The sequence below is a fragment of the Pseudohaliea sp. genome, assembly GCF_040217025.1.
GTDB lineage: Bacteria > Pseudomonadota > Gammaproteobacteria > Pseudomonadales > Halieaceae > Pseudohaliea.
In genome coordinates, this window is record NZ_JAVJOA010000008.1 from 1,312,498 (window position 1) to 1,370,168 (window position 57,671).

The window sequence follows — 57,671 nt, forward strand, 5'->3', positions numbered from 1 at the left end:
CGTGAAGACCTTTTGCCGACTCTGTGAGCCCCTGTGCGGCCTCGAGGCGCAGCTCTCCGACACCGACGATAACGTGATCGTCAAACTCGCTCCTGACAGGAGTCACCCGGTCCACAAGGGTTTCGCATGCCACAAGGGGCTGAAGTTTCTCGACGTACACAACGACCCGGACAGACTCAATTTTCCCCTGCGACGGCGAGAGGCGACAGGCGCTGGAGCAGGATTCGAGCCCGTCGCCTGGGACCAGGCGATTGATGACATCGCCGGTCGAATACGACGGATTCAAGAGGAGCATGGCCCGGAATCCGTCGCCATGTTCATTGGCAACCCTTCGGCCTTCAACAGTACCGCCCGTTACGGCACGCGAAAGTTCGCCTATTCCATCGGGGCGAGAGACCTGTTCGGGTCCACCACCCAGGACACCACCAACAAATTCGCCGCGGCCGAGGCCGTCTACGGCAGCATCAGCGTCCACCCGCTGCCTGACCTCGACAACACCGACTTTCTTCTGAGCATTGGCAGCAACCCAAGAATCTCCCACATGACCTTCGTCAACGTGTCGGACCCGATGGGAAAGATCCGCGATATCGTCAGGCGCGGTGGTCGCGTGGTGCACGTCAATCCGCGCAAGATAGAATCGGCCGGCCCCAACACCGGCGAAGTGCTGCAGGTCAAACCGGATACCGACTTTTTCCTGCTGGCCGCCATATTGAACACGATCTTCGAGGAGGGGTGGTGTGACGAGGCGGCCCTGTCGACGATAAGCCGAGGGCTCGATGAACTGAGAAACCTGGTGCGAGAGTACAAGGCTGCTAAGGTCACCAATGTCGTGGGGGTGACTGCTGGCGCCATAGAGGATCTCGCGCGGGACTTTGCCCAGTCCGATTCCGCGGCAGCCTACATGGCCACCGGGGCCAATATGGGAAGGCTGGGAACCCTGACCTACTGGCTGTTGCAGATGCTTTCACTGGTGACGGGGAATCTCGGCAGATGCGGCGGCAACGTCTATTCACCCGGTTATCCGGCGTCGGCCGCCGCCGGCAAGGTCTCCCGGGACGTCGACCCCTACTTCGAATCGGATTTCGGCAGATTGCGACGAGTGATCGGCCTGCTGCCGGGTAATTTGCTCGCAGACCATATCGCGTCGGGAAGAACACGCGCGCTGATTTGCCTGGCCGGCAACCCCTTGCTTTCCATGGGCGGCGAAGTGCGGCTTCGCAAGGCGCTCGGCGAACTGGATTTGCTGGTGACCATCGATATATACCCCAACGCAACGTCTAGGTTCGCGCATTACCAGCTGCCGGCGACGGACTGGCTGGAGCGGGAAGACATCAACTTTGTTTCCCAGGGCAACCAGCTGCAGCCCTACCTGCAGTACACCGATGCGGTGGTCGAGCCTGCCCATGAGCGCAAGCCGGAATGGTGGATTTTCCAGCAGCTGCTCCAGGCCTGGAACGAACCCGGGGCCGAGGATACGCCGCCGGCGAACCACCTCGAACGGATTGCCAGGGACTTGAGGCGGGCCGGCATCGAGCTGGATTCTATAAAGGACGCTTCACCCCAGGTGATGGTCTTGCCGAAACCTGCCCCCGATGAAGTCTTTCGTTCCGGGATTCAGCACGACGACGGACTGATCGATTGTTTCCCCGCGGCATTCTCGGAGGCGCTGTTGAAGGCCCGGGAGATCTACCGGGAGCTTTCGGCAGAGCCGGCGGACCAGATCAAGCTGATCACGCTCAGAACCAACTACATGATGAACAGCTGGCTGAATAACCTGGAAGCGCTCAAGCGGCGCAACGCCAGGGACAACCCGATCTTTCTCAATCCCGACGATGCCGACTCGCTCGGACTGGGAGAGGACGACACGGTGGTAGTGTCCAGTGAGTTCGGCGCCGTCGAATGTCCGCTGCAGATAGATCGGGATCTTCGCCGCGGTGTGGCGGCAATGACCCATGGGTGGGGGCATCGCGACAATGAGAGTCTATCGGTTGCCAGTCGGTACCCTGGAACCAATGTCAATGAATTGCTGCCCACCGGGCCGGGAAGCTACGAGTCGCTCAGCAACCAGGCACACATGACCGGTATCCCGGTGCGCATCAAAAAGGCGCGTTAGCCGGGTCAACGTCCGGTGTATTCGGGCTTCCGCTTTTCGAGAAAGGCGAACATGGCTTCCGCGGTATCCTTGGTGCGCGAGCACATGATCTGGTTGCGATCTTCCATCGCCACGGCGGCTTCCAGGTTCGGGGCATCGATACCCATATTCAGGCCCTCCTTGGTCAGACGCAGCGCCAGTGGGGAGACCAGCAGCATATCCTCTATATAGCTCGCTGCAGCGCTCTCCAGCTCGCCGTCGGGGACAACTTCCGACACCAGGCCCGTATGCAGGGCGCGCTCCGCGTGTATGAACCTCCCGGTCATCATTAGCTCCGAGGCCACCGAGGTCCCGACCAGCCGGGGTAAATGGTAGCTGAGTCCCATATCGCAGGCAGACAGGCCGACGCGAACGAAAGCAGCATTCATCCGGGCGGATTCCGCTGCGATGCGCACATCCGCGGCCAGTGCAAACGCGAACCCGCCTCCACAGGCGGCGCCGTGAACCAGTGCCAGGATCGGTTGGGGGCAGCGCCGCATGTGGATGAATACCTGGGAAAGGTAGCGCTGGAATCCCAGTCCGGCCCCGAATACATCCCGCTGCGCGCCGCTGGTCGCTTCCTTGATGTCCAGCCCGGCGCAGAAATGACGGCCTTTAGCGGCCAGAACCACAAGCCGGGTTTCGCGATCCTCATAGAGCCCGTAAAAAAAATCCCGCAGCTCCGCCACCATTTTTACGTTGATCGCATTCTGTGCTTCCGGGCGGTTGATATATAGCCAGGCGACGTTGTTCTCCCTGCGCACCAGCAGGGTTTCGTAGTGTTCTTCCGTCATGCAATAGTCTCCAACACGCTGTTGGCACCGATGTAGTGGTTATTGGTCCAGCAGCCAAGCCAGACCTTGTCGCAGGGTGGCCACGGGCTGTTCGAGAATATTGTCGCCGTGGGCGACCACGACGCGCTCGATGGGCCACTGCAGGATGCCCTCAATAGATTGCCTGGCGGCGCGACGGTCCCGGTACATCAACCTGAGCAGCGGATGCCATCCCACTTTCCGGTAGACACCACCGAGCTTCAAATACCAGCGCGTGAACCAGTGATCGTTGTGATGGAAATTTTCCACGAGGTCCGAGGTCACCAGGGTCCCGCTAGGGGTATGGAACAGAACGGTCTCGTCCAGCATGCTGCCGTCGATGTGGCGGAACTCGAAAACCCCGCCGAAACTGCTGGCCGTCAGGTCCTCGAGGAATTCATCGAACTGCAGGTCGGGTCGTTTCTTCTCGAGTCCACGAGGGCCGTACAGTCTCGCGCCCGGCCATATATCCATGGCGTCGGCCGCGTGCATATGGTGGTAGCAATTCGGGCACAGGATATGGGCTACCTCTCCGAGCTCGTCGATGGCGCCGGCCGTTTCTGTGCCGATGGGTACCGGAGAGTGAAGCAGTAGCTGGCCATCGGGCAGTCTCACGATAGTCATCGTCGACCCGATATGTAAGCCCAGGAAGGTCTGGGGGCCGGAGCAGAGCCAGAGGTCAGGAGCGAGTGCGTCGAGTAGCGACATTGTTTTATCTCTCCCCGCAAAACGATATATTTGTATATAGTGGCAAATACTGCTACTTTTAGCAGCTAAAATGGCATTATACAATCGCATAATTCAGGTTGGCTCCGATATCGCTACAAACAACAGGGGGCGAGAGCGCTGATGGCTGGTAACGACATCGACATGGCCGTGGAGCCTGCATCCATAAAGGGCTGGAGCAACAACCTGTTTCATCCGGTCGTTGAAGAGTTCGCGAAAAACTTTCGGGAAAGGGATGAACTCGGTGCCAGTCTCTGTATTTACCACGAAGGCAGGTTGGCTCTGGATCTCCATGGCGGCCACGTGGACAGTGCCCGTCAGCAACCGTGGACAACAGATACGCTGGTCCCCGTCATGTCCAGCACCAAGGGCCTGGCGGCGCTCTGTGCCCATCTGCTGATAGACCGCGGACAGCTGGACCCGGAGGCGCCGGTATCGGAGTACTGGCCGGAGTTTGTCGCGAACGGCAAAGAGCTGGCCCGGGTCTCCATGATTCTCAATCACTCGCTGGGGCTGCCGGTTCTCAAGACCCCGGTCAAGCAGGGTGGCTTTCTGGACTTCGACTACATCTGCGAGCTCCTGGCGAACGAAAAGCCGTTCTGGAAGCCCGGCACGTCGGTGGGTTACCACGGTTTGACCTACGGACACCTGTTGGGGGAGGTTTTTCGCAGGATCACCGGCACCACGATTGGTCAGTTCCTGCGCCGCGAAATCGCGGAGCCGCTGTCGGCTGACGTGTGGATAGGGCTGCCGGAGAGCGAGCGCAGCCGGGTCTCGCGGATAGAATTCATCGAGCCGTCGGAAAAGGGTAACTGGGCGGAAACGGAAAGTACCCGGTTGATCCACAGCGACCCCGAAAGCATCCCGGCCCTGTTCGTATTGAATTCCGGCGGCTATGCGACGGGCGACGCCGTGAACTCCGCTGAGGCGCAGGCGGTGGAGATTCCCGCCGGCAATGCACTGGCAAACGGCCGAGGGCTTGCCACAGTTTATGCGCCCTTTGCCACGTCGGGGCAGTTCCGGGATAAGCAGTGGGTCGGGCAGGACACGCTGTATCGCATGGAGGAAGTCTCCAGCGCCACCTCGCTGGACCAGACGCTGTACATTGGTACACGCTGGTCACTGGGTTTCCAGAAGTCGGTGGATAACCGCTGGTCCGGTATTCCGGAAAGCAGCATGGTCCTGGGTTCGAGGGCGTTCGGACATGGCGGGGCCGGTGGTTCCCTGGGCTTTGCGGACCCCGAGTGTGGCATCAGCTTTGGCTACGCCATGAACCGCATGGCACCCACGCCGGGCGTGCCGGAAAAATGCCAGGCCCTGGTAGATGCCACATACCGCGCTCTCGGCTATCGCAGCTGTGGGTCGGGTTCCTGGCGCAGGTAATTGCCGTGCCGCTGCCATCGGATTCTCCATCAGTCCTGATCGCCAATCGAGGCGAGATCGCTATTCGCATAGCCCGCGCCGCGGCGGCGCTGGGCTATCGCAGCGTCGGCGTGTTCAGCGAAGACGAGAAAGACAGTGCGCATGTGCGCGCTACGGCAGCCGCGGTGGGTCTGCCGGGTACCGGCTACAGTGCGTACCTCGACGCAGGCAGGCTTATCCGCATTGCTTCCGAACAGGGCTGTAAATTGCTGCATCCGGGATATGGCTTCCTCAGTGAGAGCGCCGAACTCTCTGCGGCCTGTGAATCCGCCGGGATACAGTTCGTCGGTCCCTCGGCGGAGTCCATGCGTCAACTTGGCGACAAGGCTGCCGCCAGGAAGTTGGCGGAACAGGTGGGGGTGCCGGTACTGGCGGGCACCGCGACGCCCGTCAGTCTGGAACAGGCGACCTCATTTTTCAGTGAGTTGGATGACGGCGCGGCGATTATGGTCAAAGCGGTCGCCGGTGGCGGTGGCCGCGGTACGCGCATCGTCAAACAGCTTGAGGAACTGCCGGAGGCCTACGCACGGGCCAGGTCAGAAGCCGAGAAATTCTTCGGCAACCCCGACGTTTACGTGGAGCAATTTCTCCCCAAGGCGCGCCATATCGAGGTGCAGGTCCTGGGCGATGGTCAAGGGGGCATCATCCATCTCGGTGAAAGAGACTGCAGTCTCCAGCGTCGTTTCCAGAAAGTGGTGGAGATCTGTCCCGCCCCCTACATCGGTGATGAACTTCGCGAGCGCCTGTGCGATGCCGCGGTAAGGCTGGCCAGGGCAGTTTCCTATAGAAGCGCCGGTACGATCGAGTTTTTGCTGGATTGCAGTAGAGATGCCGCGGAGACGCCCGGCAGCTTCTATTTCATGGAGGCGAACACCCGGCTCCAGGTTGAGCACACTATCACCGAAGAGACCACGGGTGTGGATATCGTCCAGGCACAGTTGCAGCTCGGGGCCGGCGCCAGTCTGGCCGATCTCCGGCTGGATACGGATGTCACCCCCCGGGGCTGCTCTATTCAACTGCGTATCAACGCCGAGGCCCTGCAGCCGGACGGCTCGGTTCTCCCCTCGAGCGGCACCATCAATGCCTGTTGCTTTCCGGGCGGCCCCGGTATTCGGGTCGATACCCACGTCTATCCGGGTTACTCGCCCAATCCAAACTTTGATTCGATGATGGCGAAACTCATCGTCACCGCCAGGGAAGGCGAGCATGCCTACCCCAATGTCCGGCGCATGGCCCTGCAAGCGCTTGACGAACTCGATTTGCCTGGTGTCGAGACCAATCGGGATCTGCTGCGCGTGCTGTTACGGCGCCCGGAAGTGGAGGCATATGGCGTAAACACGCGTTTCCTTGATGCCGAACTGGCGTCGCTGCTGGAAGAAGCGGCGGCGCTGACGCCCACGGGGCTTGGCAAAACCGCAGCTGCCTCCGCTGTCGATAGCGCACTGGACAGGGCTGACCCGCTGGCGGCCCTTAATTACTTTCGCACGGCTGGCAATCAGGTCGAGGCCGTCAGTGGTCGGGCGTCTGATGTTGCGCAAGGTTTGCATGGGATTTCGGCGCCGCTGCAGGGCACGGTTGTCTCTGTTGCGGTGGAGCCGGGGCAGCGGGTCGATCGCGGAAGCGTCATTGCCGTAATCGAGTCGATGAAAATGGAGCACTCGGTCTCCGCGGATGTCTCGGGTACGGTAAAGACAGTAGCCATGTCAGTTGGAGATATCGTCCAGGCACAGCAACATATCGTCCTGTTGGACGCTGATGGCAGTGAGACCGAGGACGATACGGCTGAAGAGATCAGCTACGACCTTGAGCACATCAGTGAAGCGCTCGCGGAACTGCAGCGACGCAAGGCCGCCACCCTGGATGATGCCAGGCCGGCCGTGGTGGACGACTGGCACGGTCGCGGCCGGATGACGGTGCGTGAGATCGTCTCGGCGCTGTTCGATGAGGACAGCTTCGTCGAGTATGGCGGCCTGGCGCTGGCTGCACAGTCCAGAAAGCGCTCTCTGGAAGAGCTGATGGTGAAGTCCCCGGCTGACGGGTTCGTTTGCGGAATCGGAAGCGTCAACGCGGGACAGTTCGGCCCCGAGGCGTCCAGGGCGGTGTTCTGCGGCTACGACAACACCGTCTTCGCCGGCAGCCAGGGGATGTACAACCACGCCAAGACGGATCGCATGGTGGAACTGGCCATGGAACAGAGGCTACCGCTGATTTTTCATGCGGAGGGAGCCGGCGGCCGCATGGGTGAGACGGATCACAGTCCGATGGTCGGCGGACTCAACCTGCGTACTTTTGAAATGGTGGCCAGGGCAAGTTCGCGGATTCCGATGATTGGCTCCGTGGGAGGTCGCTGCTTCGCCGGTAACGCGTTCATTCTCGGGATGATGGATATCATCATCGCCACCGAAAATTCCAATATCGGTATGGGCGGCCCAGTGGTGCTGGACGGAGCGGGCATGGGTGTATACCGCTCGGAGGAAATCGGCCCCGCAGCGGTGCACAGCCGCAACGGGGTCGCCGACGTCGTGGTCCGGGACGACAGGGAGATGGTCGAAAAAATCACCCTGTTGGTGTCCTACTTCCAGGGGCGGCTCTCAGGCTGGAAATGTGAGGATCAGCGCGTACTGCGCCAGCTCATCCCCAAAAACAGGAAGCAGGCCTACGACACTCGCAGGATTATCCGTGCTGTGGCGGACAGCGATTCCGTCCTGGAACTCCGGGCCGGGTATGGCGCCGGCGTCGTCACCTGTTTCCTGCGCGTGGAAGGCAGGCCCCTGGGTGTCATCGCCAACAACAGCTCGCACCTGGGCGGCGCTATCGACAGCGAAGCCGGGGACAAAATTGCACGATTCGCCGGCCTTTGTGAGCGCTACGGCATTCCGGTGCTGACTCTTGTCGATACACCGGGAATGATGATCGGTCCCGAAGCCGAGAAGACCGCGATTGCCAGGCACAGCGCCCGGGTCATGTTGCGCCTGGCGAACCTGTCCGTGCCGATGTTTTCCATCATTCTCAGGAAAGCCTACGGCGGTGGCGCTGTAGCGATGGTCGGTGGCAGCTCCCGGGTGCCGGTGTTCTGCGTGGGCTGGCCTTCAACCGAGTTCGGGGTAATGAACCTCGAGGGCATGGTGAAACAGAAGTACCGGGATGAACTCGCCGCCATAGAAAATCTCGACGAGCGCGTGAAGCGCTATGAAGAACTGGTGGCTGAAGTATACGAGCGCGGCAGTGGCTTCAATGCGGCGAGGTTGTTCGAAATTGACGACATCATCGATCCCGCGACAACGCGCCAATGGATTACCCGCGGCATTATCTCCAGCGATGCTGGCCGACCCTGGCAGATATCCAGACCCATGGATGCCTGGTAAAGGCATGGAATCAAGGAAACCGGATGGACTCAGAGGCGACAACTCAAGTCAATATAGTTCGCGACCAGGTGAGGCGTTGGTGTCGAGATACATGGACATTTGATGCATTTCGCGAGGTGCTAGACGGCACCGTTGATCCGTTGCAGGCATGTTGGCAATCGGCCGCAGAACTGGGCCTGCAGGGTATGAGTCTTTCCGAAGCGCTCGGTGGTAGCGGGGCTTCCATGGACGAACTCGCCGCGGTGCTGACCGAGACCGGCGCGGTAGCCGCACCGCTGGCGTTTGCGCAGAGCTATGCCATTTGCCGGGCGCTTGAACGCTGGGGTTCCCCTGATCAGAAAGACAGATACGTGGAGTCACTCGCCAGCGGTGAGCAACGCTGCGCGCTGGCCTTGAGCGAGCCCGGGGATTCCTCTCCACTGGCCACCGGGAGCGTGATTTACAAGGACGGTCTTATCAGCGGCAGGAAGAAGGCAGTGCCCTGCGCGCTTGAATCCCGGTTGGCGATGGTCAGCGTGCGGATGGGTGATTCCCTTCAGAGCCGGCTTGCGCTGGTGGACCTGGATGCAGATTCCTGCAGGCTTACCCGGATCAATACCATCGATGCAACGCGCCGCGTGGCCAATATCGAGTTCGAGAATGCCGACGCTGACTTACTGGAGGAGAGCGATGTGCTGCGCACCGTATCCGAAGCCGCGACTTTCACTGCGTTGGAACAGCTCGGTGCTGCCCGGGAGTGCCTGCAGATGAGCGTGAATTATGCCCTGGAGCGCAAAGCCTTCGGACAGGTGATAGGCAAGTTTCAGGCCATCAAGCACAAGCTGGCGGATATGTACGCCAATATAGAAATAGCTGGCGGCAATGCGGCTGTCGCCCTGGATCGATTGGATGATCGAGCCGGCTGGCCCCTGCACTCGGCCTGCGCGCGCTACAGCGCCATCCAGGCCCTGGAATTCGCCGCGACGGAGACGATTCAGGTGCACGGGGCCATGGGCTGTACCTGGGAGTCCAACTGCCACCTTTTCTATCGGCGATCGCGCGCGCTGGCCCTGGAGCTGGGTGCCGTCGACTTCTGGAGCCAACGCATCATTCATGAGTTTGGAAAATCCGCAGAGGTGGCCGTATGAGCGCGTTTGACACAGAGGTGTACCGAAAGCAGGCGCGCGACTGGTTGGAAGAGTATGCGCCGGCTTTCAGCAAGGCAGCCACCGGGGAGCGCACCGCCGACGAGGATTTCGCACTGGGCCAGAAATGGCAGAAAACCAAATTCAAGGCCGGCTACGGTGCCATAACCTTTCCGAAGGAATACGGCGGTTCGGAGGGCCACGTCGTAGAAAAGCTGATATTTGCGGAAGAGGAACTCCGCTTTGACACGCCGCAGTACTTCAATACCAGCCTTGGTATGCCCGTACCGATGCTGATCCGTTACGGCACGGAGGAACAGAAGCGGGCCCTGGTGACACCGGCACTGCGCGGCGATCAGCTCTGGTGCCAGCTTTTCTCCGAGCCGAATGCCGGTTCCGACCTGGCGGCGCTGCGAATGCGGGCGCGCCGGGAAGGCGATAGCTGGATTCTCAGCGGACAGAAGCTGTGGACTACCTGGGCGCAATACGCCGATTACGGCATCGTGCTTGTGCGTCACGACGACAGTCTACCCAAGCACAAGGGCCTGACGATGTTTTTTGTCGATATGCGCGCGCCTGGAATTACGGTAAGGCCGGTACGCCCTTTGCACGGCCAGACTTCAATCAATGAGGTGTTCTTCGACGACGTCCGGGTCCCGGATATACAGCGCATGGGTGAGGTCGGCGCCGGGTTCAGGGTAGCCCTGGAAACGTTGATGATAGAACGTTATACCGTCAGCGACGTGTCTGGCTACGGACCCAGTGTGAGAGATTTCATGCAGCTTGCGCGATCCGTGACATGCGGAGGCGTCAGCGCCCTCGAAAATCCTGCGGCACGTCAGGTTATCGTCGACACGCTGGTGCAGGATGTCGGGCTCAACGAAATCCATGCCCGCGCACTGCAAAGCATCGCGGAGGGAAAGGAACCGGGCCCGGAAGGCTCCATCCGCAAACTGGTAGTCTCAGGAAAGCGTCAGCGCCTGGCGGCGGCCGCCATGGATCTGATGGGCGCCGATGGCGTTGCGATCGATCCCGCCGCGGAAATGAACGAGAGTTTCCAGGCCTCCTGGATTCGCGCGCCCGCCGGAAGAGTGGCGGGCGGCACCGACGAGATCCTCAAGAACACCATTGCGGAGCGCGTGCTGGGGCTTCCCCAGGATTACCGGCCCGATAAAGGCGTGCCCTACAGGGAGCTCGAGGGATGAGCGCCGTGTCAGGCAAAATCGACGGGGGCTTGTTGCTGGCGCAGGCGCTGGCGAATGAGGGGGTGGAACGTGTTTTCACCCTGTGCGGTGCGCACATCATGCCGGCCTATTACGGCTGCAAGACGCTTGGGATAGAGATCGTCGACGTCCGTCACGAGGCGGCTGCAGGTTATGCCGCTAACAGTTATGCGCAGACCACGGGAAAGCCTGGTGTGATAATCACCACGGCGGGACCGGGGGTGCTCAACGCCACGACCGCCATGGTGGAGGCCCGGGACCAGGGTTCTCCCCTCCTCCATATCGGCGGGGGTGCGGCGCTTGGGGCGCTGGATACCCGGCAGATGCAGGAGACCAACACCCTTGAAATCATGTCTCCCTGCAGCGTCTGGAGCAGACGCGTGTATGCTACGCACCGGCTGGGAGAATACGTTGCGGAAGCCTTTCGCAACGCCTGCGGCGATGCCCCTGGACCGGCATACCTCGAGGTGCCTGCGGATGTGTTGTCAGCGAACTGCGACTCGAAGTGGGCAGATCGGCTACCACAGCCGTGGCGGTACTCATCGCCCCTGCTGGAGCGTTCGGTCGTGGAAGGAATTGCCGCGGCCCTGGCCCGGGCTGAGCGCCCCGTCCTGGTGGTCGGGGATGGGATTCGATATTTCCCTGATGCAGCAGCGAAAATAGCAGCCCTGGCTCGGCAACTCGGCATGCCTGTTCACCCCATAGGGCTGGCCCGGGGTTTCGTTGGCGATGAGGCAGCATATCCACGGCTGCGAGCTGGTGTCTCAACCGTTGTCAATGCTGACCTTATCCTTTGCTTGCAGGTGCGCCCTGACTTTCGTGCCGCAATGGTGTCTGCCGCAAATCGCCGTGGCGCAGCACTGGTATCCGTTCATACCGACAGCCACCAGATCATTCGCGGTATACACCCATCTGACCGTTCGCTCTCGGCAGCACCAGACGGCGTCTGCGCGCAACTGCTGGAAGCGCTCGACGGGCACAGCGTTGCCGAAACGTCGCAAGCCTGGCTTGAGCAGTCGGTTGCGTATACGGAGCAGGAGCGAACTGCCTGGCTCACAGGCTTCAATTCGTCTAAACAACCTATGCACCCCGGACGCTGCGCTCACGAAGTCGCGGAATTCCTCCGCCGGGAGCAGCCCGAATTCACGGTGGTAGCCGACGGTGGTGACTCCTCCCTGTGGATTCGTGAGGCCGTGACAGTTTCGGCACCTGGACAACTGATCAGTTGGGGGCCGAACGGCACCATCGGCACCGGGCTCGGATTCGCGATTGGAGCCTGGTTTGGTCGCAGGAAACCTGTGCTGCTGTTCACCGGTGACGGCAGCTTCGGCTTTCACGCCACCGAATTGGATACGGTTGCCCGTTTCCAGATTCCTCTCATTGTCGTTATTGCAAACGATTCCGCGTGGGGTGTGATAAAGGGCACTGAACAGCTCATACGTCCCGCGGCCGTCGCCGAGCACGGCAACCTGGCCACTGAGTTCAGTGAAATGCTCCATTACGAAAAGCTCGGAGAAATCTGGGGAATCGATGGAGAGCTTGTTCGGGACTTTGACGAGATCGGTGCGGCCCTGCGGCGAGCTGTGTCTACCGGCAGGCCCTACATCATCAATGTCGAAATCAGTCAGGAAGACTTCAGCCCGGTCATCGCAGCCTACGGTGCCAGCGTGAAGTCGGGCGGATAGCGGCTTCGATCTCACTGTAGCAAGGAAAAGACCATGCCTGAGACACTGAAAAACTATATTGATGGGAAATGGTGCGAGTCCGAAGCGGATGACTACGTGAACGTGGTCAATCCGGCGACGGAGGAAGTTGTCGCGCGAGTCGCGCTCGCCGGAGAGGCGGAAGTCAATGCTGCAGTGAGTGCGGCAAGGCGCGCATTTGCCCGCTACTCGAACTTCACGGTAGCGGAACGGGTCGATTTGATGGAGTCCGTCGCTGCTCGCATGAAGGAGCGAGCATCAGAAATTGCGCAGGCGATTACCACAGAGATGGGTGCGCCGGTGGGCCTTGCCAAGGCCGCACAGTTCGGCGCCGCGCTGGGTCAGTTTGAACACACAATAAAGATCCTACAGGCTTTTGATTTCGAAGAGGAGATGGGGCCACATCGCATTGTCCGTGAACCCATCGGTGTTTGTGCCTTGATTACGCCGTGGAACTGGCCTGTCGCCCTGTCCATCATCAAGATTGCGCCGGCGCTGGCTGCAGGTTGTACGATGGTGCACAAGCCCAGCGAGATTTCACCATTGTCCGCCGAAGTATTTGCGAAGGTGCTGGATGACGCGGGTGTGCCTGCAGGGGTGTACAACCTCGTGCATGGCGACGGCCCCGGTGTCGGTACGCTGCTCAGCAAACATCCCGATGTCGATATGGTTTCCTTTACCGGCTCTACCCGGGCCGGGGTCTTCGTTGCCCAGAACGCTGCGCCCACAGTGAAGCGGGTGACCCAGGAGCTCGGCGGAAAATCACCCAATATCATCGCGGAGTCAGCTGACGTCGCCGCCGCAGTAAAGCGTGGTGTTCACCAGTTGCTGGTGAATTCCGGACAGTCCTGCAACGCGCCCAGCCGAATGCTGGTGCCCGCATCTGCGCTCGCAGAAGCCGAAGCAGCTGCTACAGCCGCGCTGGAAAAGGTGGTCTCGGGCGATCCGAAAGAGCAGAGCACGACACTCGGCCCGGTGGCGAGCAAGGCGCAGTACGACAAAGTCCAGCGATTGATTCAGAGTGCGCTGGACGAGGGCGCCAGACTGGTGGTCGGGGGACCAGGTAAACCCGAGGGTCTGGAGACCGGCTTCCATATCAAGCCGACGATCCTGTCGGACGTGACCAACGATATGTCCATCGCCCGGGAAGAGGTGTTCGGCCCCGTGCTGGTCATGATCCCCTATTCCGGACTGGATGAAGCCATCGATATAGCCAATGACACGGATTACGGCCTGGCCGGTTATGTGCAGGCGGGAACGCGTGAGGAAGCCGTGTCGATAGCACGACGCCTGCGTGCCGGCAACGTACATCTCAACGGCGCTTCTCCCAGCCCCGACCTTCCTTTCGGCGGATACAAGAAGTCAGGAAACGGTCGCGAATGGGGCAAATTCGGTCTCGAGGAGTATCTCGAAATAAAGGCGATCGCGGGGTTTTCCGACTAGCCAATACGGGGGAGTGCAGCACATGACGCAAGAATTCACCAGGATCGAGTACAAGAAGTACGATGGCCGCGTGCGCATCACGCTGAATCGACCGGACAAAATGAACGCCCTGAGCCTGGGCCTTCAGTCGGAGCTTTGCGAAGCTCTCTGGGAGGCTGACAACGACAAGGATGTTCACTGCGTCATTCTTTGTGGCCGCGGCCGCGCCTTTTCCGCCGGTTACGATCTGACCGGGGCGGACAAGCAGGTGCCGGTGTCCCGAATTGCATCCGGGGAAAACAACTACCGCGGGATGAAAGGCATAGACGACGATGCCTGGCAGCTCGAGCGGGCGCAGAGGTTCCGCATGGCGCTGTTCGATATGCACAAGCCCTCCATCGCCCAGGTGCACGGGTATTGCCTGGCAGGCGGTACCGACCTGGCCCTGCTCAGCGACATGATCATCGCGGCAGACGACGCCACCATCGGCTTCCCGCCCGCCCGCAATCTGGGGACGCTGCCCAACAACATGTGGATTTATAACATCGGCCCCCAGTGGTCCAAGCGTCTGACCATGACCGGCGACACCATTACGGGCCAGGAAGCGGCCCACCTCGGGCTGGTAATGAAGTCTGTGCCCGGCGATCTTCTTGAGTCCGAGGTTGAGTCCCTTGCAGACCGTTTCGCGAGAATTGACCCTGAGCTGCTGTCGGCAAACAAACGCACAATCAATATTGCGCTGGAACTGATGGGTGCGAGAACACTGCAGCGTCTTGCCGCGGAGATGGATGCACGAGGGCACCACACCGCAGCGGCTGACACCTTTGTCGGCGCCGTGCAGGAACACGGTTTGAAAGAAGCGCTGCGTATGAGAGACGAGCAGTTCGGAGACGGCAGGGCAGCGGTATTCGGGCCGGATATTCGTGACGAACGGGGACACCTGGTAGAAGACCAGTGAAGGTAGATTCGCTGCTGTGCCGAGGCCGCCAACATGCCGCCCATTGACACGCTTGAGCTGCCCCGGTCGTTCAGCGACTTTCGTGCGCGGATGGAAAAGCCGGGCGTACTGGTCATAGAGTTCGCCCGCCCGGAAAAACTCAATGCGCTGACGGTATCGGGCAAGCGTGACCTCATTGAGCTGTGCGCGCAGATCAATATGAGCCCGTCGATTCGGGTAGTCATTTTTACCGGGGCCGGCCGGGCATTCTGCGCCGGTGATGATATTGGCGGCACGGCGGATCAGCGTGACAACGCGCTCGCGCCGGACATCAACCATGACTACAGCACTCCCTCGGCTACCTACAACTATCTGCGGACGCTGACACAGCCTCTGATACAGTCGGTGAGAGACCTGGATCGCGTGACCATCGCGGCGATCAACGGTGCCGCCGTCCAGCTCGGACTGTCTATCGCGCTGTCCTGTGACTTTCGTGTCGCCGCGACAGGGGCAAAACTGGGCTACGGCACGCTCCGTTTCGCCATGCAGCCCGATGAGGGCGGGCACTACCTGCTGGTTCAGCACGTGGGACTGGCAAGGGCGCTGGAAATAATTCTGAGAAACCGTTTTCTCGACGCTGACGAGGCCATGTCGAAAGGCCTCGTCAACGCCACGTCGGAGCCGGACAAACTCATGCTTGCTGCGACAGCGCTCGCTGAAGAACTCGCTGAAGGACCCCAGGTGGCCATGCGCATGTTGAAGCGCGCGCTCTATCGTGCGGCTGACTCAAACCTGGTCGAGGCGATGGAGGATATCGCCTTGAGAACATCCATTACCAACTTCAACTGCGATACCCGGGAAGGGCTGGAGGCGTTCAGGAGTGGGCGTAGGCCGCGTTACAACCAGGGATTGAACGACAGCGATGCCGACGAGTAGGAAGCGCTACGGCTCCTTGCCATGGATTGCACTGGTCGAGCGCACCCTGCATAGCTTGTGCGAGGGGCACATTCCCGACGGGGTGAACTTTGTTTTCAATGAAATACTGACCGGGGTACCCAAGGAGCTGCAGCCAGGCTGCGGTGAGCGGGTGGGTTGGTATATAAAACTGGCAAATGCGGAGCTGGATGTCGGCGCGGGAATTCTGCAGTGCGCTGATCTTCGCGTCACTATGGATTACCGCACCGTTCAGCCCTACGTATCGGTGGTGTTCGCGAAAAATCCCCAAGTGGAAAGAGAGGCGCGCATGGCGATGATCAACGCGTATCGAGAGGGAAAGTACCTCATCGAGGGTGATCAGGAGGCCATGGCGGGTATGCCCTGGGCAGGCAAGCTGCACGACGCCCTGGCGCCCTGCACATGCTAGCGACATCGCGCCGTGTGAAAGTTCAGACAGGGCCGGGTTAAGACGCCCCCGATTTTTCTTTTTCCTGGAGGACAGAAATTCCATGGATGCTTACATTGTGGCTGCAACTCGCACCGCCGGTGGGCGCAAAGGCGGGCGCCTTGCCGGCTTTCACCCGGTGGATCTTTCAGCGCTGTTGCTCGACGAGCTGCTGGACAGGTGTGGCTCTCCATCCATCGAAGTCGAGGACGTCATTTTCGGTTGCGTTACCCAGATCGGCGAACAATCGGCCAACATTGCGCGTGGAGCGATACTCGCATCCCGGCTCCCACTGAGCGTGCCGGGAACCACGGTGGACCGCCAGTGCGGCTCATCACAGCAGGCGCTGCACTTCGCTGCACAGGCCATAATGTCAGGCTGCATGGATGTAGTGATCGCCGGCGGGGTCGAGAGCATGTCACGGGTGCCGCTGGGTTCCTCCGTATTTCTTGCCAAACAAGAGGGCTTCGGTGGCCCCCTGAGCCCGAAGATCCTGGAGCGATTCGGCGAACAGGGACGCTTTAGCCAGTTTACCGGTGCCGAGCAGGTTGCGCGGAAGTATGGGCTGGCGAGGCCGGCACTGGACGCATTTGCCCTGGAGAGCCATCAGCGAGCAGCTCGTGCCACACGCCGCGGCGCGTTCAATCGGGAGATATTTCCTTTGAAGGTGACCGGCGAAGACGGGCAGGAAGTATCGCACGAAGCGGACGAGGGTATCCGCTTCGACGCGAACCTGGAGGCCATCAGCGAGGTCAAGTTGCTTGCGGATGGCGGGTGCCTGACGGCAGCCACCTCCAGCCAGATTTGCGATGGCGCCGCTGCCGTGATGCTTGCCAGTGAACGCGCAATATCCCGCTACGAGCTCCAGCCGCTGGCGAGGATTCGCGAAACCGGAGTCCTGGGCGGCGACCCGGTGATCATGTTGGAGGCGCCCATCCCCGCGACCCAGGCCACCCTCAGGAAAGCTGGCCTGGGCATAGGGGATATCGATCTTTACGAGGTCAACGAGGCCTTCGCTTCTATTCCACTCGCCTGGGCGCAGGCGCTGGGGGCGGATCGTGACAGGATGAATGTCAACGGGGGCGCGATTTCCCTGGGCCATCCGCTGGGCGCCAGCGGCGCGAAACTCATGACTACCCTTGTGCACGCTCTGGTCGAAAAGGACAAACACCTCGGGTTGCTAACCATGTGCGAGGGCGGGGGAATGGCGAACGTGACGATCGTCGAACGAGTCTAGCGTCGCTAGCGCGCTGTCAGGCCGCCGTCGATAACCAGCTCTGTGCCGGTGATATAGGAAGATTCATCCGATGCCAGGAACAGGACGCCGTTGGCGACATCATCGGGCGTTCCGGCGTAACCTACCGGAACCATGTGGCGCGCGATCTTGTCCTGGGTCAGGGGTTTATCAGGTCTTGCACCCGGCTGATAGTGAGCGTTCTCCCAGATCGCGGTATCGATGATACCGGGATGGACTGAATTGACCCGGATTCCATTTCGCGCCTGGGCACACTCGAGGGCCACAGCTTTGGTCAGCGACCTGACGCCACCCTTAGTGGCCCCATAGCACGCCATACCGGGTGAGCCGCGAAGGCCGGCTGTCGAGGACATGTTGATGATGGAGCCGCCACCGATGGCCGCCATATGCGGCAATATCGTGGAAATACCATGCATGGTGCCGGTCAGGTTGACGCCGAGGACCTTGTTCCACTGCTCTTCGGTCAGCGTTTCGACAGGACCGATGACGCCGAAGGCAGCGTTGTTGACCAGTATTGTCGGCACGCCCAGCGATTCCACGACCTGATCGATAACCTGTCGCCATTCACTGGCATCGGCGACATCCAGATGCAGATAGATCGAGTTGCAGCCTTCGCCCACGAGCGCTTCGGCTACCGCCTTGCCGCGCTCATCCTGTACGTCGGTGATCACCGTAGCCGCACCTTCCCGGGCCAGGCGCGCGGCACAGGCTTCCCCGATGCCGCCTGCGGCGCCCGTCACAAGGGCTATTTTCCCTGTTACTCTTCCCAAAATGTTCAATGCCGCCTGAAAAGGATATTGGCTGGGCTAATTCCGAGAATGTTCGCAAATATCGCTATATTTTAGTGCTTTTGCTTGCTAATAATAAACTATGTGAGCAAGTATATCAAATAAAGCGCAGAAAACCTTTTGGCCTGCATGGATGCTTGGCGGCTTGCAGAGCGCCCGCCGCCGGAGACAGGGTTTATACAATTGAGCATTTGAGGAGGCCCCTCAGATGCCCTGGAAAGAGTGTAAGCCGATGGATGGCATCATCAATCGGGTTTAATGAGAACCGGTCCATCCCCCGTTAATGGGGTAGAGCCCAAGAAAGCACCCCTGATTTTATGGCGCGCCCGGGAGGATTCGAACCTCCGACCGCCTGGTTCGTAGCCAGGTACTCTATCCAGCTGAGCTACGGGCGCGAAGGGCCGCAACTATAGGGATGAGGCTGCGGCAAGTCAAGGGAGCTCAGGGCTGGAGGAAGCCCGCCTCGGAGGAGAAGTAGAGCCGCAGGGGTGTCTCCTGGTCCTCGCTAAAGCGCACCAGCAGGCCGTAGAAGTCGTTGTCGTAATCCTCGACCCACTCGTACTCGAGGTCCGGTAGCAGGTCCGGGCGCTCCGGGCGCCGGCCCACCACGAGTACCTCCTCCATGACGTTGGCGTTGCCCACGCTGACCTTGGGCACAGCGATGACCAGGTGGCGCTTCCCCGTTTCCGGGTCGATGCGGGATTCCTTTACCTCGAGGCCCATCTTTTCGCCGCGGTGACCCCTGACGAGGTCCAGCCAGTCGCTCTCGAGCATGGTCTTGTCCTGGGCCGACGCCGTGGCTGAGAGCACAGCGGCGACCAGGGCCGGCAGGCATGCCTTGCGAAACATTGTCATGGGGGTGAGCACCTCGAACTTCGGGCGCGCGCCACGCGCGCCGCAGCTGCTAAGAGACCACAGCCGCGCGCCTGGTTCAAGCGACGGCAAGGCGCAGCAGCCCGGCGAGGCTGACCGCCAGCAGACCGATCCCGAGGACGCGGAAAAAGACCTTGGTCTCGGCACGCAGCGTGTAGGCATGAAAGCTGAGCCCCAGCAGGTGGCCCACGGCCGCGCAGGGCAGCAGCCACAGGTGATGCACCCACTGCAGGTCGACGCCGCCGATCACGAAGGCGAGCAGCTTGACCGCCACCAACACGAACCAGAGCACGAACAGGGTGTCGCGCACCTGCTCCTTGGGCACGCGGCTGGCGGCCACGGGCACCACCAGGGGCGCCGCGATGAGGGAGGTGCCACTGACGTAGCCGCCGAGCATGAGCAGCCAGGGGTCGAAGCGCCCGCCGCGGGTCTGGAAGGGTCTATCCAGGATGTAGCTCACGGCATAGATGGACACGAGCACGAAAATAAAGCCGCTGACGATATTCGCCGGCAACGTGATAACGCCAGCCACGCCGATGAGCTTGGGAATGAACATGAGCGGCAGCGCGTAACGCAGGAACCCCCAGTTAACGGTCCCCCCGGCGTCCTGCCGGCCCGCCCCGCCCCGCCGCGACCGCCAGCGGGCAAGGCCGATGGTCAGCGACGAGAAGAAGAGCAGATGCACGGCGATCAGCGGCAGGAACACCAGCGGCGCGTTATGCACCATGAGCAGGAAAGGCAGGGTGAGGACCGCGCCGCCGAAGCCGAGGCCGGAGCGCACGAAGCCGCTCCACACGAAGAGCACGGCAATGGCGGCATACTGCCAGGCGGCGAGGTCGGCCACGGGTTTCTCCAGGGCTGGGGGGACGGCGCCCTCGGCGCCGCGCGCCACCCTACCCTAAGCGTCGTCGAGGTAAAAGCGGTCGTCGAAGGTCTTCACGGCATCCGGGTAGAAGACGGCGAGCGCGGCGACGCACATGCCATTGATGAACCCCTCGGAGAACATGACCAGGAAGAGCAGCGGCCAGAAGGTGAGCGCACCCTCCACCCAGCGCTCCAGGCCTACGGCGCTGAACAGGACCAGGGCGGCGATGGCATCCACCAGCACCACGAGCGCACCGCCCGCGAAGCCGGCCCCGAGGATGTAGAAGAAAGGGTTACGCAGCCGCGGTCGGTACAGGGCCCGGGCGAAGAGCCAGCTGGTGGTCGCCGGCAGCGCCACCGTGAACAACCAGGCCACCGGGTAACCGCCCCAGGGCAGGTCCGCCGCGAGGACGAACGCCAGCAGCGCGCCGGCGCCCGCGAGCAGGGCGAGGCTCCAGCCGACGACGAGCGTGAGCGTGGTGACGCCGAGGAGGTGCAGCACCAGGCCGTCGATCATGCGGATGTTGAGGAGCCAGAGCAGCAGGCAGGCCACGGCTCCCCCGGCGACGAGGTGCACCCGCTCGGGCGACAGCCGCAGGATTCGCCAGGGCGTGTAGCGTGCCGCGGCAAGGAGGCCGAGCGCGAGGAGGACCCAGGCCGCGATGAACAGGCCGCCCGGCAGGAGCGAGGGGTCAAGAAACACGGTGCACGCGCCGCCTTGAACCGCTCCCGCGAGGGGCTACACTGTCTTCACTGGAATACTCGCCCGCCAAGGAGGCTCCCATGTCCCCGTCCAGAAAACTTCTACCTGGAAAGTCCCTGTCCAGGTCGACGATCGCGCGCACTCTGCCCGCAACCCTCGCCCTGTCTCTCGCCCTCGCCACGGCGCTGCCGGCGTCGGCGGGCACCGCCACCATCGCCAACAGCGATGGCTCCACCATGACCTTCGAGTACCGGGGCGACGACCTGCTCCGCGTTGGCGGCGTGGAGGATGAGTCCTACATGCTTGTCCGCGACAACACCCTGTACGTCGTCAGTTTCAACAACGGCGAGCCGATGGTGATCGATGCCAGCAGCATGATGAAGGGATTCTCGGGCATGGTGCAACAGGCCGCACCCTCGGCCACCACGGCGGAGTTCGTCTCCCTGGAGAAGACCGGCCGCTCGGAAACCGTCGCGGGCATCAAGGGTGACGTCTACATGCTCACTACCAACGAGGACGGCGTGGAGCGCACGCAGGAAGTCGTCATGTCTGACGATAAGCGTGCCATTGAGTTCCGCGATGCCATGTTCATCATGGGCCGCGCCGCCATGGATGCCTTCGGCGAGGAACAGCTCAAGGAGGACAACAAGGACCTGCAGAAGAAGCTGGAGGAGATGGACCTCGGCGTCCTCCGCGTTGGCGAGGACATGACCGTCACCAAACTCAGTGGCGACAGCATCGCGGCGGCACGCTTCGAGCTCCCCGCCGAGCCCATGGACATGCAGGGCCTCGGCGCGATGATGGGCGCCATGGGCCAGTCCTCCGGGGAGGAGGCCGGCGGCGACGGTGAAGGCAAGTCCGGTGGCCTCTTCTCGGGCATGATGGAGGCTTTCGGTGGCCAGGCCGACCGGCAGGCAGACCGTACCGAGCAGAAGGTCGACAACAAGGTCGACCGCGAGACCGACAACGCCGTGGACAGCGCCGTGGACAAGGTCTTCGGCAAGCTCTTCGGCGACTGACCGCCGGAGCGGGGCCTGGCCAGGCCGGGCCGTATCGCAACCGGCCCCGGCCGGTTGATCGAGCGTGGCCGCTAGAACCCCGCCGCGAGGCGGCAACCCTGGTCGATGGCGCGCTTGGCGTCGATCTCCACCGCGAGATCCGCGCCGCCGATCAGGTGCACCCCGTCCCGCCTTGCAGTGAGCGCGTCGTAGAGCTCGCGGGTCGATTCCTGGCCCGCACAGACGATCACCGACTCCACCGGCAGCAATTGCACCTCGTCGTCGCGGCGGATGGTAAGACCGGCGTCGTCGATGCCGAGATATTCACAGCCCGCCAGCATGTGCACGCCGCGGCGCTTCAGCGCCAGCTTGTGCGTCCAGCCGGTGGTCGGCGCCAGGCCCTTGCCGACCTTGGTCGGCTTGCGCTGGAGCAGGAAGACCTCGCGGTCGGCGCGGTCGACCACCGGCTGCACCCCGGCCACGCCGCCGCGCGGGTGACCCGCGAAATCGATCCCCCACTCGCGGGCGAAAACGTCGATGTCCAGCGCCGCCGACGGCCCGGCGTGCGACACCAGCTCCGCCACGTCGAAACCGATGCCGCCGGCCCCGATGATGGCGACGGAGCGGCCGATCTCTCGCGTGCCCATGATCGCCTCCCGGTAGCCCATGACCATCGGGTGGTCGATGCCCGGGATCGCCGGCGTGCGCGCGTGCACGCCCGTCGCCACCACGACCTCGTTCCAGTCATCGCCCAGGCTTTCCGGTGCCACCGCCGTGTTCAGGCGCAGTTCCACGCCGTGCAGCTCGATCATGCGCCGGTAGTAGCGGATCGTCTCGGCAAACTCCTCCTTGCCCGGGATGCGCAGGGCCAGGTTGAAGTGGCCGCCGATCTCGCCGCTGGCCTCGAAGAGAGTGACGGCGTGGCCGCGCTCGGCAGCGGTCACAGCGCAGGCGAGTCCCGCGGGGCCGGCACCGACCACGGCGATGCGCCGCGCGGTTCGCGCCGGGGTGTAGGTGAGCTCGGTCTCGTGGCAGGCGCGCGGGTTGACCAGGCAGGAGACGATCTTGCCGCGGAAGGCGTGGTCCAGGCAGGCCTGGTTGCAGGCGATGCAGGTATTGATCTCGTCGGCGCGGCCCTCGTCGGCCTTGCGGGCGAACTCGGGGTCCGCGAGCATCGGCCGGCCCATCGACGTGATGTCCGCCAATCCCTCGGCGAGCACGCGCTCGGCCACGTCCGGCATGTTGATGCGGTTGCTGGTGATCAGCGGGATCGAGAGTTCCCTGCGCAGGCGCCCGGTCACGCCGGCGAAGGCCGCGCGCGGCACGCGCGTGGAGATCGTCGGCACCTGCGCCTGGTGCCAGACGAAATGGGTACTCATGATCGTCGCCCCCGCGGCCTCCACGGCCTTGCCGAGCTGGACCACCTCTTCCCAGCTGCTGCCGTCCTCCATCATCTCCATGGCGGCAATGCGGTAGATGACGATGAAGTCGTCCCCCACGGCCTCGCGCACGCGGGCCAGCACCGCGAGCGGGAAGCGCATGCGGTTCTCGTAGCTGCCGCCCCAGCGGTCGCCGCGCTGGTTGGTCTTCTCGAGCAGGAACGTGGAGAGCAGGTAGCCCGCCGAGCCGATGATCTCCACGCCGTCGTAGCCGGCCGCCTGCGCCAGGCGCGCACAGCGGGCAAAATCCACGAGCGTCTGCTCGATGTCGTCCTCGGTCATTTCCCGCGGCGCGCGCCGATTGAGGGGCGAGGCAATCGCCGAGGGGGCGACCGGGTCCTCGCTCCGCGCCAGCGGGCCCGCGTGGAGGATCTGCAGGCAGATGCGGCAGTCCGGGGCCGCGGCGTGCACGGCGTCGGTCACCTGCCGGTGCCAGGGGACCTGCTCCTCGCTGTCGAAGGGGCCATAGGGCGTTGCCGCGAGCTCGCTCGCGCGGTTGGGGGCGGTGCCGCCGGTGATGATCATGCCCACCCCGCCCGCGGCGCGCTCGGCGTAGTAGGCCGCCATGCGCTCGAAGCCCTCCGGGCCCATTTCCTCTAGGCCCGTGTGCATCGAGCCCATGAGGATACGGTTCTTCAGCTGCGTGAAGCCCAGGTCCAGGGGCAAGAAGAGGTGCGGGTAGTGCGGGTGCGGCGCCATGGCGTTTCCTTGCTGCGGCCGCGGCGAGGCGGCGGTACGCCGTAAGTTACACCATTGAGGCGGGCGCCGGAATCGGCTCAGCGCAGACCCGGGCCCTGGTTCAGAGCGGCAGCACGGTGCTGTGCTTGAGCTCCTCCATCACGAACCCCGCGCTCACGTCCGCGAGGTCCGCCTCGATCAGCTGCTGGTACAGCCGGTCGTAGTCCGGCATGTCGGCGACCACGGCCTTGACCAGGTAGTCCACGTCGCCCCCCATGCGATAGACCTCCTGCACCCCTGGGACGCCGCTCACCACGGCCTGGAAGCGCTTCGCCCAGGCGGCGTTGTGCTGGTTCGTGCGGATGAGGATGAACACCGTGAGCGGCAGGCCCACGGCGGCGGGCTCGAGCAGCGTGACCCGGCCGCGGATTACCCCCGCGGCCTCGAGCTTCTGCAGGCGCCGCCAGCAGGCTGAGCGGGACAGGCTCACCGCCTCGGCGAGGTCAGCGAGGGAGAGGGTGGCGTCGCGCTGCAGGAGATCGAGCAGGCGCCGGTCCAGCTTGTCGAGTTCTGCCGCCATGTAACCTCCACGGTTGAACGAATGATGCAATTTCCAAGCATATACGCAACAAATGTAGCGTACTATTCCTTATTTAAACAACAGATAGGAACAATGTTTCCCCCCGGACGCTCTAGACTGGTCGCAACAGCATCGTGGAGGTGAACATGCATAGTGACAGCGAGGCACTGATCGAGCGCATACGCGCGGGCGTCATCGGCCAGGGGCGGCCCATCGCCACGCCCTTCGGCCAGCGGCCGCTCGTCTACGCCGACTACACGGCGTCAGGCCGGGCCCTCGATCTCGTGGAGGACACGCTGCGCGAGCAGGTGCTGCCCTGGTACGCCAACACGCACAGCGAAACCTCCTTCACCGGGGCGCAGACCACGGCCCTGCGCGAGGAGGCCCGCACCACGATCCGCCGGGCGCTCGGCGGCGGCGAGGACGACAAGATCATCTTCTGTGGCGCCGGTGCAACCGCGGCCATCAACCGCCTCATCGATATCCTCGGGCTGCGCCTGCCCCGCGACCTCGACCAGCGCTACGACTTATCGGCCCGCATACCCGCGGCCGAGCGGCCCGTGGTCTTCGTCGGCCCCTATGAGCACCACTCGAACGAGCTGCCCTGGCGCGAGTCCATCGCCGACGTCGTGCCCATCCCGCTCGCGGACGACGGCGCCATCGATCGCGATGCGCTCGCCGGGGCCCTGGTCCGCTACGGCGACCGCCCCCTGCGCATCGGCAGCTTCTCGGCGGCGTCCAACGTCACGGGTATCCGCAGCGATGTGCCCGGCATCACGCAGCAGTTGAAGGACGCCGGCGCCCTCGCGTTCTGGGACTACGCGGCGGCCGGGCCCTACGTGCGCATCGACCTGAATGCCCCAGGGGCACCCATCGACGCGGTTTTCCTGTCGCCGCACAAGTTCGTCGGTGGCCCGGGAACGCCCGGCGTGCTGGCGGTGAAGCGACAACTGCTTACCAACAGCGTCCCCGCGGTCGTCGGCGGCGGCACCGTCTCCTTCGTCAACCCGCGCGCGCACCGCTACCTCGACGACCCGGAGCGCCGCGAGGAAGGCGGCACGCCGGCCATCGTCGAGGCGATCCGCGCGGGCCTGGTGTTCCAGCTGCAGCAGGCGGTGGGCACCGACACCATCGAGGCCATCGAGCGCCGGCGGGTACGGCAGGTCCTCGACGCCCTGGCCGAAGAGCCGAACATCGAGGTACTGGGAGGCTCCGAGGCGGAGCGCCTCGCCATCTTCTCGCTGCGCTTTCACCACGGGGAGTCGGAATTGCACTACGGCTTCGTGGTCGCCCTGCTCAACGATCTTTTCGGCATCCAGGCCCGGGGCGGCTGTTCCTGTGCCGGCCCCTACGGCCACGCCCTGCTCGGCCTCGACGAGGGCCGCTCGACTGCGCTGGAGAACCAGGTCGCCGAGGGCTTCGGCGCGCTGCGGCCGGGCTGGGTACGGCTCAACGTTAACTACTTCATCGACGAGGCCGAGCTCGACTACCTGCTCAGCGCGCTGCGCCTCGTCGCCCGGCACGGCTGGCGCCTCCTGCCCAGCTACCGCCTCGACCTGCGCGCGGGGCTCTGGCGGCATCGCGATGGTGCGCCGCAGCCCCTTGTCAGGCTGACGACCACCGACTTCCTCAAGCCCCCGGCCCCCGGCGCTCCGGCGATGACGCGCGACTATCCGGCACTCGCGACGACGGCAGAGCAGATCCTGGCGGCCGGTGCCAGCCAGGCACACTGTCGAGCGGCGCTCGCGGACCCGCCGCTACCGGCGCGTACCGCGGCGGAGTGCTGGTTCGCACTGCCCGGCGAGGTGACCGGCGCACTAGCGATCACGGAGGGCAAGGCGCAGACCGCGTAAGGCAGCCAGCGCAGTGTCGAAATCGTACAGGGCCAGCGACCGCTGCAGGCGGCGATAGGCGCCGGCCGCAACAACGCGCTGCAACGCGGGGAGCAGGTCGTTAAAGGTATCGACCGCCTCCACCTCGCCGGCGAGCAGCTGCGCCTCGAGCCGGCCGAGCGCATCCGCAAGGTCGGCCGGTGCCTCGTCGCTGTCAGTCTCTTCCTCATCCTGCCCCAGGGCCTCCGCGAGGGCGGGCAACAGGCTGCTGAAAGCCTCCTGCACGGCATCGAGCGCCGGCGCCTCCCCGGCGCTGCCGGCCGACTGCTCCAGACGCTCGGCAGCGCGCTGAACGGTGAGCGCCCCCAGGGTACCCGCCGCGCCCTTGAGGCTGTGCGCGAGGCGCCTTGGTGCCTCCGCGTCATCGCTCGCCTGCGCCGCGCGGTAACTGTCGCCGAATTGCCGGTAGTCGTTGAGGAACCGGCGCAGCAGGCGCCGCAGCAAGACCGTGTCGTTGCGTGTGCGCGCCAGCGCCGCGCCCAGGTCGATGCCCGGGATCGGCGGCAGGTCCGCGCCCTCATCCGCCGCGGTCGCCGTTGGCGGAGCCGCCGGGGCCGGGTCATCCCCCTGCGCCCCCGCCGTGATCCAGCGCCCGAGCGTATCCAGTAGTTCCTCCAGGTCGACGGGCTTGGGGACGTAATCGTTCATGCCGGCCGCCAGCACCCGCTCCCGGTCGCCCGCCATGACCTCGGCGGTCATGGCGATCACCGGCAGCGTCTTGAAACGGCCGTCCCGGCGGAGGGCCTCGACGGCCTCGTAACCGTCCATGACCGGCATCTGGCAGTCCATCAGCACCGCGTCAAAGGGGCGCGCCGCGACCTGCTCCAGCGCCTCCTGGCCATTCACCGCCGTCCACACCTGAACCCCCTGGGCGCTCAGGAGTTCCTCGGCAACCTCGCGGTTGATGTCGTTGTCTTCGACCACCAGGACGCGGGCGCCACGCAGCGCCGGGTGGGCCCGCGGCCGCGGGGCTTCCGGCGCGGGGGCGACATCCGGTTCCCCGTGCAGCGCCCGGTACAGGGCATCGTGCAGATTCGAGGGCGTCACGGGCTTCGCCAGCAGCTCGGTCACGCCCGCCGCCAGCGCAGCCTCGCGCACCGACTCGAGGTCGGTGGGTGTCGCCATGAGGACCGCGACCACCGCGGCGAGGCGCGGGTCCGCACGCAACGCCGCGAGCGTTGCCAGCCCGTCCCGGTCGGGCATGACCGCGTCGACCAGCAGCACGTCGAAGGGCGGATCGCCGTCCGCCGCGGCAACGCGCTCGCCGGCCTCGTCGGCGCCGCCGGCGGACGTCGCTCTGCAGCGCAGTCCTTCCAGCATGGAGGTGAGCACCGCCCGGGCGCGCGCGCTGTCCTCGACCAGGAGCACGCGGGTTCCGGCGATCGACGGGCCCGGTGCCGGGCGTTGCCCCGCGAGGCCCGGCACCACCTTCATCCGCGCCGTGAAGCGGAAGGTACTGCCCTCGCCCTCGCGGCTCTCCACGCCCAGGTCACCGCCCATGAGCTCGACGAGGTTGCGGGAGATTGCGAGGCCCAGCCCGCTGCCGCCGTAGCGGCGGGAAATGGAGGCATCGGCCTGCGAGAACGGCTTGAACAGGATGGCCTGCTGCTCGCTGCTGATGCCGATCCCCGTATCGGTGACCGCAAAGCGCAGCTCGACCTCGTCGCCGCCGAGATCCTCGGCACCGACGGCGATAACGATCTCGCCGCCGGGCTCGGTGAACTTGACCGCATTGCTGGCGAGGTTCACGAGTACCTGTCGCAGGCGCGTCGGGTCGCCGAGCAGCCGCCGGGGTACGGTGCTCTCCCGGTCGAAGACCAGTTCCAGGCCCTTCTGCTCCGCGTCCAGGGTAACGAGCGCTGAAAGACTCTCGAGCACCTGGTCGAGGTCGAATTCCACGCGTTCAAGGACCAGCCGGCCGGACTCGATCCGCGAGAAGTCGAGGATGTCGTTGATGATGGCAAGCAGACCCTGGGCTGACTGCTGCACGCGGTCGAGGTAGCGGCGCTGGCGGTCATCCAGGTCGGTATGCAGGGCGAGCTGGGACATGCCGATGATAGCGTTCATGGGTGTGCGGATCTCGTGGGACATGTTTGCAAGGAAGTCGGACTTGACCCGGTTTGCTGCCTCGGCGGCCAGCCGGGCCCTTTCCAGCTCTGCGTGCAGCTGCTTGTCGCGCTGGATATCGATCTGCACGCCCGCGAGCCGCACCGGGAGGCCGCGCTCATCCCGGGCCACCACCTGGCCGACCGCGGCGAACCAGCGCCAGCCCTCCCCGGGCACCCGCACGCGGTACTCGTAGCGTCCCAGTGCGCTCTCTTCCGCCAGGCTATCCTGCGCGCGCAGGTCCTCGAGGATGGCGGACCGGTCGCCGGGGTGCACAAGCGCCTCTAGGGTGCGGAGGCCATCGCGCAGCGGCGCCCAGCGGCCAGTCCCCACACGCAGGGTTGCCGGGTCCTGGCCGAGCATGGTGATGAAGCGCTCGTTCGTGTGCAGCGTACCCCGCTCGTCCGGCAGGTATTCCCAGAGCCCCAGGTGGGCCGAATCTGCCGCGCCGTGGAGCCGGTCTTCGCTGGCGCGGATCAGGTCGTCCGCGCGCCGCCGCTCGGTAGTGTCCCGGAACACGATCATCACGGCCAGGTCGTCTTCCGCTTCGGCCACGGGAACGGCGGCGTACTCCACCGGCAGGGCCGTGCCGTCGCGGCGCCAGAGCACGTCCTCGGTAACCACCTGCTTCTCGCTGATATGCGGCGCCATGGGGCAGTGCTCGAGCTGCCGTGGCGAGCCGTCCTCGTGCCTGGCGTGGGCGGTGTCGTGCAGGTTGCGGCCGCGGAGCTCCAGCTCGTCCCAGCCGAGGAGCTCCGCGGCGGCGCGATTGACCAGGGTGATCGTGCCCCGCCGGTCGATGCCGAGCAACCCTTCGCCGGCGCTGTCCAGCAGCAGTTCGACACGCCGGGCGGCGGCGGCCTCCCGCTCCCTGGCTTCGACCAGTGCGGTGGCGTTGATGCTGATGCCAAGGGCCCGCAGCGGCCGTCCGAAGTCGTCGCGGGTGAGCCGGCCCCGGCCGATGACATGAATCCAGCCATCGTCGATACGGCGCATACGAAAGCCGACCTCGACGAAGTCACCGGTGGCAAGGCCCTTTTCCAGTGCCTCCTTCACGCGCGCGTGGTCTTCCGGGTGGACGAGTTCGAAGGGGTCCTGGCCATCCAGCGAGGCACCGTCCTCCATCCCGAGCATGCGCGCCAGGTTGGGATGGAAAGACCAGAAGCCGGTCTGCATATCCCAGCTCCAGGGCGCGACATCGGCCGCGGCGAGCGCATCCTCCCGGGCCGCCTCGCTGTCTTCCAGCGAACGGAGAAGCCGGTGCCGCTCGCTGACGTCGTCGAGGAGGCAGACGAAGTACTCGGGCTGTCCCGAATCGTCGAGCACCGGTGCAATGGTGAGGTAGGCCCGGTACTCCCGTCCGTCGCGCCGCCGGTTCACCAGTTCGCCGCGCCAGTGGTCGCCCGCCTTGATCGTGTCCCAGAGCGCTTCGTAGGTAGCACTCGGTGTATGGCCGCCCTGCAGGATGCGCGGGGTCTTGCCGATGGCATCGCGCACCGGGTAACCGGTAATGGTCTCGAAGGCAGGGTTGGCGGTGCGAATGCGCCCATCCCGGTCCGTGGCGAAGATCGCCAGCGGGCTGCCCTGCATCGCGGCGCCGAAGATGCGCAGCTCCCGGTCCTGGGCCGCCAGCATGCCGCGCAGGCGGACCCGGTTGCGATCGCTGAACCAGAGCACGAAGGCCAGCAGCATCACGGCGAGCACAGCGACCGACACGGTAGAGGCCACCAGCTGACGACGTTGGAAGGCGAGCTGGCTGAGAATCTCGTCCTCGTCGATCTCGGTGGCTACCGCGAGACGCAGGGCGGGCAACCAGCTCCAGGCGCCGAGGACGCGTATGCCCCGGTAATCGCGGTAGCCCTCCACGTTCACGCCGTCCTCTCCGGCAACGGCGCTGGCCGCCATCCGGGTCAGCGGCCAGCGGCTTTCCGCCTCGGGGCCACTGACCGCGGCGGGCAGCGGCGCTCCGGGGTCGCGGACCGGCAGGGTGTCGCCCTCGCCGTGCCACTGCGCCCAGGGCCCGTCAAAGCGGCTCGGGCTGCGCATCAGGCCGTCCGCGTCCAGCACGTAGGTCTCGCCGCTGCGGCCGATCCGCGCACTGTCGAGGATGGTCCGGAAGGCGAGGCCCGCGGGCTCGAGCAGCACCAGCACCCCGCTGCCGTCGAAGCCCGCGGGCTCGAGGACAGCCAGCTCGCGCCGCTCCCCTCTGCCGGCCGGGAGAAACGCCAGCCGGGGTTCGCCGGCAGCGCTGGCGGCGAGCCCGTCGGGCGCGACCCGGCGCAGGGTCGCGGCGGTCTGCGCCGCCTCTGCCCCGGCGGGGCCGAGCAGCTCCCCCCCGGGGGAAAGCAGTAGACAGCGGACCTGCATGACACGGAAGTAGCGCCGCGACTCCCGGTGGCAGGGGTCCTCCGCCAATTGGCCGCCTGCGCGCAGCGCGTCGACCACGCCCGGTGTCGTCCCGACCAGGCGCGCCAATTCCTGCCGGCGACGGAACCACTGCTCGAGGTGCGTCCGGGCAATGCGGTTGACGCTCTCCAGGGTCGTCCCCGCCTGCCGCCGGGTGCGCTCCTCGATGCGCTCGAGCGCCGTAACGGCGAGCAGCAGGACAAGCGCGACATAGACGACGGTCCCGAGAGCGACCGCCCCGCGCAGCCGGTTGTTGGTCAGGTAGCGCTCCAGGGTCCTCGGCGACAGGCGCCGGCTGGCAAGCAGCAGCGCGGCCAGCAGCAGCAGGAACAGCGCGGCGATTGCGAGCGGAATCCAGAAGGCCAGGTCCAGCAGCAGGCGCTGACCCTCGCTTTCAAGGGTCTTTCGCCGGGCCCGGGCTTGTCGCTCTGCCGCCTGCTGCCAGCGCTCCTCGAGCGCCGCGACGGCGGCGGCCGGGAGCGCCGCCAGGGCCTTGTCCAGCAGGGACGCAAGCGCGGGCTCCCCCGGGGGGAGCGCCAGCCGCCATGCCAGTTCACCCCAGCGGTCTTCACCGGCGCGCTCGCTCACCTGGAAGGTTTCCAGGCCCTGCTCGGCCACCTGGAAGCGGAGTTCCCGCGCCGGCCCGAGGGCAGCGTCGGCGGCTCCCCGCGCCACCGCCCGCAGCGCGGCCAGCACCGACGGTGTCGGCACCCAGAGGGTCTCCGGGTGGCGGGCCCGGAGGGCCTCGGGATCAAAGAGGTGATCGGGCACGGCCACGCTGAGGCCGGAGAGATCGTCACCGTCCCGGGGCGCCGGCGACGCCAGGGCCACGGGTTCAGCGCGGTAGGCGCGGCTGAGGCGCACGCCCTCGGGCAGCTGCAGCTCCGCTACGGCCCCGACGAGCAGGTCCACCTGGCCGCTCCGCAACGCCTCCAGCGCCGCCGGGCCCACCCCTCCCGGGTCGAATTCGACCACGACACCGAAGGGCTGCAGCGCACGGCGCAGGATGGCGAGGTCCAGGCTCAGGGGTTCGGCCCGGTCCAGCGCGCTGTAGCAGCCTAGCTCCACGACATTGCGGACATGGAGCACCGGGTTCTGCCGAAGCCACTCCCGCTCGGCCGGGTCGAGCGCCGCCATTGGCCCGGGCGCCGCCGGTGCGGGCGCTGCGACAGCCAGCAGTAGCGCGAGCAGGGCCGCGACCCTGCCTGGCAACGCCCGACGAGGGGCGAAGGCCATGTCAATGCCGCTCCGCGCGTGCGCTGCCCTCGGCGTAGCGACGCTGGATCTCCTCCACTTCCGGGAGCGCATCGAGGAAGTGCTGCACGAGCAACGGGTCGAAGTGACTGCCGGCCTGGTCCCGCAGCAGGGCCAGCGCTCGCTCGAGGGGCCAGGCCTCCTTGTAGGGGCGGTCGCTGGTGAGCGCATCGAAGACATCGGCGATAGCGACCATGCGCGCGACCCGGGGGATGTCCTCCCCGGCCAGGCCGTGCGGGTAGCCGCTGCCATCCCAGCGCTCGTGGTGATTGAGCGCAATGACCCGTGCCATGGCGAGGAGCTCCGAGCCGTCGGTCTGGCCGAGGATGTCGGATCCGATCTGGCAGTGCGTCTTCATCACCTCCCACTCCTCCGGCGTCAGGCGCCCCGGTTTCTGCAGGATCTGGTCGGGAATGCCGATCTTGCCGATGTCGTGCATGGGCGCGGCGTGCAGGAGCAGGTCCACCTCCTGGGCCCCCATACCCGCGCGCTCGCCGAGCAACCGGGCATAGTGGCTCATGCGGATGACGTGCAGCCCCGTCTCGTTGTCCTTGTATTCGGCGGCGCGGCCGAGACGCTGGACGATCTCCAGGCGCGTCTGCTGCAGTTGCGCGGTGCGCTCGCGCACCTGCTCCTCCAGCGCGCGCCGCTGGTTGCACAGGGCCAGGTGTGTCCTGACCCGGGCGAGGAGGATCGGGGGGCTGATCGGCTTGGTGACGTAGTCCACCGCGCCGACTTCCAGCCCGAGGAGTTCGTCTTCCGTGGAATTCTTCGCGGTGGTGAAAATGACCGGGATGTGGCGCGTGGTGTAGTCCGCCTTGAGAGCACGGCATACCGCGTAACCATCCATCTCCGGCATCATGATGTCGAGGAGGATCAGGTCGGGCTGCGCCGGGGAGCGCACGATCTCGAGCGCGCGGCGACCACGATTGGCGACCTTGACCTGGTAGTGTGGCCGCAACAAGCCGGCCAACAGATCGATGTTCTGCGGCGTGTCGTCGACCACCAGGACTGTTGTTCGCTCCCTTGCCATGGTCGCGATCTTACCAAAATCGGTATCTACTAATAGTATAGAAAGGGGAGCGCGGCGGGGTGCGTGCAGACGCTCGCACAGCGCCTGCGGGCAGACTACACTCACTGGATAAAAGCAGTTTAAGGGAAGACATGGACCGGGGCGGTATTCTCGTCGGGCTGTTCGTGATCGGCTACATCGCCTTCGAGGCCTACGGCGTTCACACGCAGCGGCATCTCATGGAACCGGGCTACATTCACGCCCAGTACGCGGCCGCGGACCAGGCCATGATGCACTGCGGTGAAGCGGGGCGCGGCACCCGGGAACAGTTCGATCACAACCTCGCCGTGATGGAGCGGCGCGCCATCGGCGAGTTGCTCGAGAGTGGTGACTACAGCGACGAGGAAGCCGCGGCGGTCGAGGTCGCCGCGCGGGCCGCCGAGCGTCGCGCCGAGGTCGATGCCCTTGTGGAAAGCGCGGGCTGCGAAGACAAGCAGCTCTGGACCCTGGTGAAAACCTACGAGCAGCGGGCGCGGCTGAACCTGCAGTAGCTCAGGACGGGAACGCCACGCTGCCCGCCACGACCTCGACCACCTGTCCGCCGACCCAGAGCGCGTCTTCTTCCAGGGCGAGCTCAAGCCAGCCATCACGCCCGAGCGCCCTGCCCTGCCGTGCCCGGTAGACGGGCGGCAGGCGCCCCTCGCCGATCAACCACTGCCCGAGACCCGCGTTGAGGCTGCCGGTGACCGGATCTTCGGGCACGCCGGCCCCCGGTACGAAGGCACGCACCTCGAGATCGCCCGGCTCATCGGCCGGCAGCAGCGCCGCAACCCCGACCCGGTAGTCACCGAGCGCGGCCCAGTCCGGCGCCAGCGCGCGCAGCGCGTCCACCGAGCGGAGCAGCAGGGCACACCAGCCGGGGCCGTTGTCGACCCACTGGTGCGCCTCCAGCGCCGCAGGGTCCAGTCCCAGCGCGGGCAGCAGCACCGCCAGCTCCTCTTCAGCGACCGGACCCGTGCGCAGGAGCGGCGGCGCGGCGAAGGCCAGCGTGCCGCCCTGCTCGCGTACGCGCACCAGCCCCGCGCCGCACTCCTGTACCACATATCCCGCTTGCCGCGGCCGGCCGCCGGCGGCGAGCCAGCTGTAGCAGGCACCCAGCGTCGGGTGCCCGGCGAAGGGCAGCTCCCGCCCGGCGTGAAGATACGCAGGCGGTAATCGGCAGCGGAATCCCCGGGCGGCAGCAGGAAGACGGTTTCCGAGAGGTTGGTCCAGCGGGCGAAAGCCGCCATGGCGTCACTATCGAGACCGGCGGCGTCGTGCACGACGGCCAGGGGGTTGCCGCAGTGCGGTTCGGCGGTGAAGACATCCACCTGCCGGAAGGGAAACTGCCGCATCAGTCCGCCACCTCGGCCGCGCCCTCGCGCCGCCGCCCCCGCGGGCGCCAGACGCCGAGCACCACATTGAAGACTGCCAGCAGCAGGACGACCCAGAGCGAGCCCCACTCGGGTCCCAGCGGCGCGGCCAGCTCCGCCGCAGGCACATTGCCGGCGAGGGCTGCCTCGGCCTGCAGGGCCGCGCGCTGCATCGGGGCCTGCACCGAGACCAGCGTCCCCTCGAAGACGAGCACCCCGAAGATGAGCTTCAGCCACACCCAGCCGGCGTTGTGAAAGGCGCGGTTGAAGGCCATGGCGAGCAGACCGCTGACCAGCACCAGGGCAATGGAAGGCAGGAGGATGCGCTCGGCCACCGCTCCCATGGCCATGCGCAGCGTGGCGAAGCGTTCCAGGTCCTCCGGGGTCGGGAGCTGCGAGTGCAGCACGAGTAGCGCCGCCGCCGCCCCGGCATAGCCGATAGCGCCGACGGTGTGCAGGAACTTCAGGGTCTTGCGCACGGTTCGGTAGGCCCCCTCGCCGCATTTCGCCAGGTCGGCGCCATTGTAGCGGAGAACGCGGACGGCGCACCGGGCACATGCTATAACGAACCCCCAGCCCTCGCCGGAGCCCGCCCGTGAAACCCCACCACCATGTGGTCGCCGCAGCGGCCGAGACGCCCACCACGCGGCAGCGCCTGTTCGCGCGCTACCTGATCGCGATCCTCGCGGACCTCGTGGTACTCAACCTCTTCGCGGAACACTGGGACCGGGTCGCCATCGACGGCTTCACCCTGTCCCTCGCCGTGGCGGTGCTTCTCCAGCTGCTACTGCAGCTGACCCTCGTTATCGAGCACCGGGTCGCCGGCTGGTTCCGGGGGCGCGCCGGCGCGGCGTGGACCTTCGCTCGTTTTTTCAGTGCCTGGCTGATTCTTTTCGGCTCCAAGTTCGTGATGCTGGGCGCCCTGGACCTCGCCTTCGGCGAAGCCATCCACTTCGCCGGAGCCATGCACGGCGCGGGCGCCTTTATTGCCGTGGTCGTCGCCATGCTGGCAGGGGAGGAGCTGGTGACGCGGCTCTACCGCGCCCTGGCCTGAGTCAGCTCAGGAGACCGCGGCGGCCAGCTCGAAGCGGTTCTTCCCGCTGGCCTTCGCCCGGTAGAGGGCCTCGTCCGCGGCTGCATAGAGGGCAGCGGGGTTGTCGCGACCGGGGCCCGCGGTCGCCACACCGATACTCGCCGTCACCTTGATAGGTGCGCCGCCGGCCGCCACCCGCAGTTCGCGCAAGGTCTCGCGCAACCGCGCCGCAACCTGCACGGCGCCGTCGCGATCCGTGCGCGGCAGCACCAGCAGGAACTCCTCGCCACCGACGCGGGCCACTTCATCCCCCGGCCGCAGCATCCCGGCGAGGGAAGCGGCCAGGGCCTGCAGCACCCGGTCTCCCACCGGGTGCCCGTGGCGGTCGTTGATCGCCTTGAAGTCGTCCACGTCGAGGAGCACGACCGACAGGCTGCCGCGCCCCGGCGCCAGGCCCTCGAGGAGGTCCTCGAGGCGATCGAAGATATGGCGCCGGTTGGCGATCCCGGTCAGGCTGTCGCGGGTGGACAGCGCGCGATAGCGGCGCAGGTCGCGCAGGCGCCAGAGCACGACAGCGACGACCGAGACCAGCCCGACCGCCAGCAGGATGAAGCCGAGGCGCTCGTTGCGCAGCTCCCGCTGCTGCTGCCCGATCTCGAGGGAGCGGACCCGGGCCTGCTCCTGCAGCAACTCGATCTGCAGCGCCTGGCGCGCGTTTTCCAGCGCGGCGCGCTGGGACAGGCTGCGCTCCGAGGCGTTCTCACGCTGCAGCGCCAGCTGCCGCGCCTGGTAGCGGTCCAGCGCGCGATAGGCCTCTTCATAGGTACCGAGCGCCGCGTGCATGTCGGCTTCTGCCTTGTCTAGCCCGATGTCCCAGCGCGTGCCCGCCAGCTCCGGCATGCCGCCGATGATTTCGCGGGCACGGGCCAGGGCGGCGGTAGCGGCGGTGCTGTCGCCCTGGCGGGCGTGGCAGACCGCGGCCCGCTTGAGCAGTTCCGCGTCGTAATCCGTCGGGCCACCGGCACCCAGCGCCTCGGCGATCACCGGCAGGGCCGTTTCGCAGTTGCCCATCTCGGCGTGGGTCATGCCCAGGCCGTAGAGCGCCGAGAAGCGCCCGCCGGCATCGCCATGGGCCGCCATGATGTCACGGTAGCGACGGAAAGCCGCCAGCGCCGCCTCCCGGTCACCGCTGTAGCGGTAGGCGGTAGCCAGGCCGTAGACCGCTTCCGCGACGTACACCGGGTAGGCGAGGGTCTCGTAGTTTGCGAGGGCCTGGCGGAAATAGCGGATGGCGCGGTCGTACTCATCGAGGTAGGCGTAGAGCACGCCGTAGACTTCGTCGACGACTGCGACCAGGAACGCATCGCCGCTGGCCAGCGCCGCCTCCGCGGCCCCCTGCAGCACCTGCAGGGCCTGCTCGTAATTGCCCGCGTGCGTGTGCGCGTAACCGAGCTCGGCAGTGGCCAGCACCGCGATGCCGCCAAGATCCGCCCCGCGGGCCTCGGCCGCCGCCGTGGCGAGCCGCCCCAGGGCGCCGTCGAGGTCACCCTGGCGTGCGGCACTCACGCCGTCGAGCATGGCCAGGTAGTGGCGCAGCCGGGCCGGACTGCTGCCCTCGAGCGCCGCGTTGCCGGCGGCGACGGCCTCGGCCAGCTCGTCGTTGCGATGCAGGTAGACCAGCGACTGCGCGAGCAGCAGGTTCCGGGCCGCCTCGAACGTTGGCGCCGCGTCCGCGTCGCCGAGCGCCATGAGCCGTTCCCGGGCCGTCCAGGGGTCGGACCAGACCAGCGGCTCGATCGCACGCAGCTCGCCCGCCCCGCTCCCGCCGAGCAAGGCCGGCAACAGCTCCGGCTGGGCCCGGGAGACGGCAGCCTGGGCCAGCAGGACGCAGAGCAGGAGTCGGAAAAGGACAGTCACGGTTCGGGGGGTCCCCGGTGAGGAGGCATGCGCCGGAGCTTAGCAGTATGGGCCCTCGATGCGTAGCTGTCGGCGAGCGAAGCTAACATGGAGGCAAGACAGGCCGGCGGCGGGGCCTGCGCCGGTACGCTAGGCCCCCGGCATCAGTACCGCCGCCCCGGTCAGCCGTCCCTCGCGCAGGCAGTCGAGGGCAGCGTTGGCCTCCCCGAGCGGAAAGCGCTCGATACGCGTACGCACCGGGACCTTCGGCGCGAGGGCCAGGAACTCGGTCGCATCGCGTCGGGTCAGGTTCGCCACGGAGCGCAATACGCGCTCCTCCCAGAGCAACGCGTAAGGGAAGCCGGGGATGTCACTCATGTGGATGCCGCCGCAGACCACCGTACCTGCCTTGCGCACGGCCGCCAGGGCGGCGGGCACGAGATCGCCGACCGGCGCGAAGATGATCGCGGCGTCGAGCGCCTGGCGGGGGCGCGTATCGGAACCGCCGGTCCACACCGCACCCAGCGCTTCCGCGAACTGCTGCGCCGCGTCATCCCCGGGCCGCGTGAAGGCATAGACCTTGCGGCCCTGGTATGCCGCCACCTGCGCGACGATATGGGCCGCCGCGCCGAAGCCGTAGATGCCGAGATGCTCCGCCGCGCCGCACATAACTAGGGAACGATAACCGATGAGCCCCGCACAGAGCAGCGGTGCCGCTTCGGCATCGTCGTAGAACGGGTCGATGGGAAAGGCGTAGCGGTGGTCCACGAGCACGTGATCGGCATAGCCGCCGTCGAGCTGATAGCCGGTGAAGCGCGCGGCGTTGCAGAGGTTTTCCTCGCCGCGCCGGCAGTAAGCGCACTTGCCGCAGCTATAGCCGAGCCAGGGCACCCCGAGGCGGTCACCGATGGCGGCCTCCGCGCCCTCGCCCACCGCGACCACCCGGCCGATGATCTCATGGCCCGGGACGACGGGCGTCCGGATGTCCGGCAGTTCGCCGTCGACCAGGTGGAGGTCTGTCCGGCAGACGCCGCAGGCACTGACCTCGAGCAGAAGCTGGCCGGGGCCGGGCTGCGGCGTCTCGCGCTCCTGATCGTGCAGCGGTTCGCCGATCGCCTCCATCACCATGGCTCGCATTATCAGCTCCGGGCCGCACAAGCGGCATACCGATATGTTGCTGGTGGTGCAAGCCAAGCAGACGCGTGCGGTAATGGCGCCGCGGACGGCTTATGATCGCTTCAACTGTAAGGCGGGCCTGCCCTCCGCTAGTGCCTCGGCTATTACCGGGCAAGCCCGGACTATCAGAAGCTGTAAGACAGCTCGGCCCCATAGGTTCTCGGAGGCCCGACAAAGCCAGCAACCACACCGACGTCGACCAGACCGTTATAGAAACTGGTGTTGTATTCCTCGTCGGTCAAGTTCCTGGTCCAGAGACTGGCACGCCACTTTGCGTCCCTGGCGGTGTACGACAACCGCGCATTCAGCAGGGAATAGTCGTCGGCAGCGCCGCGGCCGATGAAGTAGATGGTCTCGTCCTGATAGGTGCCATTGAGATTGAGGCTGAGAGCGCCGGCCTCACCCTCGTAGAGCGTCCAGTCGAGCGATGCGTTGAAGTTGAGGTCCGGCGCCATTGGTGACTGGCTGCCGGAAATATCCATGCCATTGAGAACACCCTCGTCGATTTCCGCATCGAGCATGCCGAGGCCGAATTGCAGATACAATGCCGGCGTCAACTGCGCCGCCAACTCAAGCTCCAGGCCGACGATCGTCGATTCATCGACATTGGTAAGCGTCTGGATCTGAGTGGCCGCGTCGAAGTCGAGGAACTGCTGGTTCTCGTACTGGTAGTAGAATGCCGACCCATTGAGCCTCAGGCGGTTATCCCAAAGGCTGCTCTTGAAACCCACTTCCCAGCTATCGAGGTACTCCGGATCGACTGCATTCAGCTCCCCGGGCGCGTAATAAGCCTGTGCGTTGAAGGAGCCGGCCCGGTAGCCCTGGCTGAAACTCGCATACAGCAGGGCACCGCTAGCCAGGGTGTAATCCAAGCCGATTCTCCCCGTGACCTCGGTATCCGAGAAGGCGCGGTCGGGTGCGGCCGCCAGCGGATCGAAGGAGCCATCATTGATGGTCGGTATGAATGGTGTGCCGTCGCCGGTGGCAAAGTGGGCGTTGAAGCCACGCAGCTCCGTCTCATCGTCGGTGTAGCGCACGCCGAAGCGCAGCTTCAGCGACTCGGTCAGGTCATAGCTGCCATCGAAGAAGGCGGCGTAACTGGTCCGCTCCTGCTCGAAGGAGTTGGCTGCAAAGCAGCCAAGGGTCGCGAAATCACCTAGGCTGAAGCCCAGGCTGTTGAAGAGTGCCTCTGTCGCCGCACCCGCATCGCTGGGGGGCAGGCCGAAAGCGATGGAGGTCGGGTCCGTGCAATCCGCTGCGTCGACAGCGCCATCGAGATTGAAGTCGATATCCATGAACAGGCCGATCCTGTTCTGGGTATCCAGTTCATCACCGGCGTAGTAAAGACCGGTAACGAAGTTGAACGGGCCATCCAGGTTGGACGTTAAACGAAGCTCCTGTGTCACCTGGTCCGCATCGGACGTGTAGTTTGCAATGATGGTCTGATTGACCACAGCATCCGAGTTGTCAGGGCTGTAAATCTCGCCGCTGTCCCAGGCGGAAATCGACGTAAGCGTGAAACGCTCGCTCAGCTGCCAGTTGATGGTGGCCGACAGCGAATCGGTCTCCAGCAGGCGCTTTTCGTCAGAGTCTGAACTGTGCTCGAACCAGTCGAGACCCGCGTGCGTGGGATCGCCAAGCGGCGTGCCGCCAAAGGCGTTGAAGAGGCTGTAGGCGCCAAAGTAGGTCGGCTGTGCCTCCTCGATAAACTTGTTAGCAAAGGTGACCGGCTCTGACTTTCCGGTGGAGGCCCGCAGGATGACCTCGAGATTCTCCTGCGCCTGCCAGAGTACGCTAAGTCGCAGGCCCTGCTCATCGACCGAGAACGCATCGTCCACCCCCGGCGTGACATTCTCATACCAGCCGTCAGCTTCGGCGTAGGTGCCGGCGAGCCGAACTGCAAGGGTCTCGCTGAGCGCCACATTGACCGCGGCTTCGGCTTCGTAACGACTGAAGTTGCCAACACCCGCGGTGATGTAGGCCTCGTTCTCGAAGACCGGCTTCTTGCTGATGAAGTTGACGGCGCCACCGGTAGTATTTTTCCCCCACAGGGTTCCTTGAGGACCACGAAGCACCTCAATGCGCTCGAGATCAAAGATCGGCACCGCCAGGAATGCCGGGTTGCCTTTGTAAACCTCGTCGACGTAAGCCGCAATGGGGCTGGCCTGATTCAGGCTCCAGTCCGTCATCGAGACGCCGCGGAGGCCAAAAATCGGTATGCCGGCGCCGGCGGAAGGCTGGGCCGTCAGGTTCGCCACCTGCTCGGCCAGTTCGGCGGGATCCCGAAACCGGTAGGTGCGCAGGTCGTCGGCGGTTACCGCGGCGATAGAAATCGGCACGTCCTGAAGACTTTCCGCACGCCGCTGTGCCGTGACAAGAATTTCTTCCAGCGCTTGTCCACCTTCTGCCGCAGCGCCACTGTCTGCCTGTCCGGCCGCGCCGGCACTCAGCACCAGCGCCGTCACCGCCGCACTCAACCGTCCGAAGGAAAATTGTCCTTTATTCATTTTTTTGCCAAGCCCCCATCTCTACGCTTCCAGGAATTTGCACACGGAATGCAACCGCGCCTGAGCCACCGTGCTCGTCACCAGGCCCGCTCAGCACTCCGGGGGAGTGCAGCAGAGCCGCCTTCACTGACCGCTCAACTCCACCCCGCGCCGCGTCGGCGCTCTCCAGCAAAGGCAGTCGCAGTCCTTAGCTTTCATTTTTGCAGTACTGAATACCATTGACTTCAGTTTGGCACTTGTTTTAGGTACCTACAAGCACATATTCTGAGAAAACACTGAATAATTTCTCTTTTTCTGGCTTTTTGATACTTTATTAGTACCTTTTTGACATCATAAAAGGTATTTTTAGACCGTACAGTGCGTCGCGCTGCTTGCCGATGAGCGCTGCTGCAGGGCGGGCCGTAGACATACCTTCAACCCGGACTGGGCGAAGCTTCGACAGCCGAACCACAGGCAGACCGCGCTCGCGATGGCGCTGGCATCACGGCTAAGGTCCAGGCAACTTAGAGCAGTAACGCGTGGCTAGCTATTTTAGGTATACTCTTTTCAATACTTTTATAGCATTCTATTGCTTTTCGGCAGGAATTGATCAAAAGAAGAGACATTTGAATATTTATTGGATACTTTTTAGCTAAAGCAAGGGGGTTTGGAATGGAACAGAGCACGAAACCTCGTCTGGCCATCCTCGGCGGCACGGGGGACCTGGGCACCGGTTTGGCGAGACGCTGGGTACAGGCCGGCTACCACGTAGTTATCGGCTCGCGACAAGCCGAAAAAGCGGCAGCAGCGGTTGCGGACCTGAGAGCCGTCATGGCCGAGAGGAACATCGACGTTGAGGCGGTAGACACAGTGGAAGCAGCCGAGAACCTGCAGGCCGCCGAAGCAGCCGATATCGTGGTACTCACCGTGCCTTTCGCCCACCAGGCCAGCACCCTAGAGCAGGTGAAGCCCGCCCTGCTGGGCAAGATCCTCATCGACGTCACGGTGCCGCTGGTACCGCCGAAAGTCGCACGGGTGCAGCTGCCCTCAGAGGGCAGCGCCGGCCAGATCGCCCAGAACCTGCTGGGAGAGGAAGTCAAGGTCGTATCCGCCTTCCAGAACGTTGCCGCGCATCACCTGAAAGAAGGCCATTCCTTCGACTGCGACGTGCTCGTATCGGGCAACAGCAAAGAGGCCAGGCAGCAGGTCATCACGCTGGTGGAGGCGGCGGGGCTGCGCGGATTTCACGCCGGGATGATCAGCAACGCCGCAGCAGCAGAGGCACTGACATCCGTGCTGATAACAATCAACAAGCAATACGGGGCCCACGCCGGCATCAGGATCACCGGGCTGGACCACTGAACCGGGCATTTACCTAAGGCCACCGCCACTGGCGGTAGCCTGCCCCTCCCAGCCGACAAGCTTACAGACCTGCTTCCTGCCCGCGGCCTGCTCGCGGGTAGGCTGAAGTGGAGCGCACGCGCTTGCCGCCATTCTTTGCTCGGGCGGAACCGCCTCGTAGCGCGTGTTCCGCTGCCGCGGGCGCCGACCCAGCTCCCTGATGAACTGCTCCATGGCACGGGCGGACCATTCCTGGCCGTGAGCGGCACCCGCTGCCCGGGTAATGCTTTCGTTCATCAACGTTCCGCCCAGGTCATTGGCGCCGGCCGCCAGGCAGGCCGCGACGCCCTCCTGCCCCATCTTCACCCAGGAGGCCTGGATGTTGTCGATGTAGCCGTGCAGAACCAGGCGTGCGACCGCGTGCATGAGAATCGCCTCGCGGAACGTCGGCCCGGGCCGGGCCAGCCCACGGCGATAGATGGGCGCCTCCTCGGCAACGAAAGGCAGCGGCACAAATTCGGTGAAGCCTCCGGTTTCCGCCTGCAGCCGACGCACCTTCAGCAGGTGGTCCGCCCAGTGCCGGGGGCGCTCGATATGCCCGTACATGATGGTCGCCGTGGTCGGCAGGCCGACGGTGTGGGCGGTGCGCATCACATCCAGCCACTGGTCACCGGAGATCTTGTCGGGACACAGCCGACGGCGCACTTCCTCGTGAAGCACCTCTGCAGCCGTGCCGGGCAGACTGCCGAGACCTTCGTCACGGAGCAGGCCGAGGAATTCTTCAACGGACAGCCCCAGCGTATTCGCCCCTTGTGTGACCTCCAGGGGAGAGAAGGCGTGGATATGCATCCCGGGTACAGCTGCCCGGGCGGTCCGCAGAATCTGCAGGTAGGTGTCGCCGCTGTAATCCGGGTGAATACCGCCTTGCATGCAGACTTCGGTGGCGCCCCGCTCCCAGGCCTCGACACAGCGCCGGGCGATCTCCTCGCCGTCGATGTCATAGGGCCGCCCCCGCAGATCGCTACTGCCCTGCCCCTTGGAAAAGGCGCAGAACTGACAGTTGAAATAGCAGACGTTGGTGTAGTTGATATTGCGGTTGACGACATAGGTCACCACGTCGCCATTGACGGCTTCGCGAAGACGATCGGCGGCTTTTGCCAGGCAGTTGAACTCACGCCCCCGGGCGGCAAAAAGCCGGCATAGGTCTTTCTCCTGCAGCTCTGCCCCCGCCTCGCAGCGCCTGATGATGTCCGTGAAGCCTCCGCTCAAGGGCACCGCCGCCGTGGACCGCCGGTTCGGCTGCGGGAGATCCGCAGGGACGGTCTGCGACCTGCCGGGGACCCAGCCATCGCGACGCGCAAAACCCGCCGCATCACTCAGCCGGAGCACGCGGCTGCGCAGACGCTCATCCAACCAACGCTCAGGCTGCCGGGCGTAGGACGGATAAACGGTCAGGCGCTGCTCGAGGAACTTGCCGGCGGCCCAGGTTTCTTTCGCCAGCTCATCGAGGTGCGGCCAGGGGGCCTCCGGGTTGACGTGATCCGGGGTGAGCGGAGAGACACCGCCCCAGTCGTTGATTCCCGCAGCTATCAGCTGGGGCAGGCTGCCCGGGCTCAGATTCGGCGGTACCTGGATATTCATCGCCGGCCCGAGGATCAGGCGCGCGACGGCAACGCTCCAGCAGACCTCCGCCAGGTCGGGCTCGGGCGCCGCGGCCATCAGGGTGCCCGCTTTCGCCCGGAAATTCTGAATGATCACTTCCTGCAGATGGCCGTGGCGCTGATGACTGGCGCGCAAGGCCAGGAGCGCTTCAATGCGCTCACGCCGCGTCTCACCAATACCGACCAGGATCCCGGAGGTGAAGGGAACACGGGCCCGCCCCGCAGCTTCAAGCGTAGCGAGGCGGCGAGCGGGCTCTTTGTCGGGCGACCCATGGTGCGCCTGTCCTTTCTCGCAGAGCCGCTCGGCAACTGACTCCAGCATCAACCCCATGGAGGCGGACACAGGCCTCAGTGCCGCCAGTTCCTCATCGCTCATGCACCCGGCGTTGATGTGCGGAAGCAACCCGGTCTCGTCACGAACCCGTGCCGCTACCGCAGCCACATACTCGAGGGTGGTCGAGAACCCCATGGCCGTGAGCGCTTCGCGCGCGGCCCGGTACCTGAGTTCCGGGCGCTCGCCAAGGGTGAAGAGAGCCTCCTTACATCCCAGCTTCGCGCCCTCGTGACAGAGCGAAAGCACCTCATCGAGGGACATGAAGGCCGACTCCAGCCGCCCGGGCGTGGTCGCAAAGGTGCAGTAATGACAGACATCACGGCACAACCGGGTCAATGGCAGGAAGACTTTGCGGGAATAGGTGACAACTTCACCGTGCTCCAGATCCCGCAACCGCGCCGCCATGTCGCACAGGGCATCGACGTCCCGACAGCCGGCCAGGGCGAGCGCCTCAAAATCATCGAGCATGCCGCCTTTCAACAGCCTCTCCCCGATGTTCACAAGATCGATCAATCGACAACACCTCGGCAGGGTTCCATCATCGCGAGCGCATCGCCGGGTGCGGCATCTTCCGGAGCCCAGGCTGCCAGTAGCCGGCTGGTCGCCGCGCCGATTACCCGGTCACCCCGCCGAGCCTGCAGTGCTCGAAGATCCTCCGGCGCATCGACATCATGACCGATGCCAGCGCGGAGCATCACGCTGCATTGCAGCCCCCTGGCATCGGCCTGCCGCTGGAAACGCGCGCAACTGTCGCGTCCGAATGCCATCGGCATGTGCTCAATAGACGAAAATGCCAGTAGATTGGTCCCGCTACCGCGGCGGTCGCAACCGAGCACCACCCCACCCGCGCGGCGACGCAAGGCAATGACGGCGCTCAAATCATCGCAAGTCAGACACGGCAGATCCGCATGGAGAACGATCAGGGACTGCGCCACCGCGTCCTGGAGCGTGAAGAGACACGCCTCCAGCGCTGCGTTCAGCCCCAATCCAGGCCCGCGCCGCTCATGAAAGCTGTCGGCACCGTAATCAGCGGCGACCTCGAGCACTTGCGGATCATCGGAAACGACGGTTATCGACGACACCTCGGGGTGCGCCGCCAGCAGGGCCAGCGTATCGGTGGCAAAGGCCCGGGCGAGCTGCTCCCGCTGGCGCGCTGTCAGCACGGGGGACAGTCGGGTCTTGGCCTCGGCAAAGGCTTTAACAGGCACCACCACCCGGTTTATCATGCAACCCAGGACCTCCCGAAAAATATAAAAATAGTATCACTACGGGATAATCATGGAAAGCATCGCACTTCGCCCGGCGGATAATCGCCCTTGCTTTCTATTTAATACTTATTAAGTTATATATTGTATATTTTTCTATGCGACAAGTTCTAGGAAGGGGTCGCTGACACGAACGCCTCGCCCTCAGATTCCCGCGACAAGCGCGCCTGGATAACCCCATCAGCCACCGTCACGCCATCCTGCGTGGTGGCCGTCACGTCCAGTATGACAATCGGACCGAAATCGTCCGGGTGGTGGACAGCAGTGACCTCACCGTTGATATACGCCATATCGCCGACAAACACGGGATAGCGGTAGTTGATCTTGCTGTGCACTATCTCCCCCCATTCGCCGATCCAGTTACTCACGTAATCCATCATCCAGCAGCCGACGCCCACACCGTAGCCGTAGGAGCGGGGCATGCCCACCAGCCGCCCGAGCTGCGGTACCACGTGCGCCAGGTTGGGGCCGCGGTACAGAGCATCGGCATAGCGGGGGTCAATCCTTGCCTGCCCCGGTGATCGATCCAGCTCCGCCAGCCAGCCGGCGCCGCCGCCCCCGTCACGACCCTCCGTCGAGGAGTGCCTGAAACGATCCTCGCCGAAAGCCCCCCAGACCATTGCGGGCAATGCACGCAACTCGGTGACGAAGGACATCAGGCTGTGCGGCCCCACCGGCCGCGTCACCAGGCGATCACCGGCCTGGGCCGAGCTGCGCCGGCCATGGCCCATTTCACGGAAGCTGTTTATCCACTCGAAGTGCTGACGCTCGATCTCCTCCAGCTGTTCCGCGCTCCACTCCGGTTCGCTGTGCTGCGTGTACAGCTTGCGCTTTACCGCTTCTTCGGCGTGGTAGCGCATTGCGCTGGCCCGCTGTTTCGCGACCACTTCGCCACGCTGATTGATATAGATGGTGTCCCCTCGGGCCAGGACGGTCGGCCCCGCGAAGCGGGTGTCGACAATCCGGTAGTCGTAGAGCATGCGCTCCTGCCGTATCTTGTCGCCCGGCTCCAGCAGGGGGCCGTAGAACCACCATTCATCCCCCGTCAACAGACCATGCGTCCCCTCGAGCCGGCCCTGGATAGCGGGCATAAGGCCCGAGCCACTATCACTGGTGGCGACCACGAAGGACTGGGGCGCGACGATCCGGCCGAAGCAGCTCTCGGCCGCATAGTCGGCGTCGTAGTAAAGTGGGTTGGGATTCTGCATCGCCTGAACGAAACGCCGGATATCGTTGACGTGCAGCGGGTCCAGCAGGTTTCCCCCGCCCAGCGGGATACCCAGCCAGCGATCAAGCTCGCCGGTATCAAAGTTGTGTTTCTTCGCCATTAGTCGGTCCCCTTCCCTGGCAAATGACCCCACGCTCGGGTCCAGCTGTACCGCTCCACAATACTCGATCGGACCTGTCGGGGCCGACCCTGGATTGCTGTAAAGAGCTGGGGCTGGATAACCGGTGTAGACTGCCGGGAACCGCCTTTGAAGACAAGGACTTCAGGGGCGGAGAAGAGCAGGACAGGTGGGAAGAAGCGGGGGATAGAGCGCCGCCCGGGGGCGGCCGCAGCTCACGCTGGCGATGAACCGGAAGCAGCCCCTTCGTCATCGAGGCGTCCGAGAACCTCCTCGTTGTGCTCGCCCAGCAAGGGCGCGCGGCGGCTGACTTCACAGGGACTGCCGTTCAAGCGGTAGGGCACGCCGGGGTACTCAAAGCTGGCCCCCAGCTCCGGGTGTTCAACGGCTGTGGGAAAACCCCGGTCGCGGAAGTGCAGATCGTCCATCACCTCCTCCGGCGAATAGATCACCCCTACGGAGAAGCCCCTGTCCTGGCCGCCGCGAAAGAAATCGTAGGCGGGCAGACGTGAAGCGATCAACACGAGCGCATCGCGCCCGGCCGCACACATGGCGGTCACCGCATCATCCACGCCGATCTTTCCCTGGTCCACATACTCCAGTTCCATGGCCATCTCGAGGAACACGAGCTCGGGGAACTCGTCCTGCAGGCCGAGTTCCAGTACCCAGTCGCGCAGGCTACGAAACTCTTTCGGCGTTCGCGGCGGCACGCCGGTGTTGACATAGCGGCCGTCGCTGCAGCGCACCTGCGACGAACTGGTCGGACGAGCGGCCGCGTGGCGCCCGGTCTGTCGGTGCACGACGGCCCCGGAGACGAGCCAGGCATAGGACCCGGACTCGGTCGTGACGTTGCAACACGCGTTGATATTGACATCGATGAACTGACCCGCCCCGTGTTCATCGCGGTAAAGCAGTGCGGCAAGCAGGGCCATCATGGCGTAGTGAGCCCCGGTGTGGAAGGACTGGTTCCCGCCGCCACGGATCGGGGGGATGCTGTGGTCGTCATAGCCGTTCATCCACAGCATGCCGCCGCTCGCTGCGAGGGTCAGGTCGGTGGCAGGACGCTCTTTCTCCGGCCCGGACTGTCCGTAGGGCGTCAATGAGACCATGAGCAGGCCCGGGTTCAGCGGCTGCAGGGACAGGTAATCGAGACCCAGCTGCGCGAGGCGCCCCGGGGCTTCTCCATCGATAAAGACATCCGCACCGGCGAGAAGCTGGCGCAGCTGCCCGATTCCCTGCTCCGATGCCAGGTCGAGGGTGACCCCGCGCTTGCTCGTGTTGTAGTGCCACCAGGAAAGACTTCGTTCCAGACCCGGCTGGTCATCCAGGAACGGTTCATGGCCGCGCTGCGCAGCGCCCTCCGGCGGCTCCACCACGACGACGTCCGCCCCGGCGTCCGCAAGCAGCTTGCCCAGGAAGCAACAGCGCTCATGCGCCAGCTCGATAACGCGAACACCCTGCAGAGGCCCCGGCATCAGATATCTCCCGCCGCACGCATTTCTTCAATCTCGTCTGAAGACAGGCCGAGCAGGTCGCCGAAAACCTGCTCGTTGTGCTCACCGAGGCAGGGAGCGCCGCGATCTATCTGCCAGTCGGTCTCCGACAGATGCACCCCCAGGCCATCGACGCGCACCCTGCCCATCTCGCGATGCTCAGCGACAGGGAACAACTCCCATTCAGCAGTATTCGCGTCGAGATCAATGCGCTCCTCGGGGCTCTTGACCACCGCGGCGGGCACGCCGGCCCCCGCCAGCGCATCGGCCAGGGCAAAGGGCTCCTCACCCCGGGTCCAGTCCGCCAGCAGCGCGTCCAGCGCTTCCCGCTTGGCGATGCGCGAGCCTCTTTCGGCGAAGCGGTTGTCCCGTGCCCAGGACAGGTCGATCACTTCTGCACATGCGTGCCAGTCGGCGTCATCCCTGCAGGCGATAGCAACCCAGCGGTCCTCCCCCTTCGCGGGATACACCCCGTGGGGCGCCATGGCCGGCCAGTTCTGCCGGTTGCTTTCCGGTGATTCGGCACGGCGCATGGGCCGTCCGTTGACCGAATGATCGAGGATGGCAGGGCCGTGAAGCGTGGCACCCGCTTCCGTGCAGGAAAGATCCACCCACTGCCCTTCCCCTGTCCTGTTGCGGTGAGCAATCGCGAGCAGCATGGCAATCGCCATGTAGTAGCCGCCGGTGTGGTCCATGTAGGAAAAGCCCCACCCTGCGGGCTCCTGCTCGGGCAGGCCCGAGGTGAAGGTCAGGCCGGACATCGCCTGCACAATCGGTCCCCAGGTCTTGTACCTGCTGTAAGGACCCGTGTGACCGAAGCCGCAGTGAGACACGTAGATGATGTCAGTGCGGATTTTCTGCAGCTCTTCCCAGCCGAACCCGAGGCGCTCCATGACGCCCGCGGCGAAGTTTTCCGCCACCACGTCGCATTGCCGGATAAGGTCCCTGAGCAGCGCTTTGCCGCGCGGCGTCCGCAGATTGATCGTGACGCCCTTCTTCTCGGTGTTGTGGTTATTGAAGCCACCGCCGAGATCCAGGCCCCGGCGCGAATCCACGAAGGGCGGCGCGCCGCGAAGGATGTCCCAGCGTCCCTTGCGCACCGGGTCCTCGACGCGGATGACCTCTGCCCCCAGGGCCGCCAGCGCTTTCGTCGAGCCCGCGCCCGCCAGCTGCCCGGTGAGGTCGCAGATACGTATGTGCTCGAGGGGGCGGCGCGCCGCAGTTAATGCTTCATCCCCGGGCTCTGTCACAGTTGTCACAGCAATGCTCTCTTGTTCTTCTGGGCGCGGAAGACTGCCATGCCTATTACAGGGGTACTTCTGCCAGGGTGCGCAAGGAATAATTGGTATGCACGGAATCGGAGACGCCCTCCTCGAACATCTCCGCATAGCCCGGATGGTTCTTGCAGTATTCGAGGAAGGCGCCGAACTGGACCCAGTTATCCAGCTCGTTGATGAACAGCATATGCATTGCGCCGGCCGGATCACCGGGACCGGCAACATAAAGCCTTGATGGAATACCGGCGCGGCCCATGAACTGGCTGTTCTCGTCAGCCCGGGCCAGACAGTCGTTCCAGCGGGGACGCAGCGGCTCGAAATCGTGAACCTGCCAGATCGCCGGCCCGGCAGACAGGGCGCCGTCACCCGAGGCAGGCAGCGGGTCGCTCATCGGCTCGACCAGTTCCGGCAGCGGTATCTCGTCGAACGCAAAGATGGTGGCATCGGCAAAGACTGGAGCGTCCCTGTCGTCGCGACGCAGTCGCTGATAGTCAGGGTCAGCCTCCAGCTGCTGACTGATCTCACCGGCCTGGAACCAGTCCCGCATCGACGTCACGAGCCACATGTCCTGTTGATCGCCTCCATAGGCGACTTGAAACAACCTTGAGCTGGCGCCGAGGCGCTCAAAACAGCTCGCGTACTCACGGGTACGGCCCATGCAGTCATCCCAGCGATCCAGCATTGCCTGAAACTGGTGAATTCTGAGAACCGCCATAACCCCCTCCATGCGTTCGAAGCGTTGACAAAGCGCGTCGCCGTGCCGGCACCCCCAACCGACTCGGGATCTCGCCAGCGGAAGAACGGGCACACCAGAGCTGCGCAGACACGCCTTTTTTATACTATATATGATACTTCGTGGCTATCTTGTTTCAAATTTTTTGTCTTTTGTGATCATATACGGGTCTTTAGATACCTTTTATAAATCTTTAAAGGGGGGGCCTGATGCAAAACCACCCGGTGAGCCGGCTAGCGATTGCTGCCTGTCGGGCCAGGGCCGCATCGGCAAATTCCACGAACCATGCGGCAACCCCACCCCCAGAGGTCGTATAGCTATATGATCGCCGCAGTTATACAGCCCCGCATCGCCCAGCTATCCGTGATCTGGCTGGGCATGCTCAGCATGAGCTTCTATAACATCCAGCCCGTGCTCGTGGGCGGCTTCGTGACGCAACTGGGCCTCAGCGATGCCGGGGCCGGGCTGGTGGTGATCTCCAATGTAGCGGGGGCGTGCACCGCACTGATCGCCGCCGCGCTCGTCAACCACAACGGGAAAGAACGCAGCCTGGTTGCGATCGCACTGAGTCTTATCGCTATCGGCAGCATCATGTCGGGGCTGGCGACCTCCCTGACCGCACTGCTCGCTATCCGCGCTGTTGCAGGAATGGGCGAGGGCTATCTCGCTGCGTTTGTCGCCGCCAGCATCCCTCGCTTTCGCAACCCCGACCGGACCTACGCGCTGGTTGTGATAACCATGTCGATCTACGGCGTCATGGGTTTCCTGCTGTTCCCGCCACTGCTGGACCGGTACGGCCTGCTGAGCGTCTTCGGCGGCATTGCCGCTCTGGCGCTGCTGAGTTTTGCGCTGCTTCAGTTCTTGCCGGCGCCAAACCCGCGGCATCATCACGGAAGCACCGCTGCGGCACCGCACCTGTACCGCGCACCTACCCTGCTGATACTGCTTTCACTCATGGCGCTATACACCTCTGCCAATAGCCTGTGGACCTACTACGAGCGCATCGGGGCTCATTTTGGCATTCCGTCGGCGAAGATAGGCGTCTCACTCTCCCTCGGGCTTGGTGCATCCTTGCTGGGCAGCACGTTGATCGCCCTTGTGGCCAAGGGTGTGGGGAGAGCAATTCCTATCGCCATCGGACTGCTGCTCGCGCTCAGCGCAACCGTGGTTCTGCTGCTGGATGATGGGTACGCCGCCTACACGGCTTCCGTGATGATGATCTTCGGAAGCGTGGGTTTCATGATTCCCAGCTACTTCGGCCTGCTGGCGACCCGGGATCCGGCCGGGCGACTGATGATCCTGGGTACCGTCGGGCTGTGGGCCGGGAACATCTCGGGTCCTGCCCTCGGCGCCAGCCTGCTGACAAGCGTGGGCTATAACGGCCTCATCAGCGTATCCGGCGTCCTGTTTCTGCTTGCATTGCTGGCGGCTTCTGCCGCCGCGTTCAAGATGCATCATCGGGGCGGATTGAGGCCGGCGCCAGGAGAAGCGCAGCCTCGGCCCGCCCCTTAGGGAGCAACCGGCGTCGTCTCCACCGGGACCCGGCGATGAGCCCTAGAATCGATAGCGCGCTTCCATTCCGTAGGTAATACCTTTGTTCAACGGTGCGAAATTCGGTATCGGGCCTCCGGGGGTGAACCCGAACGCCGGGCTCTCCGGGAGCAGCGTCTCGCTGGCGCGTGTCACTTCATCGAGCAGGTTACGGCCGAACAGCGAGACCTCCACGCTTCTGCTGGCATTGGAGAAGGTGAGGTTCGCGTTCAACCAGTCGGCCTCGTCGAGCAGGCCGAGGTTGTTGTCCGAGTAGTACGCCTCGTCCCGGTGGCTGAACGACACTCGCGCCATCAGGTTGTCGCCGCCAAAGATGTCCCGGTTCCAGCTGAGTGCAAGCCCGTAGGAAAGCGGCGCCAGTCGGGGCAGCTCGAGATCCTCGTCATTGGCGTCGACGACGCCATCCTGGTTGAGGTCAAAGCGGACTTCGTCGTACTCACCTTCCATCACACCGACATTGGCTTCCAGCAGCCAGCTATCGGCAAACGCGTAGGACAGCTCGACCTCCGCACCGATGATGGTGGCATCCGCGGTATTGAGCGTTGCCTGGATCAGGCCGGTGGCTTCATCCTGTATCTGGACCACCCGCTGCATGTCGGCGATGGTCGTATAAAAAGCGGCCAGGTTGAGCCTCACGCGATTGTCCAGGCCCTGGTACTTGAGACCCACCTCGAAGGCGTCCTGCTCTTCTTCATCGATTGGTCCGGGCGCAAGCGTTGGAGAGGTATTGCGCAGGTTATACCCGCCGGAGCGGAAGCCCCTGCTGTAGGTGGCATAGAACTGCGTGTTTTCCTGCGGAAACCACTGCAAACCGATTCTTGGCGACAGGTTCGACCAGTTTTCGTCGTCGGCGAAGTCGAACGTTGAACAGCTTACCGGCCGGTTTACGCAAGGGAGGGCCGTGGAGAGCGTCGCCACCTTTGCATCCTTTTCTTCAAAGGTGTAACGGATGCCCGCAATCAGCGTCAGCGTCTCTGACAGGTTCCAGTCACCGGAAACAAAAAGGCCCATGGTGGTGTGGTCAAGGGTGCCCCCGCCAGTGATATTGGTTGCGCCGCCGCCTATCAGCCGCTGGTCCACCATGAACATATCCTGATTGAAATAGTAGGCACCGATCGTGAGGTCCAGCGTTTCGATGGGCCTGAAGTTGTACCTGAGTTCGTTACTGAACTGCTCCTGCTCCAGCCCGGTCAGTACATCGAACACATTATTCGGCGTCGCATCGACATCGATCAGGGTATATTCGTCCAATTGCCGCCAGCCGGCGATATTGGTCAGAACACCACTGCCGAGCTGCATATTGAATTCGGCCGAGACCATATCCCATTCGATATCGTAGTAGCCCTCCGTATCGATACCGACGGAAAAACTGTCGCGTGGATACAGCGCCTGGTTCTGGCCCGCAGGCCCGTCGCCGTCGGACTGCCCGTTCTCGTATTTCAGGGTGACCGTGGCCGAGTCATTGATCAGGTAGCTCAGGCCGCCACGCAGTATCGTCGTCTCCCAGGCACCGAGGTTATCGTTACCGTTGGCCTCATTGTCGAAATAGCCGTCGTCCTCATTAAAATAGACGGCCAGCTTGCCGAGTAATTTATCCTCGACCAGCGGGCCCGAGATGGAGCCGGTCAGATACTTGTTGAGCCCGTTTTCAACCGCAGCGCGGACCTCGCCTTCGAGTTCCCTCGTGGGGTCCTTTGTGTTCACCAGCACCGCACCGCCGATCACGTTGCGGCCGAACAACACACCCTGGGGCCCTCGCAGCACCTCGATCGACTCGAGGTCGAACTGGTCGAACACCATGCCGGCTGTGACCCCGAGGTAGACCCCGTCGACAAACACGCCGACGGTGGGGTCCACAGATGGAATGGAGCTGTTGATGCCGAGCCCCCGGATCGAGAAGTTTGCCGTTCCTCTTTTCGACCCGATCTCGTCAAGGGCAACATTCGGCATGTTATAGGTCAGGTCTTTCAAGTCCCGCACGTTCAGGATCTCCAGTTGCTCCTGCCCATACGCGGACATGGCAATAGCGACGTCCTGAATGCTCTGCCCGGCAGCCTTCTTGGTAGCGGTGACCGTCACCTCTTCCATGACTTTGCTCAACTCGGAGCCATAGGCTGGCGAGAGCAGGCAGCCGATAACGCAAACACCGGCCAGTGGCGAGACAACAGGTTGTTTATGCACTGCTTTCATGAGCCCTCTCTTATCTTTTTTTCGATGGCATGAGACGAAGGTGCAGCTTTGCTAAAGAAACTAGCAACGCTTGCGTTGACGCGGAATAACAATGCGCGCCATTCATCTGGTATTCCGTGCCACGGGGCGCGTTGCGGCGCTACAGCGTCTTGTTATGGCTGCCGGTCTTTCGCCCGGTTCGGGCTGGGGGCAGACTTTCGGGTGGGGGACGACCAAGGGCTGCGACCCCGCCCCGGGGGCGAAAGCGTTTAATCGGCCCGCAACCTGTTCAGGGCGGGCAGGGCCTCACTGTCGGGCTGCGCTGGCGCGGTCTCGCAAGGCCTTGGCTTGCGACAGGATGTACATTTGCAGAGCCTTTGCCTGCGCAGGGTCCACGACATCGTCAAAGCGAGGCATACCCCGCTCGACAAGAGCGCCATCGAGCACGATTTCCTTGAACAGGCCGTGTTTCTGCGGTGAGAGGTATCTCAGGTCCGGGTAGAGCATGCCGCTCACCACGGCTGTACCGTGGCAGGCTGCACAGAACTTGCCGTACATGGCTTCTCCCGACTCGAGCCGTGCTGCATCGATCTCGATCGCCGGCATCGCAGGCAGTGCCCGGCCCCGCTCCTCGGGCGGCGGCAGCACGCCCTCGCCATCGAGTTTCAATGCAATGACACGCGTATGGTTCACAAAGTCGTTGATCTTGGCACCCTGCAGGGGTCCGGAAAAGCCCGCTCCTGCAACACCGGCAGCGATCGCCACGTACTGCTCTCCATCGAGGCGATAGGTGATTGGCGGCGCCGAAAACCCTGTCCCGCTCTCCAGCTGCCACAAAACCTCGCCGTCAGTGTCACGATAGGCTGTCAGCATGCCATCCGCGGTGCCCTGGAAAACCAGGCCGCCGGCAGAGGAAAGCACGCCGCCGTGCCAGGGGCCTTCCTGAGGCCTGGACCATGCGACGGCTTCTCTGACCGGGTCCCAGGCAAGCAGATGGCCCTTGATCACGGGCGGGTTTTCCAGCATGGCTTCGATGACGCGCTGGTCGAACTCAAGACCCTGATTCGCTGTACGCGAATCGTGCGAAAACGCCTCGGCCGACCGATACTCGAGGGCGGTTTCCTGAGCGGGGAAATAGAGCAGCCCGGTTCTCTGGCTGAAGGACATCGGCTGCCAGTTATGCCCGCCAAGGGGGCCGGGCATCACTCGCTTCATTGCATCTGAATAATCGCCGTCGCCTGTTTCTATTGGGCGTCCGGTTTCCAGGTCAACGCCGGAGGTCCAGTTGACCGCAACGTAAGGCTTGGCCGAAAGGAGCTCTCCGCTGATTCGATCCAGCACGTAGAGAAACCCGTTCTTGGGTGCCTGCAAGAGCACCTTTCGCTGCTCGCCCTTCCAGTAAAGATCGGTGAGTACCATGTGCTGGGCCGCCGTGTAGTCCCAGCTCTCTCCCGGTGTTGTCTGATAGTGCCAGGCGAGACGGCCTGTCTCGACCTGCAGGGCCAGGATGGACGACAGGAAAAGGTTATCGCCCCCGCCCGGGCTTCGCAGCCAATGCGGCCAGGGCGACCCGTTGCCAGTGCCCACATATAACAGCCCAAGCGCGGGGTCGTAGGCGATCGAGTCCCAGGCCGTGCCGCCACCACCGAACTTCCACCACTCACCGGTCCAGGTGGGCAACGCTACCGCGAGGTCCGGGTGTTCCAGGGGCAGGGAGGGATCGCCGGGAACGGTATAGAAACGCCACAGTTCGCGGCCATCCTCCCCATCATAGGCTGTGAGGTAGCCGCGGACACCGAACTCCGCGCCAGCGTTGCCGATGATGACCCGCCCGTCGGCCACCCGGGGAGCGCCGGTGATCGTGTAGGGAGGGCCATCAGGCGTTGTCTGGACCTCCCACAGCATGCTCCCACCTGCCTTCCGAATGGCAATCAATCGACCGTCGAAGGTGCCGACGAACACGCGGTCGTTCCAGAGCGCCACGCCTCGATTCACGGGACCGCAACAGCCCCACCTGGCCCATTGGCGCTGAACCCGGGGATCGAAGGTCCAGAGGTGCTTGCCGTTCCGAGCGTCAATGGCATGCACAACGCTCCAGGGCCCGGTGACGTACATTACGCCGTCCTCGACCAGCGGCGTGGCTTCGACGCCCATGGTCGTGGCCAGCTCGTAGGTCCAGGCAACGCCAAGCCTGCCCACATTCCGCGCGTTTATGTCGGCCAGCTGGCTGTAGCGCGCCTCGCCGAGGTCCTGCCCGTGATGGGGCCAGCCAATGTCAGGCCGGCTCTCGCGTTTCTGCTCTGCGGGGTGCGCCGGATCTGAGCATGCGGCAACGAGCAGCATCAGGCCGAAAGCCCGTCGGACCCATAGGCCCCCCACCGTCATTACCACGCCCTGCCCGGCATCGGCTCAGTAATCGGCACCCGCCGGTACAATCTGCCGAGGACTAAGGAACCGGGCTCGGCTGGGGGCTATCGGGAATACCCAGTGCTACCCACTGCGGCCCCCCGCCCTCTCCTCCTGCGGCAAGGAGAATGTACTGCCTGCCCTCGTACAGGTAGCTCATGGGCGAACCGGTTGCGCCCGCCGGCAGCTCGATCTCCCAGACGACCTCACCGGTCACCTTGTCGTAGGCGCGGAACATCCTGCCCCCGCCACCGTACTCACCTGCATACAGGGAGTTCACATCCGAACCCTCTCCGATGAACAACAGGCTTTTCGTGAGCAGCACTCCGGCCTTGCCGGAATTACCCAAAGGCGGAAGATCGAGATCCCGCAGCCGGGGGTGATTGCGTGGACCGTCACCATTCGCAACGACCCATTCGGTATCGCCAGTATTCAGATCAATTGCCGTGATCCGGCCGTAGGGTGGTTTGGACAAGGGCAGGCCGTCAGGCCCTGCCAGCTCCCACTGCGTACAACACGCGGCCATGATGTCGCTGCTCTCGAAATCGGGGCCATGGATGTAGGAAATCGTTGCTTTCACGGACTCGGGCGGCGTGATCAGACTGTTCACCCACGGAGCCGTGAAAGAGGGAACGAAGAGCATGTTGGTCTCTGGGTCAAAAGCAGGGCCATTCCAGTTCACGCCGCCCGCCGACCCGGGATAGGTCAGCGTGCCCCTGCTATCCGATGTCTCCAGCGTAGGGGGTGTAAAGGTGGGCCCGGTGACGTAGGGCTTGAGAATTTCAAGCGCCTCGGCGCGGAGTTCCGGAGTGAAGTCGATCACGTCGTCTTCGCTGAGCCCCTGCTGGTCCACCGGCGCGGGCTTCGTCGGGTAGGGCTGCGTTGCCGCTGCCTTTTCGCCGGGAACGCTCGACCCGGGCACAGGATGGTCTTCAATCGGCCAAACGGGCTCCCCGGTCATCCGGTCGAACACGAAGATATACCCATGCTTGGGGGTA

The 57,671-nt window shown here is 64.3% G+C and carries 40 protein-coding genes, 1 tRNA gene and 1 pseudogene (2 of these 42 only partly in view); 17 read left to right on the plus strand and 25 right to left on the minus strand.

Annotated features, from left to right (window positions below; all coding sequences use genetic code 11):
* Positions 1-2,113 carry the 3' portion of a molybdopterin-containing oxidoreductase family protein gene (locus RKE50_RS10120; protein ID WP_350036279.1) on the plus strand. The gene continues 11 nt to the left of window position 1, outside the view, so the window shows 2,113 of its 2,124 coding nt (coding positions 12-2,124); its start codon lies off the left edge, out of view; it ends in the stop codon at positions 2,111-2,113.
* Between the two features lie 5 nt (positions 2,114-2,118).
* Here the strand turns inward: RKE50_RS10120 and RKE50_RS10125 are convergent, their stop codons facing one another.
* The gene (locus RKE50_RS10125) at positions 2,119-2,925 is read right to left on the minus strand and encodes an enoyl-CoA hydratase/isomerase family protein (protein WP_350036280.1); all 807 of its coding nucleotides are present in this window, start codon (positions 2,923-2,925) and stop codon (positions 2,119-2,121) included.
* A 39-nt stretch (positions 2,926-2,964) separates the two neighbouring features.
* Positions 2,965-3,558, minus strand: coding sequence for a hypothetical protein (locus tag RKE50_RS10130; RefSeq protein WP_350036281.1), 594 nt, complete (start codon positions 3,556-3,558; stop codon positions 2,965-2,967).
* A 234-nt stretch (positions 3,559-3,792) separates the two neighbouring features.
* Between RKE50_RS10130 and RKE50_RS10135 the strand changes: the two genes are divergently transcribed.
* The 10 genes from RKE50_RS10135 (at position 3,793) to RKE50_RS10180 (ending at position 17,483) form a co-directional block, all read left to right on the plus strand.
* The gene (locus RKE50_RS10135; protein ID WP_350036282.1) at positions 3,793-5,052 is read left to right on the plus strand and encodes a serine hydrolase domain-containing protein; all 1,260 of its coding nucleotides are present in this window, start codon (positions 3,793-3,795) and stop codon (positions 5,050-5,052) included.
* A gap of 5 nt (positions 5,053-5,057) precedes the next feature.
* Positions 5,058-8,456 carry a carboxyl transferase domain-containing protein gene (locus RKE50_RS10140; RefSeq protein WP_350036283.1) on the plus strand — a complete coding sequence of 1,133 codons (3,399 nt, stop codon included), beginning with the start codon at positions 5,058-5,060 and terminating at the stop codon, positions 8,454-8,456.
* Positions 8,457-8,479: 23 nt separating this feature from the next.
* A complete protein-coding gene (locus RKE50_RS10145; RefSeq protein ID WP_350036284.1) occupies positions 8,480-9,583 on the plus strand; it encodes an acyl-CoA dehydrogenase family protein in 1,104 nt (367 codons plus the stop codon).
* The gene (locus tag RKE50_RS10150) at positions 9,580-10,785 is read left to right on the plus strand and encodes an acyl-CoA dehydrogenase family protein (protein ID WP_350036285.1); all 1,206 of its coding nucleotides are present in this window, start codon (positions 9,580-9,582) and stop codon (positions 10,783-10,785) included. The genes RKE50_RS10145 and RKE50_RS10150 overlap by 4 nt, the downstream gene beginning before the upstream one ends.
* Entirely contained in the window at positions 10,782-12,488 is a 1,707-nt protein-coding gene (locus RKE50_RS10155) for a thiamine pyrophosphate-binding protein (protein ID WP_350036286.1), read from the plus strand. The genes RKE50_RS10150 and RKE50_RS10155 overlap by 4 nt, the downstream gene beginning before the upstream one ends.
* A 33-nt stretch (positions 12,489-12,521) precedes the next feature.
* A complete protein-coding gene (locus RKE50_RS10160; RefSeq protein WP_350036287.1) occupies positions 12,522-13,949 on the plus strand; it encodes an aldehyde dehydrogenase family protein in 1,428 nt (475 codons plus the stop codon).
* A gap of 22 nt (positions 13,950-13,971) precedes the next feature.
* Positions 13,972-14,886 carry a crotonase/enoyl-CoA hydratase family protein gene (locus RKE50_RS10165; protein ID WP_350036288.1) on the plus strand — a complete coding sequence of 305 codons (915 nt, stop codon included), beginning with the start codon at positions 13,972-13,974 and terminating at the stop codon, positions 14,884-14,886.
* Between the two features lie 33 nt (positions 14,887-14,919).
* Positions 14,920-15,801 (plus strand): enoyl-CoA hydratase/isomerase family protein, encoded by an 882-nt coding sequence (locus RKE50_RS10170; RefSeq protein ID WP_350036289.1) that lies wholly within the window; start codon positions 14,920-14,922, stop codon positions 15,799-15,801.
* Positions 15,788-16,228: a hypothetical protein gene (locus RKE50_RS10175; RefSeq protein ID WP_350036290.1), complete on the plus strand. Its 441-nt coding sequence runs from the start codon at positions 15,788-15,790 to the stop codon at positions 16,226-16,228. The genes RKE50_RS10170 and RKE50_RS10175 overlap by 14 nt, the downstream gene beginning before the upstream one ends.
* A gap of 82 nt (positions 16,229-16,310) precedes the next feature.
* Entirely contained in the window at positions 16,311-17,483 is a 1,173-nt protein-coding gene (locus tag RKE50_RS10180) for an acetyl-CoA C-acetyltransferase (RefSeq protein WP_350036291.1), read from the plus strand.
* Positions 17,484-17,488: 5 nt separating this feature from the next.
* On the opposite strand, the gene RKE50_RS10185 is transcribed toward RKE50_RS10180, so the two are convergent.
* The 5 genes from RKE50_RS10185 to RKE50_RS10205 form a co-directional block, all read right to left on the minus strand.
* Entirely contained in the window at positions 17,489-18,280 is a 792-nt protein-coding gene (locus RKE50_RS10185; RefSeq protein ID WP_350036292.1) for an SDR family NAD(P)-dependent oxidoreductase, read from the minus strand.
* A gap of 327 nt (positions 18,281-18,607) precedes the next feature.
* A tRNA-Arg gene (locus RKE50_RS10190) sits at positions 18,608-18,684 on the minus strand.
* Positions 18,685-18,730: 46 nt separating this feature from the next.
* Positions 18,731-19,144, minus strand: coding sequence for a hypothetical protein (locus RKE50_RS10195; protein ID WP_350036293.1), 414 nt, complete (start codon positions 19,142-19,144; stop codon positions 18,731-18,733).
* A 76-nt stretch (positions 19,145-19,220) separates the two neighbouring features.
* Complete coding sequence (locus RKE50_RS10200; protein ID WP_350036294.1) at positions 19,221-20,006, minus strand: TSUP family transporter; 786 nt, start codon at positions 20,004-20,006, stop codon at positions 19,221-19,223.
* Between the two features lie 54 nt (positions 20,007-20,060).
* Entirely contained in the window at positions 20,061-20,729 is a 669-nt protein-coding gene (locus RKE50_RS10205; protein WP_350036295.1) for an energy-coupling factor ABC transporter permease, read from the minus strand.
* An 80-nt stretch (positions 20,730-20,809) separates the two neighbouring features.
* On the opposite strand from RKE50_RS10205, the gene RKE50_RS10210 reads away from it, so the two are divergent.
* A complete protein-coding gene (locus RKE50_RS10210; protein ID WP_350036296.1) occupies positions 20,810-21,748 on the plus strand; it encodes a hypothetical protein in 939 nt (312 codons plus the stop codon).
* A gap of 71 nt (positions 21,749-21,819) precedes the next feature.
* Here the strand turns inward: RKE50_RS10210 and RKE50_RS10215 are convergent, their stop codons facing one another.
* Both RKE50_RS10215 and RKE50_RS10220 read right to left on the minus strand, forming a co-directional pair.
* The gene (locus RKE50_RS10215) at positions 21,820-23,865 is read right to left on the minus strand and encodes an oxidoreductase (protein ID WP_350036297.1); all 2,046 of its coding nucleotides are present in this window, start codon (positions 23,863-23,865) and stop codon (positions 21,820-21,822) included.
* Positions 23,866-23,965: 100 nt separating this feature from the next.
* Positions 23,966-24,424 carry an Lrp/AsnC family transcriptional regulator gene (locus tag RKE50_RS10220; RefSeq protein ID WP_350036298.1) on the minus strand — a complete coding sequence of 153 codons (459 nt, stop codon included), beginning with the start codon at positions 24,422-24,424 and terminating at the stop codon, positions 23,966-23,968.
* A 146-nt stretch (positions 24,425-24,570) separates the two neighbouring features.
* On the opposite strand from RKE50_RS10220, the gene RKE50_RS10225 reads away from it, so the two are divergent.
* A complete protein-coding gene (locus RKE50_RS10225) occupies positions 24,571-26,277 on the plus strand; it encodes an aminotransferase class V-fold PLP-dependent enzyme (RefSeq protein WP_350036299.1) in 1,707 nt (568 codons plus the stop codon).
* Here RKE50_RS10225 and RKE50_RS10230 read toward each other — a convergent pair.
* Together RKE50_RS10230 and RKE50_RS10235 are read right to left on the minus strand one after the other, a co-directional pair.
* Complete coding sequence (locus tag RKE50_RS10230) at positions 26,242-32,064, minus strand: PAS domain S-box protein (protein WP_350036300.1); 5,823 nt, start codon at positions 32,062-32,064, stop codon at positions 26,242-26,244. The genes RKE50_RS10225 and RKE50_RS10230 overlap by 36 nt on opposite strands.
* Position 32,065: 1 nt before the next feature.
* On the minus strand, positions 32,066-33,115 hold the full coding sequence (locus RKE50_RS10235) for an HD-GYP domain-containing protein (RefSeq protein WP_350036301.1): 1,050 nt from the start codon (positions 33,113-33,115) through the stop codon (positions 32,066-32,068).
* A 131-nt stretch (positions 33,116-33,246) separates the two neighbouring features.
* Between RKE50_RS10235 and RKE50_RS10240 the strand changes: the two genes are divergently transcribed.
* On the plus strand, positions 33,247-33,645 hold the full coding sequence (locus RKE50_RS10240) for a hypothetical protein (protein WP_350036302.1): 399 nt from the start codon (positions 33,247-33,249) through the stop codon (positions 33,643-33,645).
* Position 33,646: 1 nt separating this feature from the next.
* Here RKE50_RS10240 and RKE50_RS10245 read toward each other — a convergent pair.
* Together RKE50_RS10245 and RKE50_RS10250 are read right to left on the minus strand one after the other, a co-directional pair.
* A pseudogene (locus tag RKE50_RS10245) lies at positions 33,647-34,488 on the minus strand (PhzF family phenazine biosynthesis protein).
* Positions 34,488-34,985, minus strand: coding sequence for a hypothetical protein (locus tag RKE50_RS10250; protein ID WP_350036303.1), 498 nt, complete (start codon positions 34,983-34,985; stop codon positions 34,488-34,490). Before RKE50_RS10250 ends, RKE50_RS10245 begins: the two are co-directional and overlap by 1 nt.
* A 116-nt stretch (positions 34,986-35,101) precedes the next feature.
* Between RKE50_RS10250 and RKE50_RS10255 the strand changes: the two genes are divergently transcribed.
* Positions 35,102-35,560, plus strand: coding sequence for a hypothetical protein (locus RKE50_RS10255; RefSeq protein ID WP_350036304.1), 459 nt, complete (start codon positions 35,102-35,104; stop codon positions 35,558-35,560).
* A 6-nt stretch (positions 35,561-35,566) separates the two neighbouring features.
* On the opposite strand, the gene RKE50_RS10260 is transcribed toward RKE50_RS10255, so the two are convergent.
* From RKE50_RS10260 to RKE50_RS10270, 3 genes are all read right to left on the minus strand, one after another.
* On the minus strand, positions 35,567-37,456 hold the full coding sequence (locus RKE50_RS10260) for a tetratricopeptide repeat-containing diguanylate cyclase (protein ID WP_350036305.1): 1,890 nt from the start codon (positions 37,454-37,456) through the stop codon (positions 35,567-35,569).
* A 129-nt stretch (positions 37,457-37,585) separates the two neighbouring features.
* Positions 37,586-38,572 (minus strand): zinc-dependent alcohol dehydrogenase family protein, encoded by a 987-nt coding sequence (locus tag RKE50_RS10265; RefSeq protein WP_350036306.1) that lies wholly within the window; start codon positions 38,570-38,572, stop codon positions 37,586-37,588.
* Positions 38,573-38,736: 164 nt separating this feature from the next.
* Positions 38,737-41,118, minus strand: coding sequence for a TonB-dependent receptor (locus RKE50_RS10270; protein ID WP_350036307.1), 2,382 nt, complete (start codon positions 41,116-41,118; stop codon positions 38,737-38,739).
* 651 nt (positions 41,119-41,769) lie between these two features.
* Between RKE50_RS10270 and npdG the strand changes: the two genes are divergently transcribed.
* Positions 41,770-42,459, plus strand: coding sequence for an NADPH-dependent F420 reductase (gene npdG, locus RKE50_RS10275; RefSeq protein ID WP_350036308.1), 690 nt, complete (start codon positions 41,770-41,772; stop codon positions 42,457-42,459).
* 9 nt (positions 42,460-42,468) lie between these two features.
* Here the strand turns inward: npdG and cofH are convergent, their stop codons facing one another.
* From cofH to RKE50_RS10305, 6 genes are all read right to left on the minus strand, one after another.
* Entirely contained in the window at positions 42,469-44,913 is a 2,445-nt protein-coding gene (cofH, locus tag RKE50_RS10280; protein WP_350036309.1) for a 5-amino-6-(D-ribitylamino)uracil--L-tyrosine 4-hydroxyphenyl transferase CofH, read from the minus strand.
* 29 nt (positions 44,914-44,942) lie between these two features.
* Positions 44,943-45,659: a 2-phospho-L-lactate guanylyltransferase gene (gene cofC, locus RKE50_RS10285; protein ID WP_350036310.1), complete on the minus strand. Its 717-nt coding sequence runs from the start codon at positions 45,657-45,659 to the stop codon at positions 44,943-44,945.
* 149 nt (positions 45,660-45,808) lie between these two features.
* Positions 45,809-47,026 carry an FAS1-like dehydratase domain-containing protein gene (locus RKE50_RS10290; protein WP_350036311.1) on the minus strand — a complete coding sequence of 406 codons (1,218 nt, stop codon included), beginning with the start codon at positions 47,024-47,026 and terminating at the stop codon, positions 45,809-45,811.
* 233 nt (positions 47,027-47,259) lie between these two features.
* Positions 47,260-48,519 carry a CaiB/BaiF CoA transferase family protein gene (locus tag RKE50_RS10295; RefSeq protein WP_350036312.1) on the minus strand — a complete coding sequence of 420 codons (1,260 nt, stop codon included), beginning with the start codon at positions 48,517-48,519 and terminating at the stop codon, positions 47,260-47,262.
* The gene (locus RKE50_RS10300) at positions 48,519-49,796 is read right to left on the minus strand and encodes a CaiB/BaiF CoA transferase family protein (RefSeq protein ID WP_350036313.1); all 1,278 of its coding nucleotides are present in this window, start codon (positions 49,794-49,796) and stop codon (positions 48,519-48,521) included. Before RKE50_RS10300 ends, RKE50_RS10295 begins: the two co-directional genes overlap by 1 nt.
* A gap of 46 nt (positions 49,797-49,842) precedes the next feature.
* Entirely contained in the window at positions 49,843-50,529 is a 687-nt protein-coding gene (locus RKE50_RS10305; RefSeq protein ID WP_350036314.1) for a hypothetical protein, read from the minus strand.
* Between the two features lie 339 nt (positions 50,530-50,868).
* Between RKE50_RS10305 and RKE50_RS10310 the strand changes: the two genes are divergently transcribed.
* The gene (locus RKE50_RS10310; RefSeq protein WP_350036315.1) at positions 50,869-52,059 is read left to right on the plus strand and encodes an MFS transporter; all 1,191 of its coding nucleotides are present in this window, start codon (positions 50,869-50,871) and stop codon (positions 52,057-52,059) included.
* Between the two features lie 42 nt (positions 52,060-52,101).
* On the opposite strand, the gene RKE50_RS10315 is transcribed toward RKE50_RS10310, so the two are convergent.
* From RKE50_RS10315 to RKE50_RS10325, 3 genes are all read right to left on the minus strand, one after another.
* Positions 52,102-54,288 carry a TonB-dependent receptor gene (locus RKE50_RS10315; protein ID WP_350036316.1) on the minus strand — a complete coding sequence of 729 codons (2,187 nt, stop codon included), beginning with the start codon at positions 54,286-54,288 and terminating at the stop codon, positions 52,102-52,104.
* A gap of 285 nt (positions 54,289-54,573) precedes the next feature.
* The gene (locus RKE50_RS10320; RefSeq protein WP_350036317.1) at positions 54,574-56,610 is read right to left on the minus strand and encodes a PQQ-dependent dehydrogenase, methanol/ethanol family; all 2,037 of its coding nucleotides are present in this window, start codon (positions 56,608-56,610) and stop codon (positions 54,574-54,576) included.
* Between the two features lie 103 nt (positions 56,611-56,713).
* A protein-coding gene (locus RKE50_RS10325; protein WP_350036318.1) for an outer membrane protein assembly factor BamB family protein crosses the window boundary here: on the minus strand, positions 56,714-57,671 show its end. The gene runs 1,064 nt beyond the window's last position; only the last 958 of its 2,022 coding nucleotides appear in the window; its start codon lies off the right edge, out of view; it ends in the stop codon at positions 56,714-56,716.

Coding starts and splice junctions, on each gene's coding strand:
- RKE50_RS10125 (WP_350036280.1), bottom strand. CDS start 2,925: ATGACGGAAGAACACTACGAAACCCTGCTGGTGCGCAGGGAGAACAAC.
- RKE50_RS10135 (WP_350036282.1), top strand. CDS start 3,793: ATGGCTGGTAACGACATCGACATGGCCGTGGAGCCTGCATCCATAAAG.
- RKE50_RS10145 (WP_350036284.1), top strand. CDS start 8,480: ATGGACTCAGAGGCGACAACTCAAGTCAATATAGTTCGCGACCAGGTG.
- RKE50_RS10150 (WP_350036285.1), top strand. CDS start 9,580: ATGAGCGCGTTTGACACAGAGGTGTACCGAAAGCAGGCGCGCGACTGG.
- RKE50_RS10155 (WP_350036286.1), top strand. CDS start 10,782: ATGAGCGCCGTGTCAGGCAAAATCGACGGGGGCTTGTTGCTGGCGCAG.
- RKE50_RS10160 (WP_350036287.1), top strand. CDS start 12,522: ATGCCTGAGACACTGAAAAACTATATTGATGGGAAATGGTGCGAGTCC.
- RKE50_RS10165 (WP_350036288.1), top strand. CDS start 13,972: ATGACGCAAGAATTCACCAGGATCGAGTACAAGAAGTACGATGGCCGC.
- RKE50_RS10170 (WP_350036289.1), top strand. CDS start 14,920: ATGCCGCCCATTGACACGCTTGAGCTGCCCCGGTCGTTCAGCGACTTT.
- RKE50_RS10175 (WP_350036290.1), top strand. CDS start 15,788: ATGCCGACGAGTAGGAAGCGCTACGGCTCCTTGCCATGGATTGCACTG.
- RKE50_RS10180 (WP_350036291.1), top strand. CDS start 16,311: ATGGATGCTTACATTGTGGCTGCAACTCGCACCGCCGGTGGGCGCAAA.
- RKE50_RS10195 (WP_350036293.1), bottom strand. CDS start 19,144: ATGACAATGTTTCGCAAGGCATGCCTGCCGGCCCTGGTCGCCGCTGTG.
- RKE50_RS10210 (WP_350036296.1), top strand. CDS start 20,810: ATGTCCCCGTCCAGAAAACTTCTACCTGGAAAGTCCCTGTCCAGGTCG.
- RKE50_RS10215 (WP_350036297.1), bottom strand. CDS start 23,865: ATGGCGCCGCACCCGCACTACCCGCACCTCTTCTTGCCCCTGGACCTG.
- RKE50_RS10220 (WP_350036298.1), bottom strand. CDS start 24,424: ATGGCGGCAGAACTCGACAAGCTGGACCGGCGCCTGCTCGATCTCCTG.
- RKE50_RS10225 (WP_350036299.1), top strand. CDS start 24,571: ATGCATAGTGACAGCGAGGCACTGATCGAGCGCATACGCGCGGGCGTC.
- RKE50_RS10230 (WP_350036300.1), bottom strand. CDS start 32,064: ATGGCCTTCGCCCCTCGTCGGGCGTTGCCAGGCAGGGTCGCGGCCCTG.
- RKE50_RS10235 (WP_350036301.1), bottom strand. CDS start 33,115: ATGGCAAGGGAGCGAACAACAGTCCTGGTGGTCGACGACACGCCGCAG.
- RKE50_RS10240 (WP_350036302.1), top strand. CDS start 33,247: ATGGACCGGGGCGGTATTCTCGTCGGGCTGTTCGTGATCGGCTACATC.
- RKE50_RS10265 (WP_350036306.1), bottom strand. CDS start 38,572: ATGCGAGCCATGGTGATGGAGGCGATCGGCGAACCGCTGCACGATCAG.
- RKE50_RS10270 (WP_350036307.1), bottom strand. CDS start 41,118: ATGAATAAAGGACAATTTTCCTTCGGACGGTTGAGTGCGGCGGTGACG.
- npdG (WP_350036308.1), top strand. CDS start 41,770: ATGGAACAGAGCACGAAACCTCGTCTGGCCATCCTCGGCGGCACGGGG.
- cofC (WP_350036310.1), bottom strand. CDS start 45,659: ATGATAAACCGGGTGGTGGTGCCTGTTAAAGCCTTTGCCGAGGCCAAG.
- RKE50_RS10290 (WP_350036311.1), bottom strand. CDS start 47,026: ATGGCGAAGAAACACAACTTTGATACCGGCGAGCTTGATCGCTGGCTG.
- RKE50_RS10295 (WP_350036312.1), bottom strand. CDS start 48,519: ATGCCGGGGCCTCTGCAGGGTGTTCGCGTTATCGAGCTGGCGCATGAG.
- RKE50_RS10305 (WP_350036314.1), bottom strand. CDS start 50,529: ATGGCGGTTCTCAGAATTCACCAGTTTCAGGCAATGCTGGATCGCTGG.
- RKE50_RS10310 (WP_350036315.1), top strand. CDS start 50,869: ATGATCGCCGCAGTTATACAGCCCCGCATCGCCCAGCTATCCGTGATC.
- RKE50_RS10315 (WP_350036316.1), bottom strand. CDS start 54,288: ATGAAAGCAGTGCATAAACAACCTGTTGTCTCGCCACTGGCCGGTGTT.
- RKE50_RS10320 (WP_350036317.1), bottom strand. CDS start 56,610: ATGCTGCTCGTTGCCGCATGCTCAGATCCGGCGCACCCCGCAGAGCAG.